The 56,563-nt window shown below is 65.0% G+C and carries 54 protein-coding genes and 1 pseudogene (2 of these 55 cut by a window edge); 29 read left to right on the top strand and 26 right to left on the bottom strand.

Annotated features, from left to right (window positions below):
- On the bottom strand, positions 1-2,223 hold the 5' portion of the coding sequence (locus NH14_RS01525) for a glycogen/starch/alpha-glucan phosphorylase (RefSeq protein WP_035527941.1). It extends 243 nt beyond the left edge of the window; 2,223 of the gene's 2,466 nt are visible here — the first part of the coding sequence; it begins with the start codon at positions 2,221-2,223; its stop codon lies off the left edge, out of view.
- Positions 2,224-2,651: 428 nt separating this feature from the next.
- Here NH14_RS01525 and NH14_RS01520 point away from each other — a divergent pair, with 428 nt between their 5' ends.
- Entirely contained in the window at positions 2,652-4,001 is a 1,350-nt protein-coding gene (locus NH14_RS01520) for an MFS transporter (RefSeq protein WP_035528281.1), read from the top strand.
- A gap of 73 nt (positions 4,002-4,074) precedes the next feature.
- Here NH14_RS01520 and ltaE read toward each other — a convergent pair whose 3' ends face one another.
- On the bottom strand, positions 4,075-5,079 hold the full coding sequence (ltaE, locus tag NH14_RS01515; protein WP_035527944.1) for a low-specificity L-threonine aldolase: 1,005 nt from the start codon (positions 5,077-5,079) through the stop codon (positions 4,075-4,077).
- 174 nt (positions 5,080-5,253) lie between these two features.
- Positions 5,254-5,997 (bottom strand): peptidoglycan DD-metalloendopeptidase family protein, encoded by a 744-nt coding sequence (locus NH14_RS01510; RefSeq protein WP_035527947.1) that lies wholly within the window; start codon positions 5,995-5,997, stop codon positions 5,254-5,256.
- Between the two features lie 340 nt (positions 5,998-6,337).
- On the opposite strand from NH14_RS01510, the gene NH14_RS01505 reads away from it, so the two are divergent.
- From NH14_RS01505 to NH14_RS01495, 3 genes are all read left to right on the top strand, one after another.
- Entirely contained in the window at positions 6,338-6,658 is a 321-nt protein-coding gene (locus tag NH14_RS01505; protein WP_035527950.1) for a hypothetical protein, read from the top strand.
- Positions 6,659-6,730: 72 nt separating this feature from the next.
- Positions 6,731-6,895: a hypothetical protein gene (locus tag NH14_RS01500; RefSeq protein ID WP_162531586.1), complete on the top strand. Its 165-nt coding sequence runs from the start codon at positions 6,731-6,733 to the stop codon at positions 6,893-6,895.
- On the top strand, positions 6,882-7,499 hold the full coding sequence (locus NH14_RS01495) for a DUF2968 domain-containing protein (RefSeq protein WP_237179494.1): 618 nt from the start codon (positions 6,882-6,884) through the stop codon (positions 7,497-7,499). Before NH14_RS01500 ends, NH14_RS01495 begins: the two co-directional genes overlap by 14 nt.
- 614 nt (positions 7,500-8,113) lie before the next feature.
- Here NH14_RS01495 and NH14_RS01490 read toward each other — a convergent pair.
- The 6 genes from NH14_RS01490 to NH14_RS01465 all read right to left on the bottom strand — a co-directional run bounded on the left by NH14_RS01490 (position 8,114) and on the right by NH14_RS01465 (position 12,735).
- Entirely contained in the window at positions 8,114-8,443 is a 330-nt protein-coding gene (locus NH14_RS01490) for a DUF4148 domain-containing protein (RefSeq protein ID WP_035527953.1), read from the bottom strand.
- A 197-nt stretch (positions 8,444-8,640) separates the two neighbouring features.
- Entirely contained in the window at positions 8,641-10,050 is a 1,410-nt protein-coding gene (gnd, locus tag NH14_RS01485; protein ID WP_035527956.1) for an NADP-dependent phosphogluconate dehydrogenase, read from the bottom strand.
- Between the two features lie 122 nt (positions 10,051-10,172).
- On the bottom strand, positions 10,173-10,811 hold the full coding sequence (locus NH14_RS01480; protein ID WP_052148118.1) for a DUF938 domain-containing protein: 639 nt from the start codon (positions 10,809-10,811) through the stop codon (positions 10,173-10,175).
- Between the two features lie 62 nt (positions 10,812-10,873).
- On the bottom strand, positions 10,874-11,491 hold the full coding sequence (locus NH14_RS01475) for a pyridoxamine 5'-phosphate oxidase family protein (protein ID WP_035527958.1): 618 nt from the start codon (positions 11,489-11,491) through the stop codon (positions 10,874-10,876).
- A gap of 105 nt (positions 11,492-11,596) precedes the next feature.
- A complete protein-coding gene (locus NH14_RS01470; protein ID WP_035527960.1) occupies positions 11,597-12,490 on the bottom strand; it encodes an NAD-dependent protein deacetylase in 894 nt (297 codons plus the stop codon).
- Between the two features lie 23 nt (positions 12,491-12,513).
- Positions 12,514-12,735, bottom strand: coding sequence for an oxidoreductase-like domain-containing protein (locus NH14_RS01465; RefSeq protein WP_331253399.1), 222 nt, complete (start codon positions 12,733-12,735; stop codon positions 12,514-12,516).
- Positions 12,736-12,879: 144 nt separating this feature from the next.
- Between NH14_RS01465 and NH14_RS01460 the strand changes: the two genes are divergently transcribed.
- Entirely contained in the window at positions 12,880-13,500 is a 621-nt protein-coding gene (locus NH14_RS01460; protein WP_035527963.1) for a LysE family translocator, read from the top strand.
- Between the two features lie 231 nt (positions 13,501-13,731).
- The gene (locus tag NH14_RS01455) at positions 13,732-14,709 is read left to right on the top strand and encodes a 2-dehydropantoate 2-reductase (RefSeq protein WP_035528294.1); all 978 of its coding nucleotides are present in this window, start codon (positions 13,732-13,734) and stop codon (positions 14,707-14,709) included.
- A gap of 107 nt (positions 14,710-14,816) precedes the next feature.
- Here the strand turns inward: NH14_RS01455 and NH14_RS01450 are convergent, their stop codons facing one another.
- Together NH14_RS01450 and oxlT (NH14_RS01445) are read right to left on the bottom strand one after the other, a co-directional pair.
- On the bottom strand, positions 14,817-15,878 hold the full coding sequence (locus NH14_RS01450; protein ID WP_331253398.1) for a LysR family transcriptional regulator: 1,062 nt from the start codon (positions 15,876-15,878) through the stop codon (positions 14,817-14,819).
- Between the two features lie 31 nt (positions 15,879-15,909).
- The gene (gene oxlT / locus NH14_RS01445) at positions 15,910-17,238 is read right to left on the bottom strand and encodes an oxalate/formate MFS antiporter (protein ID WP_035527965.1); all 1,329 of its coding nucleotides are present in this window, start codon (positions 17,236-17,238) and stop codon (positions 15,910-15,912) included.
- Between the two features lie 360 nt (positions 17,239-17,598).
- Between oxlT (NH14_RS01445) and NH14_RS01440 the strand changes: the two genes are divergently transcribed.
- A complete protein-coding gene (locus tag NH14_RS01440) occupies positions 17,599-18,543 on the top strand; it encodes a LysR family transcriptional regulator (RefSeq protein ID WP_035527968.1) in 945 nt (314 codons plus the stop codon).
- Positions 18,544-18,621: 78 nt separating this feature from the next.
- Here NH14_RS01440 and NH14_RS01435 read toward each other — a convergent pair whose 3' ends face one another.
- From NH14_RS01435 to NH14_RS01415, 5 genes are all read right to left on the bottom strand, one after another.
- On the bottom strand, positions 18,622-19,665 hold the full coding sequence (locus tag NH14_RS01435) for a hypothetical protein (RefSeq protein ID WP_035527969.1): 1,044 nt from the start codon (positions 19,663-19,665) through the stop codon (positions 18,622-18,624).
- A 183-nt stretch (positions 19,666-19,848) separates the two neighbouring features.
- Entirely contained in the window at positions 19,849-20,673 is an 825-nt protein-coding gene (locus tag NH14_RS01430) for a fumarylacetoacetate hydrolase family protein (protein ID WP_035527971.1), read from the bottom strand.
- A 142-nt stretch (positions 20,674-20,815) separates the two neighbouring features.
- A complete protein-coding gene (gene frc / locus NH14_RS01425) occupies positions 20,816-22,063 on the bottom strand; it encodes a formyl-CoA transferase (protein WP_035527973.1) in 1,248 nt (415 codons plus the stop codon).
- A 447-nt stretch (positions 22,064-22,510) separates the two neighbouring features.
- Positions 22,511-23,239 (bottom strand): GntR family transcriptional regulator, encoded by a 729-nt coding sequence (locus NH14_RS01420; protein WP_035527975.1) that lies wholly within the window; start codon positions 23,237-23,239, stop codon positions 22,511-22,513.
- Positions 23,220-23,456 carry a hypothetical protein gene (locus NH14_RS01415; RefSeq protein ID WP_035527976.1) on the bottom strand — a complete coding sequence of 79 codons (237 nt, stop codon included), beginning with the start codon at positions 23,454-23,456 and terminating at the stop codon, positions 23,220-23,222. The genes NH14_RS01420 and NH14_RS01415 overlap by 20 nt, the downstream gene beginning before the upstream one ends.
- 41 nt (positions 23,457-23,497) lie before the next feature.
- Here NH14_RS01415 and NH14_RS01410 point away from each other — a divergent pair, with 41 nt between their 5' ends.
- Entirely contained in the window at positions 23,498-23,818 is a 321-nt protein-coding gene (locus NH14_RS01410; RefSeq protein WP_152617165.1) for a hypothetical protein, read from the top strand.
- On the opposite strand, the gene NH14_RS01405 is transcribed toward NH14_RS01410, so the two are convergent.
- Positions 23,753-24,916 (bottom strand): porin, encoded by a 1,164-nt coding sequence (locus NH14_RS01405; RefSeq protein WP_035527979.1) that lies wholly within the window; start codon positions 24,914-24,916, stop codon positions 23,753-23,755. The two genes, NH14_RS01410 and NH14_RS01405, sit on opposite strands and share 66 nt — an antisense overlap.
- Positions 24,917-25,373: 457 nt before the next feature.
- Here NH14_RS01405 and mprF point away from each other — a divergent pair, with 457 nt between their 5' ends.
- The 5 genes from mprF to NH14_RS01380 all read left to right on the top strand — a co-directional run bounded on the left by mprF (position 25,374) and on the right by NH14_RS01380 (position 31,690).
- Positions 25,374-27,986, top strand: coding sequence for a bifunctional lysylphosphatidylglycerol flippase/synthetase MprF (gene mprF, locus NH14_RS01400; protein WP_035527981.1), 2,613 nt, complete (start codon positions 25,374-25,376; stop codon positions 27,984-27,986).
- On the top strand, positions 27,983-29,365 hold the full coding sequence (locus tag NH14_RS01395; protein ID WP_035527982.1) for a virulence factor family protein: 1,383 nt from the start codon (positions 27,983-27,985) through the stop codon (positions 29,363-29,365). Before mprF ends, NH14_RS01395 begins: the two co-directional genes overlap by 4 nt.
- Positions 29,335-29,643, top strand: coding sequence for a hypothetical protein (locus NH14_RS01390; protein WP_152617166.1), 309 nt, complete (start codon positions 29,335-29,337; stop codon positions 29,641-29,643). Before NH14_RS01395 ends, NH14_RS01390 begins: the two co-directional genes overlap by 31 nt.
- A gap of 111 nt (positions 29,644-29,754) precedes the next feature.
- Complete coding sequence (gene oxlT / locus NH14_RS01385) at positions 29,755-31,089, top strand: oxalate/formate MFS antiporter (protein WP_035527985.1); 1,335 nt, start codon at positions 29,755-29,757, stop codon at positions 31,087-31,089.
- A 316-nt stretch (positions 31,090-31,405) separates the two neighbouring features.
- Complete coding sequence (locus NH14_RS01380) at positions 31,406-31,690, top strand: HigA family addiction module antitoxin (protein ID WP_035527988.1); 285 nt, start codon at positions 31,406-31,408, stop codon at positions 31,688-31,690.
- Between the two features lie 112 nt (positions 31,691-31,802).
- Here NH14_RS01380 and ahpF read toward each other — a convergent pair whose 3' ends face one another.
- The 3 genes from ahpF to NH14_RS01365 all read right to left on the bottom strand — a co-directional run bounded on the left by ahpF (position 31,803) and on the right by NH14_RS01365 (position 35,397).
- Positions 31,803-33,404: an alkyl hydroperoxide reductase subunit F gene (ahpF, locus tag NH14_RS01375; protein WP_035527990.1), complete on the bottom strand. Its 1,602-nt coding sequence runs from the start codon at positions 33,402-33,404 to the stop codon at positions 31,803-31,805.
- A gap of 183 nt (positions 33,405-33,587) precedes the next feature.
- Positions 33,588-34,151: an alkyl hydroperoxide reductase subunit C gene (gene ahpC, locus NH14_RS01370; RefSeq protein ID WP_035527993.1), complete on the bottom strand. Its 564-nt coding sequence runs from the start codon at positions 34,149-34,151 to the stop codon at positions 33,588-33,590.
- 337 nt (positions 34,152-34,488) lie between these two features.
- Positions 34,489-35,397, bottom strand: coding sequence for a LysR family transcriptional regulator (locus NH14_RS01365; RefSeq protein WP_035527996.1), 909 nt, complete (start codon positions 35,395-35,397; stop codon positions 34,489-34,491).
- 116 nt (positions 35,398-35,513) lie between these two features.
- On the opposite strand from NH14_RS01365, the gene NH14_RS01360 reads away from it, so the two are divergent.
- The 7 genes from NH14_RS01360 (at position 35,514) to NH14_RS01335 (ending at position 39,650) form a co-directional block, all read left to right on the top strand.
- Positions 35,514-36,239: a pirin family protein gene (locus tag NH14_RS01360; protein WP_035527998.1), complete on the top strand. Its 726-nt coding sequence runs from the start codon at positions 35,514-35,516 to the stop codon at positions 36,237-36,239.
- Positions 36,240-36,335: 96 nt separating this feature from the next.
- A complete protein-coding gene (locus NH14_RS01355; protein ID WP_035528001.1) occupies positions 36,336-36,749 on the top strand; it encodes a DoxX family protein in 414 nt (137 codons plus the stop codon).
- A gap of 93 nt (positions 36,750-36,842) precedes the next feature.
- Complete coding sequence (locus tag NH14_RS01350) at positions 36,843-38,207, top strand: aspartate aminotransferase family protein (protein WP_035528004.1); 1,365 nt, start codon at positions 36,843-36,845, stop codon at positions 38,205-38,207.
- 176 nt (positions 38,208-38,383) lie between these two features.
- A complete protein-coding gene (locus NH14_RS01345) occupies positions 38,384-38,623 on the top strand; it encodes a nucleotidyltransferase family protein (RefSeq protein ID WP_331253397.1) in 240 nt (79 codons plus the stop codon).
- Positions 38,620-38,880, top strand: coding sequence for a HepT-like ribonuclease domain-containing protein (locus tag NH14_RS01340; protein ID WP_035528010.1), 261 nt, complete (start codon positions 38,620-38,622; stop codon positions 38,878-38,880). Before NH14_RS01345 ends, NH14_RS01340 begins: the two co-directional genes overlap by 4 nt.
- A 185-nt stretch (positions 38,881-39,065) precedes the next feature.
- The gene (locus NH14_RS33815) at positions 39,066-39,200 is read left to right on the top strand and encodes a hypothetical protein (RefSeq protein WP_269151802.1); all 135 of its coding nucleotides are present in this window, start codon (positions 39,066-39,068) and stop codon (positions 39,198-39,200) included.
- 36 nt (positions 39,201-39,236) lie between these two features.
- Positions 39,237-39,650: a rubredoxin gene (locus NH14_RS01335; protein WP_084225543.1), complete on the top strand. Its 414-nt coding sequence runs from the start codon at positions 39,237-39,239 to the stop codon at positions 39,648-39,650.
- A gap of 17 nt (positions 39,651-39,667) precedes the next feature.
- Here the strand turns inward: NH14_RS01335 and NH14_RS01330 are convergent, their stop codons facing one another.
- A complete protein-coding gene (locus NH14_RS01330; RefSeq protein WP_035528013.1) occupies positions 39,668-40,510 on the bottom strand; it encodes a response regulator transcription factor in 843 nt (280 codons plus the stop codon).
- Between the two features lie 100 nt (positions 40,511-40,610).
- Between NH14_RS01330 and NH14_RS01325 the strand changes: the two genes are divergently transcribed.
- The 3 genes from NH14_RS01325 to NH14_RS01315 all read left to right on the top strand — a co-directional run bounded on the left by NH14_RS01325 (position 40,611) and on the right by NH14_RS01315 (position 44,301).
- Positions 40,611-41,444: a carbon-nitrogen hydrolase family protein gene (locus NH14_RS01325; RefSeq protein ID WP_035528016.1), complete on the top strand. Its 834-nt coding sequence runs from the start codon at positions 40,611-40,613 to the stop codon at positions 41,442-41,444.
- A gap of 173 nt (positions 41,445-41,617) precedes the next feature.
- Positions 41,618-43,018 (top strand): APC family permease, encoded by a 1,401-nt coding sequence (locus NH14_RS01320; protein WP_084225545.1) that lies wholly within the window; start codon positions 41,618-41,620, stop codon positions 43,016-43,018.
- Between the two features lie 197 nt (positions 43,019-43,215).
- Positions 43,216-44,301, top strand: a complete 1,086-nt coding sequence (locus NH14_RS01315) for a DUF2242 domain-containing protein (RefSeq protein ID WP_035528305.1) — start codon at positions 43,216-43,218, stop codon at positions 44,299-44,301.
- Between the two features lie 66 nt (positions 44,302-44,367).
- Here NH14_RS01315 and NH14_RS01310 read toward each other — a convergent pair whose 3' ends face one another.
- Complete coding sequence (locus NH14_RS01310; protein WP_035528019.1) at positions 44,368-45,000, bottom strand: LysE family translocator; 633 nt, start codon at positions 44,998-45,000, stop codon at positions 44,368-44,370.
- Between the two features lie 379 nt (positions 45,001-45,379).
- On the opposite strand from NH14_RS01310, the gene NH14_RS01305 reads away from it, so the two are divergent.
- Positions 45,380-45,862, top strand: coding sequence for an Lrp/AsnC family transcriptional regulator (locus NH14_RS01305; protein WP_035528022.1), 483 nt, complete (start codon positions 45,380-45,382; stop codon positions 45,860-45,862).
- 58 nt (positions 45,863-45,920) lie between these two features.
- Here NH14_RS01305 and NH14_RS01300 read toward each other — a convergent pair whose 3' ends face one another.
- Positions 45,921-46,643, bottom strand: a complete 723-nt coding sequence (locus NH14_RS01300) for a TetR/AcrR family transcriptional regulator (protein WP_035528025.1) — start codon at positions 46,641-46,643, stop codon at positions 45,921-45,923.
- A 260-nt stretch (positions 46,644-46,903) separates the two neighbouring features.
- Between NH14_RS01300 and NH14_RS01295 the strand changes: the two genes are divergently transcribed.
- From NH14_RS01295 to hydA, 5 genes are all read left to right on the top strand, one after another.
- Complete coding sequence (locus tag NH14_RS01295; protein ID WP_035528027.1) at positions 46,904-48,169, top strand: Zn-dependent hydrolase; 1,266 nt, start codon at positions 46,904-46,906, stop codon at positions 48,167-48,169.
- 126 nt (positions 48,170-48,295) lie between these two features.
- A complete protein-coding gene (locus NH14_RS01290) occupies positions 48,296-49,705 on the top strand; it encodes an NAD(P)-dependent oxidoreductase (RefSeq protein ID WP_052148119.1) in 1,410 nt (469 codons plus the stop codon).
- A 51-nt stretch (positions 49,706-49,756) separates the two neighbouring features.
- Positions 49,757-51,034 (top strand): NAD-dependent dihydropyrimidine dehydrogenase subunit PreA, encoded by a 1,278-nt coding sequence (gene preA, locus NH14_RS01285; RefSeq protein WP_035528029.1) that lies wholly within the window; start codon positions 49,757-49,759, stop codon positions 51,032-51,034.
- Between the two features lie 57 nt (positions 51,035-51,091).
- Positions 51,092-52,603, top strand: coding sequence for an NCS1 family nucleobase:cation symporter-1 (locus NH14_RS01280; RefSeq protein ID WP_035528032.1), 1,512 nt, complete (start codon positions 51,092-51,094; stop codon positions 52,601-52,603).
- A 26-nt stretch (positions 52,604-52,629) separates the two neighbouring features.
- Positions 52,630-54,087, top strand: a complete 1,458-nt coding sequence (gene hydA, locus NH14_RS01275; RefSeq protein WP_035528035.1) for a dihydropyrimidinase — start codon at positions 52,630-52,632, stop codon at positions 54,085-54,087.
- 16 nt (positions 54,088-54,103) lie between these two features.
- On the opposite strand, the gene NH14_RS01270 is transcribed toward hydA, so the two are convergent.
- From NH14_RS01270 to NH14_RS01260, 3 genes and pseudogenes are all read right to left on the bottom strand, one after another.
- Complete coding sequence (locus NH14_RS01270) at positions 54,104-54,784, bottom strand: OmpA/MotB family protein (protein WP_035528038.1); 681 nt, start codon at positions 54,782-54,784, stop codon at positions 54,104-54,106.
- A gap of 99 nt (positions 54,785-54,883) precedes the next feature.
- Positions 54,884-55,633 (bottom strand): annotated as a pseudogene (locus tag NH14_RS01265) (flagellar motor protein); the annotation flags it as partial.
- A gap of 9 nt (positions 55,634-55,642) precedes the next feature.
- Positions 55,643-56,563, bottom strand: partial view of a cyclic nucleotide-binding domain-containing protein gene (locus NH14_RS01260; protein ID WP_035528041.1) — the 3' portion only. The gene runs 297 nt beyond the window's last position; only the last 921 of its 1,218 coding nucleotides appear in the window; the start codon falls outside the window, past its right edge; the stop codon is at positions 55,643-55,645.

Raw genomic sequence — 56,563 nt, 5'->3', positions numbered from 1 at the left:
GGGATCGTCGGGCGCGAAAAAGCCGCGGCGAATCTGGTCGAGCGCCATGCGCAGCTCAGCATTCTCCTCGTAGATCTGGCGCGGCCGGTAGCCCGCGGCGCGCAGCGCGTCGACCTGATCGGCCGTATTGCCGAAGATGAAGATGTTGTCGTCGCCCACGGCCTCGCCGATCTCGATGTTCGCGCCGTCCAGCGTGCCCATCGTGAGCGCGCCGTTGAGCGCGAGCTTCATGTTGCCGGTGCCTGACGCCTCGGTGCCCGCCGTGGAGATCTGCTCGGAAAGATCGGCGGCGGGAATCAGCAATTCGGCCACGCTCACGCCGTAATTCGGCACGAACACCACCTTGAGCCGATCGCCCACGACAGGGTCGTGATTGACCTTCTCGGCCACGTCGTTGATGAGGCGAACGATGGTCTTGGCCATGCGGTACGCCGATGCCGCCTTGCCCGCGAACAGCACGACACGCGGCACCCAGTCCCGTTCGGGCGACTGCACGATGCGGTTGTAGCGCGTGATCACATGAAGCACGTTGAGCAATTGCCGCTTGTATTCGTGGATGCGCTTGACCTGCATGTCGAACAGCGCGTCGGGGTTGAACGCGAGGCCGGTGCGCGCGGTCATCCGCCTGATGAGACGCGCCTTGTTCTCGCGCTTGGCCGCGCGGAACGCCTCTTCGAACGCCGCGTCGCCGGCGACCTTGCGCAGCGCGCCGAGCTCGAACAAGTCCTTGCGCCATTGCGTGCCGATGGTCTCGTCCACGAGCCGCGCGAGCGGCGGGCTCGCCTGGGCGAGCCAGCGCCGCGGCGTGATGCCGTTGGTCACGTTCGTAAAGCGCTCAGGATAGAGCCGTGCGAAATCGGCGAAGATATCGCGCGTCATCAACTGCGAATGCAGCTTCGAAACGCCGTTCACCTTGTGGCTCGCGACGATGGCGAGATAGGCCATGCGCACGCGCCGCTGGCCGTATTCGTCCACGAGCGAAATGCGGCGGATAAAGTCGAGATCGTGCGCGCCCTTCTCTTTGAACTTGCTCGCCTCGCTCAGAAACGCGGCGTTGATGTCGAAGATGATTTCGAGGTGGCGCGGCAGCAGGCGCCCCAATAGTTCGATGTCCCAGGTTTCCAGCGCTTCGGGCATCAGCGTGTGATTCGTGTACGAGAACACGCGCTTGATATGGCTCATCGCCTCGTCCCATGGCATGTGATGAACGTCCACGAACAGGCGCATCAGTTCGGGAATCGCCAGAACCGGATGCGTATCGTTCAGGTGCACCGCGACCTTGTCCGAAAAGCGGCCGAACGTGCTGTGCGTGCGCAGGTAGCGGCGGATCAGGTCCTGCATCGTCGCCGAGACGAAAAAGTATTCCTGGCGCAGGCGCAACTCGCGGCCCGCCATGGTCGAGTCGTCGGGATAGAGCAGGCGCGAGACGTTTTCGGAGACGTTGCGTGCCTCCACCGCGCGCTGATAATCGCCCTGATTGAACGCGGAGAGGTCGAGTTCCTCGCAGGCGCGCGCGGACCACAGCCGCAGCGTGTTGGTCGCGCTCGTTGCGTAGCCGGGAATGATGGTGTCGTAGGCCATCGCGTTCACGGTGTGCGTCTCGATCCATTCGACGGTGCCGTTGCGCTGCACGGTGCGTCCGCCGAAATGCACCGGATACTGCACCTCGGGGCGCGGATACTCCCACGGGTTGCCCGAGCGCAGCCAGTAGTCCGGCTCCTCCACCTGCTCGCCGTTGATGATCTGCTGGCGAAACATGCCGTAGTCGTAGCGGATGCCGTAGCCGAAGCCCGGAATGCCGAGCGTGGCCATCGAGTCGAGAAAGCACGCGGCGAGCCGGCCGAGACCGCCGTTGCCGAGCGCGGCGTCGGGCTCGAGGTCGATGAGCGACTCCATGTCCACGCCGAGGCCCGAAAGTGCCTCTTTCATCGGCTCGTAAATGCCGAGCGCGAGCAGCGCGTTGGAGAAGGTGCGGCCGATGAGAAACTCCATCGACAGGTAATAGACGCGCTTGGCGTCCTGGTCGTACTGGCGGCGCGTGGTCGTCATCCAGCGCTCGACGAGGCGGTCGCGCACGGCCAGCGAGGCGGCGTGCAGCCAGTCCTGCGGACGCGCGGTCACGGCGTCCTTGCCGACGCCGTACATCAGGCGGTTCGACACGGACCGGCGCAGGGCGTCGGCACTGCTCTTCAAGTGGTCGAATTCAAGACCCACTGCTGTCATCGAATTTCTCCCGTAAAACGGCGGGCGGAGCGAAGGAGGGCAGGGCAAATGCTGCGGTCAATGCAGCAGCCCGGCCGCCGCAAGTCAGTTTGCAGAGTAGGACATTTTTGCCTCCCGTGCGGCGCTGCGCCATGGGCTTCGCACGCCGAAGTACGCGTGAATCCGCGGCGTGGCGGCGGCTCGGGGGATTGCACGCATCAGGCAATTAGTTGCGTTTCACAGGCTGCTCCGCCCCTGTTCCCTTTGAAGCGTCCGCTGCAGAATCGTGCAAGGTCTGCAACAATCGCAGAATTGCCCGCGCCGCGTCTACCGCGCCGCCGCGCGCGTTTCCCGCCCCAGCTTCGCATCATCCGAGACCCGCCGTGTCCGATATCCGCACCGCGCAAAGCCTCACCGAGCGCGCCGACGCGCCCATGCCGCCCGATCGCATGTCGCCCAAAAACCGCCGCGCGATGGCCGCCATCATGCTCGCCGTCGCGCTGGCGACGCTCGACACCGCCATCGCCAACACCGCGCTGCCCGCCATCGCCACCGATCTGCACGCGGCGCCCGCCGCCTCGGTCTGGATCATCAACGCCTATCAGCTCGCGATGGTGGCGACGCTGCTGCCGCTCGCCGCGCTCGGCGACATCATCGGCCATCGACGCATCTATATCAGCGGGCTCGCCATCTTCACGGTGGCCTCGCTCGCCTGCGCGCTCGCGCCTACGCTCACGGCGCTCGCGGGCGCGCGCGTGCTGCAGGGCCTCGGCGCGAGCGCGATCATGAGCGTCAACACGGCGCTGATCCGCTTCCTGTACCCGCCACACCGGCTCGGGCGTGGCGTCGGTATGAACGCGCTGGTCGTGGGCGTTTCGTTCGCCGTGGGGCCGACCGTCGCCTCGATCGTCCTTTCGGCAGGCACCTGGCCGTGGCTGTTCGCGATCAACGTGCCGCTCGGCGCGATCGCGCTCGTGTTCGCGCTGCCCGCGCTGCCGCATACGGAACGCGGCAAGCACGCGTTCGACCCGCTCGCCGCGCTGCTCAATCTCGTGACCTTCGCCGCGCTGATCTTCGCGCTCGGCGAAGCGGCGCAGCGCGCGCCGGCAAAAGAAGTGATCGTGGCGGCCCTCACCGCGCTCGTGTTCGGCGCACTGCTGATCCGCCGCGAGGCCGGCCATCCCGCGCCGATGCTGCCCGTGGACCTCTTCAAGCGCCCCGTGTTCGCGCTCTCTTCGATCACGGCCATATGCGCGTTCGCGGCCCAGGGGCTCGCGTTCGTCTCGCTGCCGTTCTATTTCGAAACCGTGCTGATGCGCAGCCAGGTGGAGACCGGCTTCCTGATGACGCCGTGGTCCGTAGTGGTAGCCGCCGCCGCGCCCATTGCGGGGCGGCTCTCCGACCGCTATCCGCCGGGCCTGCTAGGCGCGGCGGGGCTCGCGATCCTCGCGGCCGGCATGGCGTCGCTCGCGATGCTGCCCGCGCATCCGGGCGTGATCGACATCGTGATCCGCATGTCGATCTGCGGCGCGGGTTTTGGTTTCTTCCAGTCGCCGAACCTGAAGGCGATCATGTCGTCGGCGCCGCCCGAGCGCAGCGGCGGCGCAAGCGGCACCATCGCGGTCTCGCGCCTGCTCGGACAAGCGACGGGCGCGGCGCTCGTGGCGTTGTGCTTCGGCATGGTGGGCGCACGCGGGCCTACGGTGGCGCTGGGCCTCGGCGGCGTCTTCGCGGCGGCGGCGAGCGTGGCGAGCGGGCTGCGGCTGTTCGCGCCGTCGCATCGCGCGATCAAGCGGTAAGCGGTAAGCGGTAAGCGGCTGGCAGCCGCGCCGCCGGCGCGGCGCGCTTCGCTTGCGCTTTTCGCTGCGGCCGTTAGCGCGTGAAGTAGCCCTTCACCGCCGCAACGAAGGTATCGATGTCGGCGGCGCTCACGTCGAGGTGCGTCACAAAGCGCGACGCATAGAGCATTTGCGTAAGGATGCCGCGCTCCTTGAGCCACGCCTCCAGCGGCGCGCAATCGGCCTGCGGGAACTGCGCGAACACCATGTTGGTGGCCTGCGACGCCACCTTCACTTCGTTGATCTGCGCGAGCCCGGCCGCGAGGCGCGCGGCGTTCGCGTGATCGTCGGCGAGGCGCGCGACGTTGTGATCGAGCGCGTAGAGGCAAGCCGCCGCGAGCACGCCCGCCTGGCGCATGCCGCCGCCCAGCATCTTGCGCCAGCGGTGCGCCGAATCGATCAGCGCCTTGCTGCCCACCAGCACCGAGCCCACCGGCGCGCCCAAGCCCTTCGAAAAGCAAATCGACACCGAATCGAAGCCCTCGGTCAGCGCCTTGAGCGACTGGTTCGAGGCAACCACCGCGTTGAACACGCGCGCGCCGTCGAGGTGCGTGGCAAGCCCGCGGCCATGCGCGAACTGTGTGGCCTCGGCGACATAGACCGCGGGCAGCACCTTCCCGCCGATGGTGTTCTCGAGCGCGAAGAGGCGCGTGCGCGCGAAGTGATCGTCGATCGGCTTGATCGCGGCGGCGACGCGCTCGAGCGGGATCGTGCCGTCTTCGGCGTTGTCGAGCGGCTGCGGCTGGATGCTGCCGAGCACCGCCGCGCCACCGCCCTCGTATTTGTACGTGTGGGCCGCCTGGCCGACGATGTATTCGTCGCCGCGCGCGCAATGCGCCATCAGTGCGGCAAGGTTGCTCTGGGTGCCGCTGGGGAAAAACAGGCCCGCTTCCTTGCCGGCCTCCTCCGCCACGCGCGCCTGCAGGCGCAGCACGGTGGGGTCGTCGCCCCAGACGTCGTCGCCGGTTTCGGCGCGGGTCATGGCGGCCAGCATGGCGGGGCTCGGACGGGTGACGGTGTCGCTACGCAGATCGATCATGCGGATGGCTTCCTCATAATGGCCGTGCGCGCACGGCGCGTTCCGCCGCGTTGCGCGGCGCGGAAACCATCGAGTGTATTTTCAAACGGCTCGCGAAGGGAAGCCTGAAACAAGAGAGCCCAAAACGAAACCGGGGCGCAAGGCCCCGGTGTGCAATGTCAGGCTGTCGCGTGCCTAGCGCGGCAGCAGTTGCAGCGGATCGACCGGCTTGCCGTCGCTGCGCACTTCGAACACCACGCCCGGAATGCCGTCGTTGTCGACGCCCATTTCGGCGATCGGCTGGCCTTGCGAGACGGCGTCGTCTTCCTTCACGAGCAGCCTGCCGTTGCGGCCATAGGCCGTCACGGTCTGATCGTTGTGCTTGATGATGACGAGCGGGCCATAGGCCTCGATGCCCGAGCCCGCGTAGACCACGCGGCCCGCGGCGGCGGCCCTGACCTGCTCGCCCTGGGTGCCGCCGATCACGATGCCGTTGGACTTGCCCGGCGAGAAGCGCTGCAGGATCGGGCCGCGCACGGGCCACGCCAGCGCGAGCGCAGCCGGTGCGGCCGGCGCAGGTGCGGCAACGCCGGCGGGCGCGGGCGCGGCGCTGGTGTAGGCCGGCGGCTGCGGAGCCGCATTCGCGTATCCCGGCGGAGGCGCGACGCGCAGCACCTGGCCCGGCAGCACCTGCGCGTTCTGCGGCATCTGGTTCCAGCTCGCGAGGTCTTGCGTGCGCTGGCCATAAGCGCTGGCGATACGCGAAAGCGTGTCGCCGGGGTTGACGCGGTAGTAGCCGGCCGGCACACCATTGGAGGTCATGGGTGCCGGAGTCGTATTGCTCTCCCAAGGCGGCATGACCGTGCTGCAGGCGCTGCAGGCTAGCGTGAGCGCGGCCAATGCCGCGTACGCGCCCGGGTTTCGCCGTTGTCGATTCATCTTGCTGTACCTCGCTGGTTCCTCGCTGTTTCCACGCCACATAAGGCGAGGATACGTATCCGGGATGCGCGTGGGGCTGCCGGCGTTCGCCTGCGATACCCTGATTCAAGCCGGAATTGGCGAACGGCCCCCATTATATCGTTCCATGCGCGACGCTCTTATTTCGCGCGCAGACGCGCACGCCGCGAATTGGCGCCGGCGCGACCCGCCAAGGCTCGCGCACGTCCGGCCCACTCGCTTGCGCGCTCGCCTATACTGGGTCCTGCTGCTCTCATCAGACAATCAGACAAATAAGCGAAAGGCCTCTCGCTGTGGTGCAACGTCCGTGAGGAACACCAGGATGAACAAAGCCACTTTCCTTTCCGTGCAGATCAACGTCGAAGACGTCGCCGCCTCGCCCGTCCTCGTCGAATTGCTGAACAACCACCTCGTCTTTGCTGCCGACGTCGCCGAAGCCGCCGACGAACTGATCCAGCACGCCAGTATCGCGCGGCTCTCCGGCGGCCTGGAAGCCACGGTCGAAATTCCGGCCGTCGTGATCGAGCGCCTGCGCGACGCGCTCGACACCCTAAGCGGCTATGACGAAACCTGGCTGTTCGCGCTCGAACCCGGACGCGCGCTATTCGACGATATCGCACGCCGGCGTCGCCTGCTGCATTGAGCGTGCGCATAGCGCGGGCCACCCCGGTCGGCGCGCCACTACGCGTGACATGACATTTTGGGGGGAAACGCCGTGAAGTCGTTCCTGAATCGCCGCAGCGCCGGGCTCTCCAACGGCGCCTCGCATCTCGTCGCCGTCGAACCCGGGACGCCGCCCGATGCCGCGCACGCGGCCAGTGGAGGCGTCGTCGTCGACGATGGCGCGCCCAGAGGCGCCGAAACGCTTGTGCCTAACTAACGCTCCCCACACCGGCACGGCGGCACGCCCGGTCTCCGCGCTGCACGCGGTGCCGGCCGTGCCCGCGCACCTGAGCAACCGGCCCGTGCAAGTCGCGGAGGGCGCTTCGTTCGAAGCACTCGCGGCCGCCAACGAGCTCATCACTTTCCGCGTGTTCCGCAGGTTCGACTACGTCGTGACGCTGCTATTCCATGGTCCCACGCTCTCTTACTTCGCGACCCTGCATCAGGACAACACGCTCTGGCACGCCTTGCGGGCCGCCGATCTCGATTCGGCCAGCGCGGCGTTTCATCATCTCGAAGAACAGGCGACGCGCTTTGCCGACGGCGAAACCCGCCTCGCCCAGCTCGTAGCGCAAAACGCGATGCTCACGAGGCAGATCGAGCAGGCGGAGACGCAAACCGAGCGACTGCGCATCGACTTGCAGCGCCATGCGGAGCAGGAGCACCGCATGAGCGCACGCCAGCATCAGGTGCGCAAGGACGTGGCGCAGCTCGAAGCGCAACGCGTCGCCGCCCAGGCGCAGCTCAACAAGGCGCACCGAACTATCCATCAGTTGAGCGTGGCGAGCAACGAAGCCGTACCGCATCTGCCGAGCCGCTGAAGCCTTCCTGTTACCGAATCCCCAAAAGAAAAGCGCGGGCCGGAAAAATACCGGGCCGCGCTGGGACTGCATACTGCTAATGCGTACTGCAACTTCGTGCTACGTACTGCAACTGCCAATGCAACCTCCTTGCTTACTGCACCTTCTACTGCGCACTGCACCTTCTACTGCTGACTACGTGCTGCTACTGCCTACTGCGTAAAACAACATCTACTGCCTGCTGCAACTGCCAACTACACCTCTTTGCTTACTGCACCTTCTACTACGTACTGCACCTTCTACTGCTGACTACGTACCGCTACTGCCTGCTGCGTTAAACAACATCTACTGCCTGATGCAACTGCCAACTTCACCTCTTTGCTTACTGCACCTTCTACTACGTACCGCACCTTCTACTGCTGACTACGTACTGCCGCTGCCTGCTGCGTAAATCAACATCTACTGCGTACTGCAACTGCCAACTACACCTCTTTGCTTACTGCACCTTCTACTGCGCATTACAACTTCCACTACCTACTGCATAAAGCCACTTCTACTACGCACTACAATTTCCAACCGCCACCTGCGCGAAGCCGCTCTGCACGACTTCGCTTCAACCTTCGGCCACTACGTGTTTAGTGACCGAAATAAACCGATTGCGACGGGGCGACTTGCCGCGGCTGCACTGCCGGGCCACCCGCCTGCGACGTGCCCACCGCCGGCGCGCCATAGCCGCTGGTATCGCCGCGCGCCAGTTTTTCCTGGGTCACGCGGGCCTGCGCGGCCTGCAGATTCTCCGGATAGTTCACTTGATTAGCCGCCGGGTTGTAACCGGCATGCTCGAGTTCGACGAGCTCCGCACGCACCTGGGCGCGGGTCATACCTTGCTGGCTCGACTGTGCAAACGAAACGGCCGGGATAGCGAGTGCTGCGGCCACCACAACTGCAGGGAAGAACTTTTTCATGACTCAACCTCCATCTGGTTTGTGTCCGCTTCGAACTCTGTGTCCGTCAGCGTTTGATGTAAGTCTAGGCGTTTACCCGCACCAGGGTAAACCCCAATAACGCAAAACATTGTTGCGAAAACGGTAATAAAAAAGGGAGCCAGATGGCTCCCTTTTTACCCAACAGCGCTCCGTCACGCGCTAACGTTGCGCGCGCTTCATGACCAGTCGGCGTGGAAGTTGCCGGGCTTGTCCACACGCTCGAAGGTATGCGCGCCGAAGAAGTCGCGCTGCGCCTGCACGAGGTTCGCGGGCACGCGCTCCGAGCGATAGCCGTCGAAGTACGCGATCGCCGACGAAAACGCGGGCACCGGCACGCCCGAGTTCACAGCCTGGATCACCACTTCGCGCAGCGCCGCCTGGTAATTCGCGGCGATGTCGCGGAAGTATGGATCGAGCAGCAGGTTGTCGAGCTGCGGGGCCTTCGCGTAGGCGTCCATGATCTTCTGCAGGAAGCGCGCGCGGATGATGCAACCGGCGCGGAAGATCTTCGCAATCGTGCCGTATTGCAGATCCCACTTGTACTCGTCCGAGGCCGCGCGCAGTTGCGCGAAGCCCTGCGCATACGAAATCACTTTCGAGAAGTACAGCGCGCGGCGCACCGCTTCGATGAACGCCTTGCGGTCACCCTGGAACGGCTTGGCATCCGGGCCCGCGAGCACCTTGCTCGCGGCCACGCGCTGCGTCTTGAGCGACGAGAGCACGCGCGCAAACACGGCTTCCGTGATGAGCGGCAGCGGCGCGCCCACGTCTAGCGCGTTCTGGCTCGTCCACTTGCCGGTGCCCTTTTGCGCGGCGCGGTCGAGAATCACGTCGACGAGATACTGGCCTGTCTCCTCGTCCTTCTTGCCGAAGATCTTCGAGGTGATTTCGATCAGGTAGCTGTCGAGTTCGCCCTCGTTCCACTCCGTGTAGACCTGGCCCAGTTCCTCGTTCGAGAGCCCGAGCACCTGCTTGAGCACCGCGTAGCTTTCGGCGATCAACTGCATGTCGCCGTATTCGATGCCGTTGTGGACCATCTTCACGTAGTGGCCCGCGCCGTCCGGACCCATGTACGCGACGCAGGGCTCGCCGTCGGGCGCCTTCGCGGCGATCTCGGTGAGAATCGGCGCAACCAGATCGTAGGCGTCGCGCGGGCCGCCCGGCATGATCGACGGGCCCTTGAGCGCGCCTTCCTCGCCACCCGACACACCCGTGCCGATAAAGTGCAGGCCCGCCTTCGCGAGTTCCTGGTTGCGGCGAATGGTGTCGGTGAAATGCGTGTTGCCACCGTCGATCAGGATATCGCCCTGGTCCAGCAGCGGTTTGAGCGCGGCGATGGTGGCGTCGGTGGGCTCGCCGGCCTTCACCATCATCAGGATGCGGCGCGGCTTTTCGAGCGACGCGACAAACTCTTCGAGCGTGTACGTCGGCACGAGCTTGCGCTCGGGGTACTCAGCGATCAGCTCGTCGGTTTTCTCGCGGGTGCGGTTGAACACCGACACCGCATGACCCCGGCTCTCGATGTTGAGCGCGAGATTGCGCCCCATCACGGCCAGACCCACCACGCCGATTGGCTGTTTGCTCATGTTGAATCTCCACTTCAATCAATTGGGGCAATGCCGCGCGGCGTTGCGCGCGACATCGATCGTGCAAGGATAAGGGAATCCTCCCCACGGCGTGCCGGAGCGCGCAAGGGCGTGATTATCGCCTACTGGCTGGCCGTGGCCGCCTGCTTGCGAAAGACCACGCTGAAGTTATTGGCCGGCATTGGCACCACGGCCTCGCAGACAAAACCTTCGGCCTGCGCAATCGCTTCGACGGCTTCGAGATCGCGCACGCCCCACGACGGATCGCGCGCGCGCAAATCGGCATCGAAGGCCTCGTTCGAGGGCGCCGTGTGTGCGCCGCCGCGCCGGTACGGACCATAGAGCACCAATGCGCCGCCCGCCGCAACTCGTGCGCCCGCGCCTTTCATCAAGGCGACAGCCGCCTCCCACGGCGCGATGTGAATCATGTTGATGCAGACGATGGCGTCCACGGCATTCACGGGCCAAGGCTCGCGGCGCACGTCGAGATCGAGCGGCTCGCGCAAGTTCGCGAGGCCCGCGTGCGCGCGCCACGCGGCGATGGACAGACGGGCGCGCGGATCGGCATCGCTCGGCTGCCACTCGATGCCGGGCAGCGCCGCCGCGAAATGCGCGGCGTGCTGGCCCGTGCCGCTCGCGATCTCCAGCACGGTGCCGCGCGCGGGCAGCGCGCTGCGCAATACGTCGAGGATCGGCGCGGCGTTGCGCGCGGCGGCGGGCGCCGTGAGGCGGTGGATATCTTGATCCTCGGGATCGTTCATCGTGTCGTGGGGTTTCGGGTTGCGTGAAACTGCGTGGAACTGCGCGGAATTGCGTGGAGCGCTCAGTACAGGCTCTTCTTCATGCGCTCGGCAAGATCGGCTTCATAGCGTTCGACGTCGAAGGTCTCGCCATATTGCTCGACGTTCACGCGCCGCAGCATTTCGCCCGCGCTCGGCAGTCTCGAGCGCTCGACATGGTGCGCCGGATCCCAGAGATTCGAGCGCACGATCGCCTTCGAGCAATGGAAATACACGCTTTGCACGTCGATCAGCAGCACCGAGCGCGGCGGCTTGCCGTCCACGGCGAAGCTCGCGAGCAGTTCCGGATCGAGGCTCACGCGCGCGCGGCCGTTCACGCGCAGCGTCTCGCCCACGCCCGGCACCATGAACAGCAGGCCGACCTGCGGCGCGGCCACCACGTTGCGCAGGCTGTCGACGCGGTTGTTGCCGGGGCGGTCGGGCAAGGCCAGCGTGCGCGAATCGAGGATGCGCACGAAGCCGGGCACGTCGCCGCGCGGCGAGCAGTCGAGCCCTTCGGGACCGCCCGTCGCGAGCACCACGAACGGCGAAAGCTCGATGAAGCGGCGGTAGTCCGCGTTCACGTGATCGATTTCCTTGCGCACCGAGCGCTCGTTCGGCGCGCCGTAGTGGGCTTCGAGTTCGGCGATCGTGTTCGGCATGAGGCTTCCTTGGGGCTGGATTGTTGCTTCGTTGCTTCGTAATGGCTTCATGGTGCCGCGATGCTGATGCCACTGGGGCGTGCTGTCTGAAATCGTGGCGCTTGTCTATCGTGACGCCGGCGCTGCATTCAGGCGCACGGCCAGCGCTTCGAGCGTGGCCGCGCACGGCGCCGCCACTTTGAGCGCGAGCAGCGGATCGGCGCGCGTCTTGCCGAGATTGATCGCCGCCACGGGCTTGCCGCGCTGCTGCGCCCACGCGCAGAAGCGATAGCCCGAATACACCATCAGCGACGAGCCGACCACCAGCACCGCATCCGCCTCGTCGAGCGCCGCCGAAGCGGCCGCCACGCGCTCGCGCGGCACGTTCTCGCCGAAGAACACCACCGACGGCTTGAGCACGCCGCCGCACGCCTCGCAAGCCGGAATGTCGAAGGCCTGCTCGCCGTCGAAGTCGAGGTGCGCATCGCCATCGGCGGCGGGCTCGGCGTACGCGTTCACGAGCGCGGGATTGCCCGCTTCGAGACGCGGCTGCATCGACGCCCGCGTGTATTGCGCGCCGCAGTCGAGGCAATGCACGTGACCGATGCTGCCATGCAGCTCGATCACATCGGCACTGCCCGCACGCTGATGCAAGCCGTCGACATTCTGCGTGACGAGCGCGCCCACCCGCTGCGCGGCGCCGAGTTGCGCGAGCGCGCGATGCGCACCGTTGGGCTGCGCAAGGCCGACGGTCGGCCAGCCGATCATGCTGCGCGCCCAATAGCGCCGCCGCGCGCTTTCGGAGCCGAGGAATTCCTGCAGCGTGATGGGCGGCGAGCGCTTCCACGCGCCGTTTTCATCGCGGTAGCCGGGAATGCCCGAGTCCGTGCTGATGCCCGCGCCGGTCAGCACAAACAGGCGCGGGTGACGTTCTGCGAACGCGTGCAGCGCGTCGAGCGCGGCGCAATCGGGCTGGCTGGCAGCAAGCGGCGGGGTGGAATCGGAAGCGGGATCGGACATGACAGTCTGGCGGCGATTGGGGATCAGCGACGAGGCGGCCGGCGCGCGGCCTCGCGCGCTTCCCAGGCTTTCAGCGCGGCGCGCCAACGGTCCATCTCTTCGGAGTAGAGATCGAAGATGCAGGGACTGCAGCCGCTCTGGCAGCAGTCTTCGTCATTGGGCCGCTCGGGCGGTAACGGACGCGGATCGTCCTCGGGATGGGAAGGCAAATGCATGAATGCGTGGGCGATGTAGCGGTTCGGCACGCCCAGTATACGGGACCATGCGAACGCGCGTGCGGGAGCGCCATCGCCCAGCTGAACATGCGCGCGGGGCATCGCGACGGATACACTTCGCGCTAGAATCGCGCAATGCGCCACCGGGCGCACGCACCGCGCCGAACTCCGATCATGTCCCTCACCGCCTGGCTCTTTTTCCTGCCCGCCTGCTTTGCGCTCAATATGGCGCCCGGGCCCAACAATCTCCTGTCGATCAACGTGGCCGCGCGCCACGGCTTCATGCGCGCGCTCGTGGGCGGCACGGGCCGGCTGGTCGCATTCGCGGCGATGATCGGGCTCGCGGCTACCGGGCTCGCATTCGTGCTGCGCGCCTCGGAGGCCATTTTCTTCGCGATCAAGCTCGCGGGCGCGGCCTATCTCGTGTGGCTCGCCGTGCAGCTCTGGCGCAGCGACGCCGCCCCGATCGGCATGAAACTCGACGACGATGCCACGCTCGCGCGCATTGCCCGGCGCGAGTGCCTCGTGGCGGCGGGCAACCCGAAGGCGATTCTCGTGTTCACCGCGTTCCTGCCGCAGTTCGTCAACGTCGCCAAGCCGATGCTGCCGCAATTCACCGTGCTGGGCGCGAGCTTTCTCGTGCTCGAATGCGTGGCCATCGCGCTCTACTCGCTCGCCGGCATGTACCTGGGCCGCTGGCTCACGCGCGAAAGCGTGCGCCGTTGGTTCAACCGCGCATGCGGCGCGTTTCTGGGCCTCATTGGCGTGAGCTTCCTGCTGGTCCGCCGCGCCTGATCCCCGCCCGCCTCCATCCCTTCTGATCTCAAGAAATCACTGGAAACCTCGGGAAAACACGTAGTCCATAATGTTTTCCTGATGGTTGCGCCGAGAAACTTTGACTGTCGTTAATCGACGGCAGCCCCTATGCTCGAACCATCGCCTGCGCGTGCGGCGAGTGGCCTGAATCACCCTGTCACTCGCATCGCGCGCGGACACGCGGTTTTCAACGTCATTGGGGGAATCCACATGAAGATCTGCATCTTTGGGGCGGGCGCCATCGGCGCCATGATGGGCGTGCAGATGGCCCGCGCGGGCGCCGACGTGAGCTTCGTCGCGCGCGGCCCGCATCTGGCCGCCATGCGCGAACGCGGCGCGCGCCTGCTGATGGACGGCGAGGAGTACGTCGCAAAGGTCCGTTGTACGAACGATCCGCGCGAGCTGGGCGTGCAGGACGTGGTGATCATCACGCTCAAGGCGCATTCGGTGGCGGGCGTGATCGACTCGATGCAGCCGCTCATCGGCAAGCACACCGCCATCGTGACGGGCACCAACGGCATTCCCTACTGGTACTTCTACCGCCACGGCGGCAAGTTCGAAGGCTCGCGGCTCGAAAGCATCGACCCGGACGGCTCGCAATGGACGCGTCTCGGGCCCGAGCGCGCGATCGGCTGCGTGCTCTATCCCGCCGCCGAAATCGAAGAGCCGGGCGTGATCCGCCACGTGTACGGCAAGAAGTTTCCGATCGGCGAGCCTTCGGGGGAGCGCACCTCGCGCATCGTGCAACTGCACGAAGTCATGACGGCCGCCGGCTTCGACGCGCCGATCCGCGAGAATATCCGCGACGAAATCTGGCTCAAGCTGTGGGGCAATCTCTGCTTCAACCCGATCAGCGCGCTCACGCACGCCACGCTCGACATCATCACCGAAGACCCGGCCACACGCGCCGTCGCGCGCACGATGATGCTCGAAGCGCAGCGCATTGCCGAGCAGTTCGGCGTGAATTTCCGCGTCGACGTTGAGCGGCGCATCAACGGCGCGGGCGCGGTGGGTGCGCACAAGACCTCGATGCTCGTCGATCTGGAACAGCGCCGGCCGATGGAAATCGATCCGCTGCTGACCGTCGTGCAGGAAATGGGGCAACTGGTGGGCGAAGCCACGCCGGCGATCGATACCGTGCTCGCGCTCATCAAGCAGCGCGAACGCATGGCGCAACGGGCAGCCTGAAAATACGAACGAAGAAGTTGAACGGGCCGCGCTAAAAATGCGCGGCCCGTTTTGCATTTGAAACGCGGCGGGAAAGAAAAAGCGCCCGCGAGGAGCGCCCGCAAAAATCAACCGATGCGCGCAAGTACCGCTGTTTCGCGTTCGAAGCGCGGCGCGGCGTGCGTATCGTGCGCGACATGTGCCACGTGCGCCTCGTGCGTTGATGCGATGGTGACGTGCTCTTTCGCAATCTGGCCGTCCGCGGCGAACTGCGACCACGCAGCCTGAGCGCAAGGACGCAACGAGCGATTGCGGCGCCGCACGAGCATCGTGCTCACCATCACGACCGGCTCCAGCACGCGCGCGACGAGCGGGCCCGCCGGCACCGGCCAATGGCACGCCGCGCCCAACGCGTCGCCGTGCTTCGGACGCGCGCCGTCGTCGCTGATGGGCAGAATGCCGATGCCCATGCCCAGTTGCGCCATGCGCGCGACGCCTTCGACATGCGCAAGCTCCTGGACCGGACGTCCCTCGGGCCGCAGCCCCTGGAGCGCGCGCATCACCGCGCCATGACAGCCGGCGTCGCGATTGAGCGTGAGGAGCGCCTCGCGCGCGAGTTCGTCCCAGCGCAGCGCGCCTTGCAGCGCAAGCGGATGATGCGAGGGCAGCACGGCGCACAACGGCGTGGTCGCAAGCGGCTGCACCTCGAAGTTGGCGCTCGTGAACGGCATGGCCTCGGCGATCACGCCGAAATCGGCTTCGCCCTGTTCGACGGCCTGCAAAACGGCGGCTTGCGGCAGGTCCCGCAATTGCAGCGACAACGAAGGAAACGCCGCCGCACAACGTGCGAACGCGGCGGGAACCCAGCCCGACGACAGCGCTGGATTGCTCGCCACAAGTACGACGCCGCTATATTCATGATGCGCGTCGCGGCCTTCGTTCAACGCCATTTCGATCTCGTCGAGCAAACGCCCGATGCGCCGCTCGAACCCGCTGCCCGCGAGCGTGAGTTCGACCTGGCGCGTCGTGCGATCGAACAGCTTCAGATCGATGGCCTCTTCGAGATCGCGCACGCAGCGGCTCACCGCCGACTGCGTGAGCCCGAATTCGCGCGCGGCGCGCGTGAAGCTGCGCTCACGCGCGACCGCGACGAATACCTTGAGTTGCTGCAGCGAAACGTTCATCGACATGGTCTGGCCCGTGTCAGCGTGTTTTCACGACTCATTCGCCGGTCTGCCTGGTCCAGTTCTGCAGGCCGGCAGGATTGGCCGAGAGCGAGGCGGAATGCTCGTCGCTGCGCTCGATCAGGCGATGGCGCATGGGCGCAAGGATGAACTTGGCGCTGATGCCCGCTGCGATCGTGATGATCGCCGCTGCGATGAACACCGCGCTCCAGCCGCCCGCTGACGAGAGCACCGAGGCCACCGGCACGAGCAGTGCGGCAGTGCCCTTCGCGGTATAGAGCGTGCCTGCGTTGGCCGCGGCGTACTTGCTGCCGAAGGTATCGGCGCAGATTGCGGGGAAGATCGAGAAGATCTCGCCCCAGAACAGGAAGATGAGCGCGGCAAACGTGATGAACGCATACGGGTTCGTGCCGTACTCCATCATGCCGAGCAGTGCGAGGCCTTCGCCCACGAAGATGAAGAACATGGCGTTCTCGCGGCCGATCTTGTCGGAGATGAAGCCGCACAGCGGACGCGTAAAGCCGTTGCAGATGTTGTCGATCGACAGCGTGAGCGTGAGCAGCGGCAGCGTTGCGCCGAACACGGTCATCGGCATGCGCGCGAGGCCCCAGTCCTTGGCGATCGGCCCGATCTGCGCGGTCGCCATCAGGCCGCCCGCGGCAACGGCAACGAACGCTGCGTAGATGACCCAGAATACCGGCTGCCGTACCATCTGCCCCGGCGTGTAGTCGACGCGCGAGACGAGACGGCGGCCCGCCGCCATGGCGGCGCGCGGTGCGGGCTTCACGAGCAGCAGCGCGAGCACGAGAATCGCCACGCCCTGCAGGATGCCGAAGAAGAAGAACGTGTGCTCGTAGCCCGAACGCGTAATCATGTTCGCGATAGGAATCACGGTGACAGCCGCGCCCGCGCCGAAGCCCGCCGCGGTCAGGCCCGCCGCGAGACCCCGGCGGTCCGGGAACCACTTGAGCGCGTTGCCCACGCAGGTGCCGTACACGCCGCCCGCGCCGACGCCCGCGAGCACCGACCCTGCATAGAGCATCGGCAGCGTGGTCGCATACGAGTAAAGCACCCATGCGAGGCCCGCGCACACGGCGCCGCCCATGACGACCGGGCGGGGGCCGAACTTGTCGACGAGCCAGCCTTCGATCGGCACGAGCCAGGTTTCAGTCAGGATGAAGATCGAGAACGCCAACTGGATCGAGGCTTCGCCCCAGTGATGGCGTGCGTTCATGGGCGCGACGAAGAGCGTCCACGCGTACTGCAGGTTGGCAACGAGGGCCATACATAGCATGCCCACCACCAGTTGACCCCAGCGGTTCGTCCAAAACGGACCGCCTTCGCTCCTTTGACTGATTGCATTCATCTCGGTTGTCTCCACTATCCGATCAAGAATCGCAGCCGCTTTTCCGGCTTGCATAAATATTGACTTATGGTCTACGAACCCACCCTTCTTTACTGCTTATTCTTATTTGCATCGGCACATAAAAATTCGAATGAAAATACGTAATTCCCCTTTCATTCCGCGAATTCATAAAGTGCCTGAAAGTCCATTCTTCGAGCCTTTTCGTACGGGTTTTCCCGTTGTTATGCGCTTTTCCAGGCGTTAACCCGCATGTCAAAGCACGGCATTCGAACGCCTTTCAACTCATGCTAGGGTGATTACTCGATTACTAATAATTAAAGTTTGTTATTATGTTGATTCAGTATCCTTTATGGATCGGCCATGACCATGCGAAACGCCACGCTGCGCCAGTTGAAAGTCTTCGAGACTGTGGCGCGCCATCTCAGTTTTTCGCGTGCCGCCGAGGAGCTGCATCTCACGCAACCGGCGGTTTCCACGCAGGTCAAGCAGCTCGAGGACCACGCCGGCTTGCCGCTGTTCGAGCAGCTCGGCAAGAAGATCTATCTCACGCCTGCCGGCTCGGAAATGCTGCACTACAGCCGCGCGATCATTCAGCAGTTCCATGAAGTCGACGAGGCCATGAGCCAGCTGAAGGGCATTTCGGGCGGCAAGCTCAACGTGGCCGTGATCAGCGCGGGCGACTACTTCTTTCCGCGCCTGCTCGCCGAATTCACGCGCCGCTACAAGGGCGTGCAGCTCAATCTCTCGGTGCACAACCGCGAGCAATTGCTGCAGCAGCTTTCGACCAACCAGACCGATCTCGCGGTCATGGTGCGCCCGCCGCACACGACCGACGCCATCAACGAGGCCTTCGCTCCGCACCCCTACGTGATCGTGGCGGCGCCCTCGCACCCGCTGGCGAACAAGCGCGGCATCAAACTCAGTACGCTCGCGAACGAAGCGTTCATCGTGCGCGAGCGCGGCTCGGACACGTGGAATTCGATGGAGGAAGGGTTTGCGGGCAAGATCACGAACCTGAAGATCGCGATGGAGATCCAGAGCACCGAGACGATCAAGCAGGCCGTAATCGCCGGCATGGGCATCGCGTTTCTCTCGGCGCACACGGTCAGCCTCGAATTGCAGGTCGGACACCTCACGGTGCTCGACGTCGAGGGCTTTCCGGTCATGCTCAACTGGTACCTCGTGCACCGCAAGAACAAGCGGCTGCCGCCGGTCGCGCTCGCGTTCAAGCGCTTCCTTCTTGAAGAAGGTAAGCAACTCATCGAAGACATCACGCGGGTGTCGGAGTCGTCACTTCATAAGTAAGGTTTAATGGGTCACGGCGCGTTCATCAGGCAAGCCTGATCGTTCGCGCCGTTCCCCGGATTCGCGGAATACGTTGCTTCAGTGCAGCCCGTGGTGCAGCCCCTGGCGCAGCCTTAGCGCGCCCTCGCGGCTGCGATTGCGTCTTCGGCGCGGCAAGTCCTGCGAAGCATGGTGCAGCGTGCGCGGCGTTTCGAACGGTGGTTCGCAGTCCGCCAGCCAGATATCGAGACTCGCGGGTTCGACCGCGCCGCGGCCGCAGGCCGCCATGAGCCATGCACCGGGCACGCCCGCGAAGCGGGCTCGCACAGGCGATTTCGACGCGATCCGCGAATCGGCGTCGGCCTGCCCGCCCGCAAACGCGCGCATGATGCCCGGACGCGGCGCAACCGGGCGGCGCGCGCCGCCCATGAGGCGCACGCCGAACGCGGCGGCGAGCACGCACGCGGCCACCAGCACGGAGAGCCCTAATTCAGCGGAAGCAAGAATGCGCACCGCCGCAAAGCCGTAGCCCAGTATCGCGAACAGAACGAACGCAATCGCATGCACCACACGATCGCCCGGCCGGAACGGCAAGCGGCGGCGCTCGTTCATGCCTGCGCCGCCGCTCATGCCAACGCTTGCGCTATATGCGAACGCACTCGCTGCCGCGCCAGTGAGCAGCGCACCCAGCGTGGCAGTGACGTAAAGCGCAGCGCGCCCCGAAGCGGGCAGCGCCGGCAGCATCAAGAAGCTGACAAGGCAGACGACAATGGACACCGCGCCCACCATGCAGCCCGCCACGGCGGTTGTCCGCGCGCGCTTCGCGAGGTTGTGCCGCGCACCCAGCCATAAACCGGCAAATACGCCGCATTCCGCAGCACCCACCGCATCGGGCCTGTACGCAAGCAGCGCCGCCAGCAAGCCCGGCGGCACCGTCAGTAGCAGTGCGAACGATATGGCGAGCGCGGTGCGCACCCACGGCGTCGCCTCGCGCGCATGCTTGCAGCGCGGTTTCGCGCGCGCGGGCGCGCGCCGCGCCCATGCTGGCGCGAGCGCCGCCAATTGTGCAAATACACATGCAAGCCACGCGTACAGCAGGCTGCCGCCGAGCCATGCCACGTCGCCTGCCAGTTGCTCCGGCATCTCTCCTCCTCGCACGCGGTACTCATGCCGCGTACGTAATCCTTTCGCGCTTCGAATGCCTGCTTGCGGCGCACACTTTCGTTGCGTCCCCAATCGTTCGTCTCGTCGCGCGATGCATCATGCCGTGCATCGCGCGACACGCTCGCGCGTTCTCCTGCTTGCTTCTGGGCTTGCCTTTTTCGGCTAAGCCGCCGGAACCGCCTCGCGGCCCGCGTGCGCCGGGTCCTGCGCGGCGCTCGCTTGCGCGCCCAACGCGTTCACCAGCGTGCCAATGCCTTCGATGGCGACCTCGACCGTCGCGCCATCACCGATCGAGCCCACGCCCAGCGACGTCCCGCACGCGATCACATCGCCCGGTTCGAGCGTGAGGTCCTGCGAAATCAGGCTCACTTGCTGCGCGGGCGTAAACACCATGTCGTCGAGCGGATAGTTCTGCCGCTCCACGCCATCGAGCCGCGTCACCACGCGCGCGCTGCGCCAGTCGAAACCCGAAACGATGGCAGGCCCCAGGCAACAGAATGTATCGAAACCTTTAGCGCGGCACCATTGCGGGAAGTGCGGATTTTCCGCGAGCAGGCCCGCCGCGGTTACGTCGTTGACGATGGTGTAGCCGAAGATCGCGTCCTCTGCCTCTGCAAGACTCGCATTGCGGCAACGCTTGCCGATCACGATGCCCAGCTCGCCTTCGAAGACGATTTTTCCCGCATAGTGAGCGGGCCGGCGGATCGGCACGCCCGATCCAATCACCGATTCCTTCGGCTTGATCAGAAAGAGAGGATGCTCCGGAACCGGCTTTTCGAGCTTCAACGCAAGCGCATGAAAATTGTTCCAGAGCGCCACGACCTTGCCCGGCGTGCAGGGCGCGAGCGGGGTGAGCGTGCGCAGCGCGAGCACCGCGCCAGTGGGCACCGGTTGATCGAGCCCTTCGTATTCGTGCAGATAACCGTTTTCTACGCGGCCGAACACGATACTGCCGTCGTTCGCCATCAAGCGCATCCATGTGTCCATGCTTCGCTCCATCGTTGCGTGGCGCGCTAGTGCCACGCGGTCAATCGGTTCAAAGATTCAATCGCTCATGGGCACGGGCGCATCGTTGCGCCCGCATCTATCTTCGCGTGCAGCTTCACCTGCCGCTTCACATCTCGTCGGTTCAGATCGCACCCGAAGCGCGCAGCGAACGGATATCCGCCGCGCTGTAGCCGAACTCGGCGAGCACTTCGTCCGTGTGCTCGCCCAGCAGCGGCGAGCGCGTGACCTCGGTGGGGCTGTCCGAGAGCTTGATCGGGTTGCCGACCGTGAGGTACTTGCCGCGCACCGGATGATCGACTTCGACGATCGTGCCGGTTTCGCGCAGCGATTCGTCGGCGGCAATCTCCTTCATCGAGAGAATCGGCCCGCACGGAATGTTCTGGCGATTGAGCACGGCCATCGCTTCGAACTTGGTGCGATGCATGGTCCAGCGCTCGATCTCGGCGAAGATCTCCTTGAGATGCGGCAGGCGCGCGCTGGCCGTGGCGTAAAGCGGATCGTCGATCCATTCCTCGCGGCCGATCAGCTTGCAAATGCGGTCCCACACGGGCGCCTGCGCGATGAAATAGATGTACGCGTTCGGATCGGTCTCCCAGCCCTTGCACTTGAGAATCCAGCCCGGCTGGCCGCCGCCCGAGGCATTGCCCGCGCGCGGCACGGCGTCGCCGAAGCTCTCGTTCGGGTACTGCGGATACTCCTTCATGACGCCGTCGCGATCGAGCCGCTGCTGGTCGCGCAGCTTCACGCGGCACAGGTTGAGCACGCCGTCCTGCATGGCCGCCAGCACCTTCTGGCCGCGCCCGGTATGGGTGCGCTGATACAGCGCCGTGACGATGCCGAGCGCGAGATGCAGGCCCGTGCCGCTGTCGCCGATCTGCGCGCCGGAGACGACCGGCGGGCCGTCGTCGAAGCCCGTGGTGGAGGCGGCGCCGCCCACGCATTGCGCGACGTTCTCGTAGACCTTGCAGTCCTCGTAGGGGCCCGGGCCGAAGCCCTTCACCGAAGCCACGATCATGCGCGGGTTGAGCGTCTGGATATGCTCCCAGCTGAAGCCCATGCGTTCCAGCGCGCCGGGCGCGAAATTCTCGACGAGCACGTCACAGTCGCGGATCATCCGCTCGAGTACGCGCTTGCCTTGCGGATTCTTCGTGTCGAGCGTGACCGAACGCTTGTTGCCGTTGAGCATCGTGAAGTACAGGCTGTCCGCGTCGGGGATGTCACGCAGTTGCTCGCGCGTGATGTCGCCCGCTCCGGCGCGCTCTACCTTAATGACGTCGGCGCCGAACCATGCAAGCAATTGCGTGCAGGTCGGGCCCGATTGCACGTGCGTGAAATCGAGAATGCGCACCCCATCCAGTGCCTTGCCCATGTCATGTCTCCCTTGGTTAGTCGTGGCCGGGCGAGTTTCGAAAAATCGGTGGATTGCGGGAGCGCCTGGGCGTCCGCGGTTGCTGCCTTTGCTGCGTCCTTGTTCAATACAGTATGTGATATATCACAACGAAGCAAGAGGGAATTTACCCCGCGCAAATGCAGGCTAAATTAGCCGAAGTCCTTGCCTGGTATGGATTTGAAGGAATTTGTGCGATTTTGGCGCGCAACGGGCAAGGGAAAACCCCGAGTCGATAGTGGCCAGATATTTCAGATTTCGTGCGCAGGATTGAGTGTTGCGCCCCCCCCTTGATGCGCATAAAGTCTCGCCGGGGCCTCCTCCTCGCCCCCTCGCCTCAGTTCGAGCGCGACTACACAGCCTAAACAAAAAAGGCGGGCGACCCTATGGTCGCCCGCCTCTCTCAAGCGAATCGCTGCCCTGCTGCGCTCAGTCCAGAAAGTCGCAATGCTTCTCGACGTATGCCGCGAGATCGAGCGAATGCTGGCGCACGAGCCGCTCCGCAAGCTCGGTGTCGCGCTTTTCGAGCGCCTCGATAATGCGCAGGTGATCGACGATCGAGCGCGAGGCCCGGTCGCTCTGCGAGATCGTCATGCGCCGGATCGCGCGCACGTGCACAAAAATGTTCTTGATCGTATCGAGGATCAACTGCGACTTCGATAGCTCGACGATGGCCTGATGGAACGCGATATTCGCGTCCGAATACTCGGCGATATGCTCGGCCGGCGTGCTGTCGCGGAAGTCGTCGAACATGTGGCGCAGCTTCGCGATTTCCGCGTCCGTTGCGTGGATGGTCGCGAGGCGCGCGGCCATGCTTTCGAGCGCGGCCCACATCTGGATCATCTCGACGATTTCACGCTTGCTCTTGCGCACGATATAGATGCCGCGGCGCGGCACCATGCGCAGGAAGCCTTCCTGCTCCAGCAGCGTCATGGCCTCGCGCACCGGCGTTCGGCTTACGCCAAGGGTTTCGCTCAGCACGCGCTCGTCCAGACGGATTTCTTCACGTGTCTGGTAGATATCTGCGTCGGCGATGGCCTGGCGCAACATGGCGTAAGCCTGATCGCGCAGGCTCAACGTGGCGTTGATGGGCTGCAGCGCCAGCTTGAGCGACGCGGCTTCCCGGGTAGCGACTGCTTCAGTGTGTTCTGACGACATTCATTGCCTCTTTAACAACTTGCACGTCGACCAGCGGGCGGCGCCCTGCTTGCAAGCCCAGCTTCGCGCGCGGCGCCACGCCGAGGCCGACATAGCGGCCATGCTCGGCCGCCTGCTCGATGGCCGCCTGTGGCAGCCACTTGGCGATCATAACCGTTGCCGCCGCGCCTAAGCTGACAACTGCCAAACCGAAGACTGAGAGAGAGATGAAATCCATTTGAAGCTCCACAAGATTGAATCATTGAATGACTCAATCATATGCTGCGGCGCGACAAAAATCAATATTTCGTATGTGATATATCAGATACAAATGGTGGTATTGTTGCGTTTCCGCAGCACATCTCTTCAAGGCATCAGATCGCCAAAATCGTTCCGCATGGAAAAAACGCCATCCTGACGGAAACCGGCGCGCGCGACAAGGGGCGCAATGACAGTCGGGAAGCGCTTTTTCGAAGCCAGAACACAAAAAGCAAAAAGGCCTGGCGCGCCAGGCCTTCATGGCATGCAAAAACCTCAGAACTTGTGCCGCAGCCCCAGGTTGAACATGGTCTGCGTCGCCGTGCCGTTATAGCCGTATGAACCAATCGACGCCTCGGCCGGCATCGAGCCGCCCAGGCCGTCGCCCTGGTCACCGCTCGCGTGCTGCCAGCCCGCGGTCATATAGATGTCGGTGCGCTTCGAAAGACTGTAATCCGCGCCGATCGACACCTGGTGGTAGTTCGCGTTCGTGTCGCCGTTGGCGTGCGTGTAGGCGTAGCCGAGGCCGAGCAGGAGCACCGGCGTCAGGTGATAGTTCACGAAGCCCTGGCCCGTGTTGTACTTCTCGGTGCTGCGAAACACCGAGCTGCCGTCCGGCGCGTATTGCGCGTTGCTGTAGCCAAGGCCGACGGTGAACTGGCCGAGCGAGTATTGTGCCGCCGCGCGCGCAATGGAGAGTGAGTGCGCACTCACATAACCGCTGTTGATGGAACTGTCGAAGGTGCCGTCCGAGGTGCTGCTCCATCCGGTGGTCCGGATGCCGCTGCCCGCCTGGCTATTGGCCGCGTAGAAGTAGCCGCCCGCGAGTGCGACCGGCCCGTTGTTGTACGCCACCGCCGCCGAATACGACTGCTCGGCCCCGGTGGAGCCGGCGATGCCGCCAAACGAATACATGGCGGCGGCCTGCAGGCCGTTCCAGACCGGCGTGGTGTATTTGACGGCGTTGTTGACGCGGAAGCTGTTGTCGTAGTTGTCGACGTCGCCGGGCGTCGCGAAGACCGAGCCCAGGTAATTGTCCTCGGTGATGCCTTGCACGAGGTCGATCACCGGGTCATATTGGCGTCCGAGCGTGAGCGAGCCGTACTGCGCCGCGGTCAGGCCCACATAGGCCTGGCGGCCGAACAGGCGGCCGCCCTGGCCCAAGGCGCCCGTCGACGGATTCAAGCCGCTCTCCAACTGGAAAATGGCCTTGAGGCCGCCGCCCAGATCCTCGGCGCCCTTCAGGCCCCAGCGCGAGCCCGACAGATTGCCGAAGCTGCTGTTGCCTAGCGCCCAGAGATTCTTGTTGCCGTTGGCGTGATTGACGTAGGTGATGGACGTGTCGAGTGTGCCGTACAGCGTGACGCTGGTCTGCGCATGCGCGCCGCCGGCGGCGCCGAGCGCGACGAACGAAAGCGAAGTCAGGACGAGTCGTTTCACGTCTTTCTCCCTGGCGCAGTCGAACTTCCGCAGTCAAACAGCAGGTGACCGAATCAGACTACCTCCACCGACCCGCGAAGTAAAAGAATTAAAAAGCGTGTCTCGAATTGGTCACAGCGGTTTCAGAAGAGATTCAATCCGGCCGTAAAACTTGTGTCGCGGAACGGTTCAATGCCGCGCTCCGCGCTCGCCGGATCATCCGGCCCTTTAAGGTTCCCCTCGATGTTTCTTCGGACACGTGGTCAACCACCAAGTCGCTCCGCGCGTTGTTTCTTTACCAGTCATTTACCAAACGATTACGTTTTGGCTCGCCGTAAAGGCCAGCCCCACGGCCCCTTGCGCTGTCTGCCGCGACAACGCCCAACCGCCGGAACCACCAACAATCACTATGCGATGCCGCCCCTACAGACGCCAACCACGGCGCCTGGGCGGCATCGGAGAATCGCCAGGCCAACCCATGCTTGATTCACCCCGTTCGCGCATTGCGCGCGCCGCCGCCGTGGCGCTGCGCCGCCGCGCCCGCGCGTTGCGCCTGCAGCGCTTCGTGGCGCCGGCCTTCGCTATCGGCATTTGTGCGCTGTTGCTGCTGGTGTTTCAGCACCTCTCGCAGTCCGTCGATTACCGCTCGGTCATTCGCCAGCTCTGGCGCCTGAGCCCGGCGCAATGGACCGGCGCGCTCGGCGCCACCGCCATCAGCTTCGTCGCGCTCGTGGGCCGCGACGCGGTCGGCCTGCGCTACCTCGGCACGCGCGTCTCGCGCGGCGCGCTGTGGGTGGGTGCCATCGCCGGATCGGCGCTCGGCAACGTTACGGGCTTCGGCGCGCTCACGGGCGGCGCGGTGCGCTGCCGCGTCTACGGCGGCTCGGGCGTCACGGCGGCGCAAGTCGGCCGCATGACGGTGCTCACGAGCGCCACGCTCGCGCTCGCCCTCGCGCTCATGAGCGCGCTCGGCATGGTGGCCGCCGCCGACACGCTCACGGGCCTGCTGCGCCTCTCGCCCGAGGCGCTGCGCTGGATCGGCGGCGTGGTGCTCGCGCTCGGCGCTGCGCTTATCGCGGCCTGCCCCCGCGAGGCGCGCGAAGTCGCGCCGCTCAAGCGCGCCTGGCTGCGCTTCACGGTGCCCGCGCGGCGCGACCTCGTCGCGCAGTTGTTGCTCGCGGCGCTCGACGTGGTCGGCGCGGGCCTCGCGCTGTGGTCGGTGATGCCGCACGCGCATATCGGCTTTGCCGACTTCCTCACTGTCTACAGCGTCGCCCTTCTGCTCGGCCTGATCGGCCACACGCCCGGCGGCATCGGCGTGTTCGAGGCGGCGATGGTGTTCGCGCTCGGCGAAAGCGTGCCGGGCTCCAAGGTGTTCGCTGCGCTGCTCGCCTATCGCGCGATCTATTTCGGCGCGCCGCTCGCGCTCTCGGCCGCGCTGCTTGCCGCGTTCGAAGGCCGCGCGCTCAAGAATCCGCTCAACACGGACTTCGCGAGGCGCGGCGTCCATGGCGTCTCGCAACTCGCTCCGCTGTTCCTCGCCATCGTTACCTTCGTGACCGGCAGCATGCTCGTGATCTCGGGCGCCACGCCCGCGTTCACCCAGCGCATAGAACTCCTGCAGAATTTCATCCCGCTCTGGGTGCTCGAAAGTTCGCAGTTGCTCGGCAGCCTGTTCGGCGTGCTGTTGCTGTTCGTCGCGCGCGGCCTGCTGCGCCGGCTCGACGCCGCCTGGTGGCTCGCCCTCATGCTCGCGGTGGCGAACCTCGCGCTCTCGCTCACCAAGGGCCTCGCGTTCGTCGAAGCCGGCGTGCTGTGCGTGCTGATCGCGCTGCTGCTCACCACGCGGCGCCGCTTCAATCGTCATTCGTCGCTGTTCGCCGAGCCCTTCACCCCGGCTTGGCTCGCCTCGGTGGGTTGCGTGATCGCGCTCGCCGTATGGGTGCTGTTCTTCGCCTTCCGCGATGTCGAATACACGCAGCATTTGTGGTGGCAATTCGCCTTCGACGAACGCGCACCGCGCGCGCTGCGCGCGACGCTTGGCGCGGGCGTGTTCGCGGCTGCGCTCGCATTGTGGCAACTGTTGCGTCCGGCCGCGGGCCGCTTTGTGATTCCCGCGAGCGAGGACCTGGCCGAAGCCGCGCGCATCGTGCGCGCGCAGGAACGCAGCGACGCAGGGCTCGCGCTCATGGGCGACAAGAGCTTCCTGTTCTCGAGCTCGCGCAACGCATTCCTCATGTACGCCAAGCGCGGACGCACGTGGGCCGCGCTGCACGACCCGGTGGGCCCGCGCGACGAATGGCCCGCGCTGATCCGCGAGTTCGTCTCGCTCGCGCACGCGCATGGCGGCCGTGCCGCGTTCTACCAGGTGCGCGCCGACGCGCTGCCGCTCTACCTCGATGCGGGCCTCACGCTGATGAAGCTCGGCGAAGAAGCACGCGTGATGCTCCAGGAGTTCGATCTCAAGGGTCCGCAGCGCGCGCATCTGCGCTATGCGCTCAAGCGCGGCGAACGCGACGGCTTCACATTCGAGCACATCGTTCCCGCGCGCATGAGCGACAGCCTGCCGGTGCTGCGCGCGATTTCCGACGCGTGGCTCGAAGAGCGCGACGTGCGCGAGAAAAGCTTCTCGGTAGCCGCCTTCGACGACGACTATCTCTCCGCGCAACACGTGCTGCTGGTGCGCCAGCACGGCGCGCCGCTCGCCTTCGTGACCTTCATGACGACCGACCTCAACACCGACGCGACGGTCGGCGTCATGCGCCATCTGCCGGGCGCGTCGCCTTATTCGATGGAGTATCTGTTCACGCAGCTCGCGCTGCATCTGAAGAGCGCCGGGTATCAATCGCTCTCGCTCGGCATGGCGCCGCTCGCCGGCATGGGGCCGACGCCGCTCGCATCTTCGTGGCACCGCCTCGCCGGGCTGATCTGGCGTTTCGGCGGCAAGTTCTACAACTTTCGGGGGCTGCGCGGCTTCAAGAACAAGTTCGCGCCTCGCTGGGAACCGCGTTATCTGGCTGCATCGGGCTCGATCAGCGTGTTCATCACCCTCGCGGATCTTTCGTTGCTGGCAGGAGGCTGGCGCTCATGAATTTTCGTACTTTCTCGCTGCCGCGCCTCGCGGGCGCCGCGGCGGGCGCCGCCGTGCTCGCGCTCTGCACCGTGCAGGCCCATGCAACCGAGGCAAGCGCGCATAGCGCCGTCACGCACGTCTCGGGCGGCCGATACGGCGATGTCGCCGTGACGAAGCCTGCGGGCGCAATGCGCGGCTTTGCGGTGCTGTTCTCTGCGGGCGAGCACTGGAGCGCCGCCGACCAGACGCGCGCCGACGCCCTCGCGCAACACGGCGCGCTGGTCGTGGGCGTGGATACGAGCCGCTACGCAAGCAATCTCGCGGCGGTGAAGAACGAGACCTGCCACAAGCTCTATAGCGACGCCGAAGCGCTCAGTCATCAACTCGAACGCCAGCAGGCATCGAACCAGTACTTCGCGCCGATCGCAATCGGCAGCGGCGAAGGCGCGCTCATCGCGCAACGCATGCTTTCGCAAGCACCGGCTAACACGATGGCCGGCGCGGTGTCGCTCGATCCCGCGGCGCAACTCGACGCACGCTTCGCGCCCTGCCCCGCCGACGCCACGCTGTCGCGCGGCACGGGTCTGCCGGGCTTCTTCGAGCAAGGCGTGACGACAGTTGCGAACGCAACAAAATCGCCCGCAGCGGCCGCAGCAAATCACACGGCGCCGCACGCATTTGCCGCGAACCTCGCCGACGCCGACAAGCTCGTCGCGCTTACCGCGCCGCATCTGCGCGTGCAGACGGAGAGCGAGGAAGACGTGTCGGATCTGCCGCTCGTCGAGCTGCCCGCCGCGCATCCGACCGATATGCTCGCGGTTGTGATTTCCGGCGACGGCGGCTGGCGCGATCTCGACAAAACCATCGCGGAAGCCCTGCAAAAACAGGGTATTTCGGTGATCGGCTGGGATGCGCTGCGCTACTTCTGGAGCGAGAAGACCCCCGCGCAAACGAGCCACGACCTCGCGCGCGTGCTCAACACCTATGCCGCGCGCTGGCACGCGAAGCACATCGCTCTGGTGGGCTATTCGTTCGGCGCGGACGTGATGCCGTTCGCCTACAACCGCCTGCCCGATGCGCTGCGTGCGAAGGTCTCCTACATGTCGCTGCTCGGCTTCGCGCCCGATGCCGATTTCCAGATCCGCGTGACGGGCTGGCTCGGCATGCCCGCGAGCGAGAAAGCGCTGCAAGTGCGCCCCGAACTCGCGAAGGTGCCGCCCGCGATCGTGCAATGCATCTATGGCGCCGATGAGAAAGACACGCTGTGCCCGGCGCTCGCGAACACCGGCATCGAGCTCGTGAAGACGAGCGGCAGCCATCACTTCGACGGCGACTACAACGCGCTCGCGGCGAAGATCATCGCCGGGTGGAAGAAGGAGATTGCGGCGCGTGGGTGAACTTGTCTGCAAGCCGCTGTTCGTCGGTGCAAAGGCCATTAAACCTTTCATCAATTTCAAAAATGAAAGGTTTAGAAAAAATTCTCCTTTCATTACAAAATACTTTCATCTATAACAGCATCACATGTCGCGATCTCCACTATCTCGCGCATGACTCAGCCCGCCAGGCCTTGTCCGGCGGGTTTTTTTTTGCTTTTTCGGCATCGATTCAAAGCTTTCAAAAAGCCTTCTCATCAATGTCGCTGATTGGTGGAAACACCGAGACTGCTTTCTCTTGACTCCTTTGATATATCACATATTGTGTAAACGACTGTCAGCTAAACGACAGGATTCAAGGGCCGCAACCCGATGTAAAAACGGCCCCGCGGAACATCAACAAGGAGACACTGATGGAGCAACGGCAAGGAGGGGCGTCGCGCTTTGCGTCGCCATGGGTTCAGCTCGTGTTCGGCGTGATCTGCATGGCGATGATCGCCAACATGCAGTACGGCTGGACGCTGTTCGTCAATCCGATCAACGAGAAGTACCACTGGGGGCGTGCTGCGATTCAGGTCGCGTTCACGATCTTCGTCGTCACCGAAACCTGGCTCGTGCCTGTCGAAGGCTGGCTCGTCGACAAATATGGCCCGCGCCCCGTGGTCGTGGGCGGCGGGCTGCTGTGCGCGATCGCATGGGTGCTCAACTCGTTCGCCTCTTCGCTGCCCCTGCTCTATGTCGCGGCGGCCGTGGGCGGGCTTGGCGCGGGGGCCGTGTATGGCACTTGCGTCGGCAATGCGCTCAAGTGGTTCCCCAATCGCCGGGGCCTCGCGGCCGGCATCACGGCGGCGGGCTTCGGCGCGGGATCGGCGGCCACGGTCGTGCCCATCGCCAACATGATCAAAAGCAGCGGCTATGAGGCTACGTTCCTCTGGTTCGGACTCGGTCAAGGCATCGTCGTGCTCGTGCTCGGCCTTGCGCTCGCGGCGCCCGCTTCGCACGGCGCAGCAGCCGCGACGCGCGCCATCGGAAAAGCCGCGAAGCACGCCGCACAAGGCGTGAGCGCCGTCTATAACGCGAGCCCGCGCGAGGTCATTGCCTCGCCCATCTTCTGGGTGATGTACGCGATGTTCGTGATGATGGCCGCCGGCGGCCTGATGGCGACCGCGCAGCTCGGCCCGATCGCGAAGGACTTCGGCCTGCACGACGCGCCGGTCTCGCTGCTCGGCCTCACGCTGCCCGCGCTCACCTTCGCGCTCACCATCGACCGCGTGCTCAACGGTCTTACGCGTCCGTTCTTCGGCTGGGTGTCGGACCGCATCGGCCGCGAGAACACGATGTTCGTCGCGTTCGCCGTGGAGGCAGTGGGCATCGTGCTGCTCTCGCGCTATGGGCACAGCCCGGTCGCCTTCGTCGTGCTCACGGGCATCGTGTTCTTCGCGTGGGGCGAGATCTACAGCCTCTTTCCCGCTACTTGCGGCGACACCTTCGGCCCGAAGTTCGCGGCAACCAACGCCGGCCTGCTCTACACCGCGAAGGGCACCGCTGCGCTGCTCGTGCCGTTCTCCAGCGTGATCACCGCGGCCACCGGAAGCTGGCACGCCGTGTTCATGCTCGCCTCGGGCATGGCGGCGGTCTCTGCGCTGCTGGCCGTGTTCGTGCTCAAGCCGCTGCGCAACGCGCATCGCCAGAAGCATGCGGAGCCGGCTGCCGGGTTTTCGTATCGCAACTCGCTCGTGCAGGAATAACTCGCTCGAGGCAAGGATCATTGCCGGGTGGAGAGGGAGAATGCGGCGCGGAGATGAGACACCGCGCTTTGTTAGCATCGCTTGAATTCAGGCAGATTCTGGACGACCATAACGCCACGCGTCATATGATGCGTGGCGTTACGCTTTGGCATGGCGATCCAAAACTTCGAAGACCGGGAAACTGCGCTCATATGGACTGGCGAGCGATCGAGGCGTCTGCCTGCGGAAATGCAGCAGATCACGCGCAGCAAGCTCCATGCAGCGCATGAGCCTACGACGTCGAAATCGTCGACTACCACTAACCGAGGCGCAGACTATGAAAAAACTCGCGAACGTTCATCCCGGCGTTGTCCCCCAGGAGGAGTTTCTGACGCCCATGGGAATGAGCCAGAATGCATTGGCCCGCGCCATGAGCGTTCCGCCGCGCCGCATCAACGAGATCGTGCATGGCGAGCGCAGCGTCACTGCCGACACCGCGCTGCGGTTGTCCTTCGTTTTTGGCACAACGCCGCAGTTCTGGATGAGCCTGCAAACGGACTACGATCTCGAAGAAGCCGCGAAGCACGTCAAACTCGCCGATCTGCAACGGCTGGCCGCCTGAGCAACCGTGTCCGCACGAGGACGGCTCAACGGCCAGGCGAAACAAAGCGCACGAAAAAACGCCGGCTAAAAGCCGGCGTTTCACCAAAAATCAACTTGCGTGGCTGCGGGACTCAAGCCACCACTGCCGCCGCGCCCGCCTCTTCTTCCTGCTCAACCGACGAGCGGATCAGATAGTCGAACGCACCGAGCGAAGCCTTCGCGCCTTCACCCACGGCGATCACGATCTGCTTGAACGGCACGGTCGTCGCATCGCCGGCTGCGAACACGCCCGGCACCGAAGTCTGGCCCTTCGCGTCCACTTCGATCTCGCCATGCTTCGAAAGCGCCACCGTGCCCTTGAGGAATTCTGTGTTCGGCACGAGGCCAATCTGCACGAACACGCCTTCGAGTTCGACGCGATGCTTCTCGCCCGAGGTGCGGTCGAGGTACGCAAGGCCCGTGACCTTCTGGCCGTCGCCCGAGATTTCCGTGGTCTGCGCATTCACGTGCACGGTGACGTTCGACAGGCTGCGCAGCTTGCGCTGCAACACTTCGTCCGCACGCAGTTGCGCGCCGAATTCGAGCAGCGTCACATGGCTCACGATGCCCGCGAGGTCGATAGCCGCCTCGACGCCCGAGTTGCCGCCGCCGATCACGGCCACGCGCTTGCCCTTGAACAGCGGGCCATCGCAGTGCGGGCAGTACGCCACGCCCTTGTTCTTGTACTCCTGCTCGCCCGGCACATCGACATTGCGCCAGCGCGCGCCCGTAGCGAGCACCACGCTCTTCGCGCGCAGCGTCGCGCCGCTCGCGGTGTGCACTTCGAAGCCGTTGCCCACGGCGGTGAGCGCTTCGGCGCGCTGCAGGTTCATGATGTCGACGTCGTAGGCGCGCACGTGCTGTTCGAGCGCCACGGCGAACTTCGGCCCATCGGTTTCCTGCACCGAGACGAAGTTCTCGATCGACATCGTGTCGAGCACCTGCCCGCCGAAGCGTTCGGCGAGCACGCCGGTGCGAATGCCCTTGCGCGCCGCGTAAATCGCAGCCGCCGCGCCAGCGGGGCCGCCGCCGACGATGAGCATGTCGAAAATTTCCTTCTGGTTGAGCTTCTCGGCGGCACGCGCCGAAGCGCCGGTGTCGAGCTTCGCGAGAATCTCCTCGACGCCCATGCGGCCCTGGCCGAACACTTCGCCGTTCAGGAAGATGGTCGGCACAGCCATGATCTTGCGCTGCTCGACTTCGTCCTGGAACAATGCGCCGTCGATCGTGACGATCTGCACGTTCGGGTTCAGCGCGGCCATTGCGTTGATCGACTGCACGACTTCAGGGCAGTTCTGGCACGACAGCGACATATAGACTTCGAACGAGAACACGCCGTCGAGCGCCTTCACCTGTTCGATGGTGTCGTTCTCGAGCTTGACCGGGTGGCCGCCCACCTGGAGCAGTGCCAGCACGAGCGACGTGAATTCATGGCCCATCGGAATGCCCGCGAACGTCACCTTGACGTCGGAGTTCGCGCGCTTGATCTCGAACGAAGGAGTACGCGCGTCGCCAATTGCGGCGCCACGGCGTTCTTCGTAGGCAATGCGATCCGAAAGCGATGCGATGTCCTGCAGCAGTTGCTGCAGTTCCTGCGACTTCTCGCCGTCATCCAGGTACGCAACGATCTCGATCGACTGCGTGACTTTTTCGAGGTAGTTTTTGAGTTGATCTTTGAGGTTGGCGTCGAGCATGGCGTTTTTTCCTGCTGGAGAAGAAGCGTTGGAATGCTAACTAATTCCTGGCGACAACAAAGCCTTTTGGGCCCTGCCGCAAGGGTTCCGGGCCGCAAGCCGCGAAGGGCGCGGCCCGGTTTTACAGCTCAGTGAATTTTTCAGCGTCATGCGGTCAGGGCGACCGCATTCGAACATCGACGCTTAGATCTTGCCGACGAGGTCGAGCGACGGCTTGAGCGTTTCAGCGCCCGGCGTCCACTTGGCGGGGCACACTTCGCCCGGGTGAGCCGCAACGTACTGGGCAGCCTGAACCTTGCGCAGCAGTTCCTTGGCGTCACGGCCAATGCCGTTGTCGTGGATTTCGCACAGCTTGATCTCGCCTTGCGGGTTGATCACGAACGTACCGCGCAGCGCCAGACCTTCTTCTTCGATCATCACGTCGAAGTTGCGCGTGAGCGCGCCCGTGGGGTCGCCGACGAGCGGGTACTTGATCTTGGCGATGGTTTCCGACGTGTCGTGCCATGCCTTGTGCGTGAAGTGCGTGTCGGTCGACACACCGTAGATTTCAACGCCCAGCTTCTGGAATTCCGCGTACTGGTCGGCCAGGTCGCCGAGTTCGGTCGGGCACACGAAAGTGAAGTCGGCCGGGTAGAACACGACCACGGACCACTTGCCCAGGAAGTTCTCTTCAGAGACCGGAACGAACTTGCCATTGTGGAATGCGGTGGCCTTGAACGGCTTGACTTGCGTGTTGATGAGAGACATCAGTTGTTTCCTCGCTCTGGGTTGGAAAGGGATAGACGTAGGTTACGGGAACCACGACCATTTGAAAAATTGATTACGTTGATCGCCGGAATAAACCGTGCCTATCGATCCTCATAGAAAACCCTTAAAGGGCCTCCAAAGTCCGCCAGCACGGCATTCCCCGCCCGCATCGAGGCAGCGTGAGCAACCCTCGGGGCGGTGAGCATACAACGAAATTGCGACATTCCACCTCATCCGCCCGATATTCCGGGCAGCGCCGCCGGGGCGGCAGGCTGTCAGATGCGGGCGCAACCGGCAAATCACAAGGGCGGCGCCCCGAATCTCCGTGGATTGCGCATCAAAGCGCTCCGCCACGCGCGGTTGCCGCGCGAGCCGCAAGACGTTCGCGCAGAAATTGCGTGAATGCGCGAATGGTCACGGAAGCTTCGCGGTGCTTCGGATACAGCGCGTGCAGCCCGTTAGGCGGCGGCATGAACGTTTCGAGCACCTCCACCAGCAACCCCGCATCAACCGATCCCGCCACGATGAAATCCGGCAGATAGCAGATGCCGAGGCCCGCCACGGCCGCGTCGCGAAGCACCTCGCCGTTGTTGGCGCGCAGCGGCCCGTGCACCTCGAAGGGCGTGCGCACCCCGTCGATCATGAAGTCCCACGACGCGCGCCCCTGCTGTCCGTAGGGCAGGCAGGCGTGCTGCGCGAGATCGGCGGGCGTTTGCAGCACGCGGTGCCGGCGCCGGTAGCCGGGGCTGCAGCAGGCGATCATGCGCACCTCGATGAGCTTCTGGGCGATCAGCGTGGAATCGGCGAGCCGCCCGATGCGCAGCGCCATGTCGAAGCCCTCGCCGATTACGTCGACGTTGCGGTCGCTCAGGTCCATGTCGAAATGCACATCCGGGTGCGCGCGCAGGAATTCGGCGACGAGCGGCGAGAGATGGGCCATGCCGAACGACATCGGCGCGCTTACCTTGAGCAAGCCGCGCGGCTCCGAGCGGCGTGCAGACATGGCCTGTTCGGTGTCGGCCACCTCGGCGAGGATGCGCTTCGCACGCTCGTGGAACTCCTGGCCGAGGTCCGTCGCGGCCAGCTTGCGCGTATTGCGCACCAGCAGGCGCGCGCCCAAGTCTGCTTCGAGCGCGGCCACGCGGCGGCTCACGAACTGCTTCGAAAGCCGCAGCCGGTTAGCCGCCGCCGTGAAACTGCCCGCCTCCACGGCGCTGACGAAGATGCGCATGTCGTCGAGTTGCATGGCAATTGTCCACCTTAATACGACAGTGCGTCGTATTTTACGACGCTCCGTACCGCTTTGGTTGACCTAAACTCTGTTCATCGCAACCGGATATCGGAACCAACGGAGAAACGAACATGATCGAACTTCGCAAGGCAGACCAACGCGGCCGCGGCGAACATGGCTGGCTCAGCTCGCGCCACACGTTTTCGTTCGCGAACTACTACGATCCGCAACAGATCGGCTTCTCGGACCTGCTCGTGATCAACGACGACCGCGTGGCCGCAGGGCGCGGCTTCGGCAAGCATCCGCACCGCGACATGGAAATCTTCTCGTACGTGCTGGAAGGCGGGCTCGAGCACAAGGATTCGATGGGCACAGGCTCGGTGATCGTCCCCGGCGACGTGCAGCTGATGAGCGCCGGCACGGGCGTCGCGCACAGCGAGTTCAACCACTCGGCCGAACAGCCGGTGCACTTCCTGCAGATCTGGATCGCACCGAACGTGAAGGGCGCACAGCCGCGCTATCAGCAGAAGAATATTGCCGACGCGGAAAAGCGTGGCAAGCTGCGCCTGATTCTCTCGCCGGACGGCGCCGCCGACTCGCTGGAACTGCGCCAGGACGCGCGTGTCTACGCGGGCCGCTTCGATGGCGCGGAAAGCGCGAAGATCGAGCTTGGCGCGGACCGCTACGCCTATGTGCACGTGGCGCGCGGCAGCGTGAAGGTCAACGGCGTGGAACTGGGCGAAGGCGACGGCGCGCGCATCCGCTCGGAGCGCGAGCTGACCTTCACCGATGGACACGATGCCGAAGTACTGGTGTTCGATCTGCGTAATATCGAGGTGTCGGAGCTCTGGTCGTAAGCAGTTCCGGCGCGGCCCGCAAACCCGCGGGCCGCGCTGCCGACGCCTGCAGCAAGGCAAACAAACCAACGTCTTTAATCTCTCGGGAGCACTGCCATGCGATACAACCTCTTTGGCCAGGGTAACGACCTCGCCCTGCTCGTCTCGCGCGTCCTGCTGACGTCGCTGTTCATCCTGTTCGGCTGGTCCAAGATCACCGGGTTTGCCGGCACCGTCGACTTCATGGCGCACGAAGGCGCGCCCGTGCCGATGCTCTCGGCCGTTATCGCCATCGTCATGGAACTCGTGGTGGGCATCCTCCTGCTCGTGGGCTTCTTTACGCGCCCGCTCGCCGTGCTGCTGGCGATCTATACCATCGCTACCGCGTTCATCGGCCATCACTTCTGGACTATGACCGGCATGGAGCAGATGGCGAACATGATCAACTTCTACAAGAACGTCAGCATCGCGGGCGGCCTGATCGCGCTCGCCGTGGCCGGGCCAGGCAAGTTCTCGATCGACCGGAAGTAACGCAGATAACGGAAGTAGCACGGGCGCGCCCGAATTTACTTCGGTGCGGGTGCATGCGAGGATCGGCGCGATTCGATCCTCGAGGAAGCCCCCATGCAAGACCGCCAAGGCGTGAACCGGGAGCGCGCGCAGCGCCTCCTGGCACGCGAGCGCGATGCCTTTGTCGCCGCGCGCCCGAAGTCGCAAGCCCTCTCCGTGCAAGCCGCGCAGCATCTGCTGTTCGGCGTGCCGCTGCACTGGATGAACGACTGGTCCACGCCGTTTTCGCTCTATGTGGATGCGGCGCGCGGCGCAACCTTCACCGACGTGGACGGCCACCGCTACATCGACTTCTGCCTCGGCGACACGGGCGCGATGTTCGGCCACGCCCCGCCCGCCGTCGCCCAGGCGCTCGCGCGCCAGGCGCAGCGCGGCTTCACGACCATGCTGCCAGGCGCTGATGCAGTAGCCGTGAGCGCGGCGCTCGCGCAGCGCTTCGGCTTGCCGTACTGGCAGTTCGCCATGACCGCGAGCGACGCCAACCGCTTCGCGCTGCGCTGGGCGCGCGCGGCCACCGGACGCAACGCGATCGTCGTGTTCAACGGCTGCTATCACGGCACCGTGGACGATGTCTTCGTCGATCTCGTCGATGGCCGGCCCACGCAGCGCGCAAGCCTGCTGGGCCAGGTGCACGACCTGCTGCCGCACACGCGCGTGGTGGAATTCAACGACCTCGATGCGCTCGAGCGCGCGCTCGCTGATGGCGAAGTGGCCTGCGTGCTCGCCGAGCCCGCTATGACCAACGTAGGCATGGTGCTGCCCGATGCTGGCTTCTGGCGCGACGCGCAAGCACTCATGAAGCGCCACGGCACGCTGCTGCTGATCGACGAAACGCACACCATCAGCAGCGGTCCGCGCGGCTATGCGCGCGAGCACGGCATCGAGCCCGATCTGTTCGTGCTGGGCAAGCCCGTGGGCGGGGGCGTGCCGTGCGCGGTGTATGGCTTTTCCGCCGAACTCGCCGCGCGTGCGCAAAAAGCGAAGCTCGACGCGCCGCCGGGCCACTCGGGCATCGGCACGACGCTCACGGCAAACGCGCTCTCGATGAGCGCCATGCGCGCGACGCTCGACGAAGTCATGACCGACGCGGCCTATGCGCGGATGTTCGCACTCGCCGAGCGCCTCGCGCAGGGCCTCACGGCCACGATCGCGCGCCATGCGCTGCCGTGGTGCGTGACGCGCGTGGGCGCGCGCAGCGAGTTCCAGTTCTGCGCCACGCCGCCGCGCAACGGCAGCGAGGCGCGCGCCGCGATGGACGACGAACTCGAGCAAGTCATCCATCTGTATCTGCTCAACCGGGGCGTGCTCATCACGCCGTTTCACAACATGATGCTCGTGTGCCCCGATACCGCCGAAGCCGATGTCGAGCGTCTGATCGGCGCGTTCGATGCGTGCCTCGAGGAGCTGTGCGGGCAGTGAGCGATGCCCGCTCCCGCTGGCGACCATAGGGATAAAGGACAAAAAGGCAAACGTGGATGGGCGCTATCATCGTCTGCTATATGCCCCCATATGCACCCGAATGACCTTCCCGGACTGGAGAACTCCATGAGACCCTCCGCGCCCTGAATGCACACCACGCCGAAATTCGCGAGATCGTGAAAGCCAACAAAGCGATGAACCCGCGTGTATTCGGTTCGGTAGCGCGTGGCGACGATGAGGACGGCAGCGATCTGGACATTCTGGTCGACCCGACACCGGAAACGTCGTTGCTCGACATCGGCATCATTCAGGATGCCTTGGTCCAACTGCTCGGCGTCGTAGTTGACGTGTTGACGCCCAAGGCATTGCCCGAATCCTTCCGGGCGGCCGTGATTGCCGAAGCGAAGCCCGTATGAGTCGCGACAAGCTCCGGTTGCCTGAGTATCTGCAACACATTCTCGACGCCATCGGTCGCATAGATCGGTACACCAAGGGCATGGACAAGCGAGCATTCGAGTCCGACGAATTGGTGCGGGACGCCGTTATCAGAAACATCGAAATCACCGGGATTGCTGCTCGTTTTGAGGACGCGGCCGTATGGCCTCGCCCCCTCCGCTCCCAACCCTCGCGAAATAATCCATCTCCGCACGCTTCGCAATATTCGGCGCATTAGCGGCGATAATCAGGGCCACCGTGCGGCTGCCCCCTTGGGGTGCGACCGGTGCGCGCGAATTGCGCGCAATCGTCCCCCCGGATGCGAAATCGTGCGAAACTTCCCGGCCGCGCCGATCCTGGCGCATCCAACGCAACAGCAACGCACCAGTAACGCACAAACGCATCACATCCGCACCGCACGCCATGAACTCGAACCGTCAATCCGTCCCCGCCACCGCAAACGCACCCGCGCGCAAATCCATCTCGCTTTTGCAGATGCTCGCGCTGATCGCCTTCGGCGGCATCGCGGCCTCGCTCGTGCTCCAGCACTTCGCCTGAGCACCGCGCCGGCCGCACGTTCTACCGATTTTGCTTATGTACAAGAAAGGCGTCGCCCTCGAAATCCAGTTCTCACCCGAACGCCTGAACGATGGCGCAGGCGATCCCTACTGGATCGACCTCACCGCCGCGGAAGCCACCGCGCTGCTCGAAACGCTGCAAGCAAAGCTGGCCGCGCGCGAAACCACTTCGGCGCCGCTCGTCGTGGCGCTCGACACGCCGCGCGAGCCCCACGCGGATGCCGCCATCGCAACTGCTGCACACGCCACTCAGTCCGATCAAGCCTTCAAGCAATGGGTCTGTGTGATCTGCGGCTGGGTGTACGACGAAGCAGCCGGCGCCCCCGACGACGGCCTCGCCCCCGGCACGCGCTGGGCCGACGTGCCCAACGACTGGCGCTGCCCGCTATGCGACGTGGGCAAGGAAGATTTCGCGCTGGTCGAGTTCTGACACGCGCGCCGCGCGCGTTACCCCACTTCACGCCCCATCGGCTCGTAGAACAGCGCAAATAGTTCAGACTGCGAACTAACGCCGAGCTTCGCGTAAATATGTTTTTTGTGCGCACGCACGGTTTCGAACGAGATGTCGAGCCGCTCGGCAATCGCGCGCGTCGAAAATCCCGAAAGGCTCTGGCGCACCACTTCGATCTCGCGCGCCGTGAGCGGCGTGCGGCCGCTTTGCTTCGCGACCGCCTCGAAGCGGCTCGCGTAGTCCATATCGCTTGCCGCTGCGGACTCGGAGCGCGGCGCGGCGCCGTCCGCGTCTGCGGCCTCGCGCATCGAGAGCGTCTCGTAAGGCAGCCGCTGCCGCATCAACGCCATCACCCACGGCGCGAACATCGCGAACATCGCAATATCGCGCTCGGTGTAATGGTGCGTTGCGCCCAGCGAGAAAATCAGCGTGCGCCGCGCGTCGAGCGGGTGATTGAACTGCACTTCGTCGCCGATGATGTTGCTCTTGAAATAGCGCTGGTAGTAGTCGGTCATGCGGAAGTTATCGGGCGCGACTTCGGCGAGCGTGACGAGCCCCGCGCGCGGCTTTTCGCATGCGTGGATATAGAACGGATCGAGCTGGTACATGCCCTCCAGATACGCGCGGAACAACAGATCCACGCTACCGTCGGGCATCGGCGATTCGGCGCAGACAAGCGGCGCGCGATCGCGCGTAAAGACGAGCGCGACCCAGTTGTCGAAAGCGACGAACCGCTCGATCACGCGTGTCATGCGAGTCCAGAAGTCGGGGCCGTCGAGGGCTTCGATCAGCGTCGCAATATGGTGGTGGAACGCGCGGTCTTGCCAGTCGAGATCCATGGTTCCTCCGGTCAGGGTAACCCTGCAGGGTAATTTCCGGGCAAAAATAACGTGGTGATAATAGCCGCTCATCGCGCTTACGCGGAGCCAGGAGACAGGCATGCAACTCGAACTCGCACAAATCCCCCTCGTTGACGGCGTTATCGCGCCCAATCTGGCGCGCACGCTCGACGCGATCGGCAAGCGCCGTGCGGGTACCGACCTGATGGTGTTCCCCGAAGCCACGCTCACCGGCTTTCCCACTCGCGAGAGCGTGCGCGACGTGGCCGAGACGCTCTCCGGCCCGTCGCTCACCGCCGTGCGCGACGCCGCGCGCAACGCCCGGGTGGCCGTGGCCGTGGGCCTTGCCGAGCGTGATGGCGAACGCTTCTACAACACCACCGTCCTGATCGACGAACTCGGCGAGATCGCGCTGCGTTACCGCAAGACCCACCTGTGGGCCACCGACGTAGGCGTCTTCACCCCCGGCGACCGCTTCGAGGTCTGCGAATTCAAGGGCATGACCGTTGGCCTGCTGATCTGCTACGACATCGAATTTCCGGAATCCGCGCGCGCGCTCGGCATGCTCGGCGCGGAAATGCTGATCGTCACCAACGGCAACATGAATCCGTTCGGCCCGGTGCATCGCCGCGCCATTGTCGCGCGCGCGATGGAGAACCAGGCGTTCGCGGCGCTCGTGAACCGCATCGGCGATGGCGACGACAACCTCACGTTTCCCGGCGAATCGGCGCTCATCAGCCCGTTCGGCGACGTGCTCGCCGAACTCAAAAGCGAAGACGCGGTGCTGCCCGTGACCGTGGATCGCGCGCTGCTCGCGCAAAGCCGCGAGCATTACAGCTATCTGCACGATGCGCGCGTCGCGCTGAATCTCGTCGATGAAAACGACGCGCAGGGCCACCGCTCGCTCAACATCCGCGCCCGCGCGAGCCGCTGAGCCAGCAGCGTAGTCGCATAGCCCCGGCGCGGGCTGCGCTCGCGCATCACACACAACCCACCAGCAAACGATAGAAGCCACGAGGCGTGCGCTGCCCCGCCGGGGCAGCGCGCACTCACGCGCGCACAAACGCGCGCGGACGACACCCGCAGCACTCAGGAGACACCTGCATCATGAAGCCTTCCTCAACGCCGGCTGAACGCCGCACCAGCGGTGCCAGCGGCACGAACGGAACAAGCGCACCAGGCCACACGCGCGAACCGCATCTCAAACGCACGCTCGGCCTGCCCTCTGTGCTCCTGTTCGGCCTTGCCTACATGGCGCCGCTGATCGTCTACGGGACTTATGGCGTACTCGCGGGCGCGAGCCAGGACACCGCCGCGCTCGCCTATCTCATCGCGCTCGTCGCGATCGTGTTCACGGCGCTCAGCTACGGCAAGCTCGCGCGCCTGTTCCCGGTGGCGGGCTCGGCCTACACCTACACGCGCAAGAGCTTCAATGCGCACATGGGCTTCATGATCGGCTGGGCCACGCTGCTCGACTACTTCTTCTTGCCGATGGTGATCTGGCTGATCGGCGCGGCCTACCTGGGCGCCGCATTTCCGCACGTACCCGCGTGGATCTGGATCGTCGCGTTCATCGTGCTCACGAGCGGCCTGAACATCATCGGCATCGAGCTCGCGGCGCGCTTCAACATCGTGCTGATGATCGTGCAGCTCGGCATTGCCGCCGTCTTCGTCGTGCTGTGCCTGCACTATGCGGCGGCCGCGGCCGGCCCCGGCGGCCTGCTCGCCGCGCAGCCGTTCTTCCAGCCGCACGTGCCGCTTTCGGCCACGATGGCCGGCGCGGCCATTGCTGCGTATTCGTATCTCGGCTTCGACGCCGTGTCCACGCTCACCGAAGAAACCATCGAGCCGGAAAAGAACATCCCGCGCGCCATCGTGCTGATCGCGCTGCTGGGCGGCGCGATCTTCGTGATCGCCGCGTACACGCTGCAGCTCGCGCATCCGGGCGCCGTGTTCAAGGACCCCGATTCGGCCGCGTTCGAAATCGCGCGCAAAGTAGGCGGCGACATTTTCGTGACGATCTTCCTCGCTGGCCTGATCCTCGCGCAGTTCGCCTCCGGCATCTCGGCGCAGGCGAGCGTGGGACGCCTGCTCTACGCGATGGGCCGCGACGAAGTGCTGCCCAAGTCGATCTTCGGCTTCATCCACCCGCGCTTTCGCACACCCGCCATCAACATTGCGATTGCCGGCGCAATCGGCCTGATTGCGCTGAAGCTCGACGTCGCCACCTCCACCTCGTTCATCAATTTCGGCGCGTTCCTCGCGTTCACCTCGGTGAACCTGTGCGTGATCCGCCAGTACCTGAGCGGCGCGGCCGGCACGCGCGGCTTCGGCTTCATGGGCGGCCTCGTGTTCCCGCTCATCGGCGCCATCACCGACATCTGGCTGCTGTGCAGCCTCGAGAAAACCGCCATCGCGCTCGGCGTGATCTGGTTCGTGCTCGGGCTCGCATATCTAGGCTGGATCACGCGCTGCTTCCGCCAGGCGCCGCCCGAAATGGCCGTGTAAGGAAGCGTGCCGCGTGCGGCAACTCAAAACGGGCTTCGCTTCGCGCGACAGCCCGTTTTTTCGTTTTTGGGGCCGCGTGCGAACGCGATTGCAGGGTCGGGGTCAAACAGCCACTTCGGTCACGCGGACCCGAACCGAACTACAATGCATGCCGTCCTCTCGTTTGCCGGCACGCTCGCCGCCCGTTCGTACGCACCATGCCCCGTATTTCAAGAGTCGTTCCGTTTCTGCTGATTCCGCTTGTCGCCGCCCTCAGCGCGTGCTCGTCGCCCACACCGGCGTTTCGGGACGACCAGCTGCTGAGCAGCGCTCCGAGCCCGTTCTCGCACGGCTTCAACTACGCCAGCGCCGATGCCTGCGAGGCCGCGCGCCGCGCGCTGCTGAGCCAGGGCTACATGACGACGATGACGCGCAACGACACCGTCGACGCCACCAAGAACTTCCAGCCGTCCGTGGACCAGCACATCGTCGTGGAGGTGCACGTGGTGTGCACGCCGGCCGACGCCACGAACACGAGCATGCTGTACGTCAATGCCGTGCAGAACGGCTATGCGCTCAAGAAGAGCGCGACCTCGGCTAGCGTTGGATTGTCGATTCTCGGGTCTGTCTCGCTGCCGATCCACTCGAACAGCGACGAAATGGTCAAGGTCTCGAGCGAGACGGTCCAGTCGACCGCGTTCTACAAGCGCTTCTTCGATCTCGTGGGGCGCTATCTGGGCGGCGTCGCGCGCAGCGAGCCGGTGCCGGGCGGCAACATCAAGGCCACGCCGCTGCAACTCGAGCCCGATCCGATGATGAACACGGCGGCGCCGGGCGCTTCCACGGCGCCAGCGGCTGCTGCGGCCGCAGCGGCCGCTGCGATGACGGGGGCGACGGTGCTGCATGGTTCCTCCGTGCCAAGCCCGACGCCGGCAACGAACGCAACGAGCGCAACGCCCGCGCAAGCAACCGCGCACGCGGCCGCGCCCGTTGCCGCCGCAAGCGGCGTGCATGCGGTTTTCCCGGCGTCGCCCGCCTCGGAGGCGACGCTGCTCACGCCGGTGCTGCCGGCGGCGGCTTCGGCTCCTGCCGCAACGGGTCCTGCAGCATCGGCTGCCGTGCCCGCTTCGGCGGCTTCGGCAATGCCGGCACAAACGGCTGCGCAGCCTGCGGCGGCAGCGGCCACCGCAGCGCCCGCACCCGCCAGCGGTGCTCAAAGCGCGGCAGCGGCCTCGTCTGCGACGGTCAACACTGCCAGCGCCCCGGTTTCGGGCTCGGCCGCAACGGCCGTCAAGGCGCCCTGAGCCTTCCATCCGGACGCCCCCCGGCGTCCGGGCGCCGTTGCCCGAATCCAGCGGCTGTATGCGCGCCTAGCGCAAGCCCGCCATCATCGCCCCCATACCCACCAGCACGCTGCCCATCAAGCGGTTAAACGCGCGCAGCCGCCGGGGCCGTTGCAACACGTGGCGCAGGCGGTGCGAAAACAGCGCCATTGACGCTACGCCGCCCGCGAACAGCAGCGCGAACGTCGCCGCCAGCACGAGGTACTGCCGGTTCGCGCTCCACAAGGCATCCGCGCTGATGAACTGCGGAAAAAACGACGGAAAGAACAGCAAGGTCTTGGGATTGAGCCCCGAGGTGGCAAATCCGCGCCAGAACAGATCACGCCGGGAAGTGAGCGCCGACTCCGCGGGCTCCGCGCCAGGCTCGCCGCCGAGCGTGCGGCTGCGCCATTGTTTGCAGCCGAGCCAGACCAGGTAAGCCGCGCCGGCCCAGCGCAGCGCGGTAAGTGAATGCTCACTGATGAGCAGCAGCGAATTCAGGCAAAGCGCCGTGAAGACGAGCTGCAGCAGCACCGCGAGCGTGCCGCCCCAGACGCAGGGAAGCGCACGACGCCAGCCGGCATGGAGCGCGTGGCTCATCGTGAGCACGTTGACGGGACCGGGGGTATAGACGAGGACCAGCGCGGCGGCGAGAAACGACAAATACAGCTGGGGCGACATTTCGGGAATTCTGGTTAGGCGTTGAGGGAAGTGAAACGAAAGCCGGCAACAAAAAACCGCGCAGCGGCGCGGTTTCAAATGCTTTCAAATGCCATCTGCCCGATCGAACATTGCTGGCCGCGTGATGAACGCGCGCAACGCCCGATGGCCGCCGCAGGGTGCAACGGAATCCGGCTCTGACGGTCCGCCGCGGCTTGTGGCTGCGGCGGCGCACCCCAACGCGGGGAGGTGGCCGCGTGGGTCGTGCCGGGCAAGAAGGCATGGAGAAAATATACCGGCAACGACCCTGTATAGGCTTCCTGTTTTCAGGCAAAAAGCGCTCATTTCCGGAACATTCTTCCGCTAAAATGGCTATTCCATGTAGAGAATTCCATCCGTCATGAGCCCTCGCGAACGTCCGTCCAAACCGTTCGACAACCAGGACCGCAAGATCCTGCGCGCGCTGCAGCAGAACGCCCGCCTCTCCAACGCCGAACTCGCGGAACAGGTGGGCATGTCGACCACGGCGTGCTGGAACCGCACGCGCCAACTCGAAGCCGACGGCTACATCGATGGTTATGTCGCGCTCGTGAACCAGCGCAAGCTCGGTTTCGCCGATATCGTGATTCTCGAAGTTACGCTCGACCGCCACGAGGACGACGCGCTCGCGCGCTTCGGCGCGGAGCTTGCGGCGCTGCCCGAAGTGCTGGAGGCGTATCTCGTCTCCGGCGAATACGACTACTGGATCAAGGTGGCCGTGGATGGCACGGCGGGCTACGAGCGCTTCCTGCGCGAAAAGCTCTATCGCATTTCGAGCATCCGTCACAGCCGCTCGATGTTTGCGCTGCGCTGCATGAAGGACGTGGCGTCGATGCAGGTGTGAGCATCGTGGACGCATCACGCCAGTTAATTCGTCATCCATATTAAACGCGCGAAGCCGTTCACCCGGCTGGCGAGCGCGCCCCGCTCGCGCGCAGGATCATCTTCACGACTTCTTCGGTCGTGGCCTCGAAGCTCGCAGCCGATAGCGCGCGCTTGCCCGCGAGCGCGCGAATCTGCGCTTCGAAATCGGCGTAGTGCTGCGTGGTCGCCCAGATCATGAAGAGCAGCGTTTTGGGATCCAGCGGCGCGAGCAGCCCCTCGTCGATCCAGCGCTCGATCAGTTGTACGCGCGATTCCATCCACGGCTTCACTTGCTTGAGCAGAATGTCCTGCATGTGCGTGGCCCCGCTGATGATCTCGTTGGCCCACACTTTCGACCCCAGCGGCCGGCGCCGCGAGAGTGCCATCTTCGCGCGCACATAACCGCCGATGGCGATCACCGGGTCGTCGCTCGCGTCGAAGGTGTCGGCGGCGGCGTTCCATTCTTCGAACACATCGTCGAGCACGCGCCAATAGAGCGCCAGCTTGGTGGGGAAGTAGTAGTGCAGATTCGCTTTCGGCAGGCCAGCACGCTCGGCAATTAGCGCCGTGCTCGCGCCCTCGAAGCCCCGTTCCGCGAAAACGGCCTCCGCGCAGGTCAGCAGATGCGTTTCGTTGGAGGCGCGAATCGACGCCTTGCGGCGCGGCTTGTGCGCTGCGTCAGCGGCATCGCGCGCGTTCGCGTTCGCGCTCGTGCGCACTGCAAGATTCGCGGCTGGCGTATTCGTGTCGTCGTCGCGCATGGCGTTCGGTCCGATCGAGAATGGAAAGGCGTCGCGCGCAACATTGGCAGCGCAATGCCGGTTTCATTGTAGTCACGGCCTATGCGCTGCGTGTGCATACGCATGGCAAACCTTCGGGTAAACGTGCGCCCCGCCGATGCGCATTCGCGCACTGCAACATCGATGGCACGCTTTTCGCTCGTAACACCGCATTGAATTCTCGAAGTTTATAGCCTACAACCTGTCCAATCGGACAGGATTCGCAAAAGAGGAGAGCACGCATGAACACCGTAAGCGAAGCGGCGCTGACCACCGCGATTCATGTGGACGGCCAGCGCCTTTGGGACAGCCTCATGGAGATGGCGAAGATCGGCGCGACTGCGAAGGGCGGCGTCTGCCGGCTCGCGCTCACCGATCTCGACAAAGCGGGCCGCGACCTCATCGTGAAGTGGGCGAAGGAAGCGGGCTGCACCGTGAGCGTCGATCAGATGGGCAATGTCTTCATGCGCCGCGCGGGACGCAACAACGACCTGCCGCCGGTCATGACGGGCTCGCACGCCGACTCGCAACCCACGGGCGGCCGCTTCGACGGCATCTATGGCGTGCTCGGCGGGCTGGAGGTGATCCGCTCGCTCAATGACCACGGCATTCAGACCGAGCGCCCCATCGAAACGGTGATCTGGACCAACGAGGAAGGCTCGCGTTTCGCCCCCGCGATGGTGGCCTCCGGCGTGTTCGCGGGCGTGTTCACGCTCGATTACGGCCTTTCGCGCAAAGATGTGGACGGCAAGACCATCGGCGAGGAATTGAAGCGCATCGGCTATGCGGGCGACCTGCCGTGCGGCGGGCGCAAGATTCACGCGGCGTTCGAACTGCATATCGAGCAGGGGCCGATACTCGAAGCGGAAAACAAGACCATTGGCGTGGTGACCGATGCGCAGGGCCAGCGCTGGTACGAAGTCGTGCTCACGGGCCAGGAGGCGCATGCGGGCCCCACGCCCATGCCGCGCCGCCGCGATGCGCTGCTCGGCGCGTCGCGCGTGGTGCAACTCGTGAACGAAATCGGCCTGCGCCATGCACCACTTGCGTGCGCGACGGTCGGCATGATGCAGGTGCATCCGAACTCGCGCAACGTGATTCCGGGGCGCGTGTTTTTCACCATCGACTTTCGCCATCCGCAGGACGAAGTGCTCGCGAAAATGGACGCCGAGTTGCGCGAAGGCATCGCGAAGATCGCGGAGCAAGGCAAGCTCGAAGCACAGGTCGAGCAGATTTTCTATTACGCACCGGTGCCGTTCGACGCGGACTGCGTGAAGTCCGTGCGCGCGGCGGCAGAACGCTTCGGCTATTCGAACCGCAATATCGTCTCGGGCGCGGGCCATGATGCGTGCTATCTCGCAACGGTCGCGCCAACTTCGATGGTGTTCGTGCCATGCATCGACGGCATCAGCCATAACGAAGTCGAAGACGCGACGCAGGAGTGGATCGAGGCGGGTGCGAACGTGCTGCTGCACGCGATGCTCGAACGCGCGTCCGAGCCCGGTTGATTCCGCACGATTAGAAATAAGCGGCCTCAAGCGCCGCGTAGCAATTCCAGCATTTCCCCACGTACCGGCTGCGCCGCCTCCCGCGCAGCCGGCGGACCCGTGTTTTGCCTCGCAAGGAGCATCCGGATGTCCCACTCGAACTCGCGTGCCGCAGCATCCGCATCTATTACGCAACCGCAAGGCGTTGCTGCCGGACGCCTCAGCGCCGAGGCGCTCGGCTGCAATTTCGCCGATGTCGCCCCGCCCCTCTCCGCCGATGCCGCCGTCATCGCCGCCGACCGCTGCCACTACTGCTACGACGCTCCCTGCGTCGCGGCCTGCCCCACCGGCATCGATATCCCAAGCTTTATCCGCAAGATCGGCAACGGCAACCTCAAGGGCGCGGCGCGCGACATCCTGGGCGCCAACCCGCTCGGCGGCACGTGCTCGCGCGTGTGCCCGACCGAGATCCTGTGTGAAGGCGCCTGCGTGAGAAATCATCAGGATGGCGAACCAGTACGGATCGGCGCGTTGCAGCGCCACGCCACCGACTTCCAGATGGCGCGCGAGGCCGAGGGCGCCGCGCCGCTCTTCAAGCGCACGAGCGAAACGGGGCGGCGCGTGGCCGTGATCGGCGCAGGTCCTGCGGGGCTTGCGTGCGCGCATGGGCTCGCGCTGGCCGGGCACGCCGTGACGGTGTTCGACGCGCGCGAGAAACCCGGCGGGCTCAACGAGTACGGCATCGCCGCGTACAAGACCGTCGACGATTTCGCCCAGCGCGAGGTCCAGTGGCTGCTTTCCATCGGCGGGATCGTGATCGAAACGGACAAGCGGCTGGGCCGCGATCTCACGCTCGATGCACTGCGCGAAGCGTTCGATGCGGTGTTCATCGGCATCGGTTTAGACGGAACGCAGGCGCTGCGCATCGAAGGCGAAGCGCTCGAAGGTGTGCGCGACGCTGTGGAGTTCATCGCCGAACTGCGCCAGGCGCGCGATCTGGGCACCGTGCCCACAGGCCGCCGTGTCGTGGTGATCGGCGGTGGCAACACCGCCATCGACGCCGCCGTGCAAAGCCGCAAGCTCGGCGCGGAGCACGTCACGCTCGCCTACCGGCGCGGCAGCGCGCACATGAGCGCCACTTGGGCCGAGCAGGAGTTCGCGCGCACCGAGGGCGTCACGATCGTCGAGTGGCGCAAGCCGTTGCGGATCGTGGGCGCGAGCCGTGTCGAAGCGGTCGAGTTCGAGCGCACGGCGCTCGATGCGAACGGCGTGCTCCAGGGCACCGGCGAAATCGAGCGTATCGAGGCCGACATCGTGCTCAAGGCGATCGGCCAGAAGCTGCTGCCTGCGGGGTTGGAAGCGCTGCAATTGACCGAGGGCGGCGTGCGCATCGCCGTGAACGCCGATGGCGCGACCTCGCTCGAAGGCGTCTGGGCCGGCGGCGATTGCGCGGGTCACGGCGCAACCGATCTCACCGTGCAGGCGGTGCAGGACGGCAAGCTCGCCGCGCGCGCGATCGATCGCTACCTCGCCGCGCAGGCCACAAAAGCGGCATAAGCAGCAACGCGTACCCCGATAAAACGAACGCCCCTCTTCTGGAGCCGCATCATGGCCGATCTACGCTGCACGATTGCCGGTATTCAATCGCCCAACCCGTTCTGGCTCGCTTCCGCGCCGCCCACCGACAAGGCGTATAACGTCAACCGCGCCTTCGAGGCCGGCTGGGGCGGCGTGGTCTGGAAGACGCTCGGGCTCGACCCGCACGTGGTGAACGTGAGTTCGCGCTACGGCGCCACCACCTGGCGCGGCCAGCGCATCGCGGGCCTGAACAACATCGAGCTCATCACCGACCGGCCGCTCGACGTGAACCTCAAGGAGATCGTGCAGGTCAAGCGCGACTGGCCCGACCGCGCGCTGATCGTCTCGCTGATGGTGCCGTGCACCGAGCAGGACTGGAAATGGATCCTGCCGCTGGTCGAAGACACCGGCGCCGACGCCGTCGAGCTCAACTTCGGCTGCCCGCACGGCATGAGCGAGCGCGGCATGGGCGCGGCGGTGGGCCAGGTGCCCGAATACATCGAGATGGTCACGCGCTGGGTGAAGGAAGGCACGCGCCTGCCCTGCCTCGTGAAGCTCACGCCCAACGTGACAGACATTCGCCACGGCGCGCGCGCCGCGTTCAAGGGCGGCGCGGACGGCGTCTCGCTGATCAACACCATCAATTCGATCGTGGGCGTGGACCTCGACGCCATGGCGCCGCTGCCCACCGTGGACGGCAAAGGCACGCACGGCGGCTACTGCGGCCCCGCCGCCAAGCCGATCGCGCTGCATATGGTGGCCGAAATCGCGCGCGACCCGCAAACCCAGGGCCTGCCGATCTCGGGCATCGGCGGCATTTCCGACTGGCGCGACGCCGCCGAATTCATGGTGCTGGGTGCAGGAAGCGTGCAAGTGTGCACCGCCGCGATGCATTATGGATTCCGAATCGTCCAGGATATGATCGACGGGCTCTCGAACTGGATGGACGACAAAGGCTACGCGAACCTCGACGCAATCCGCGGCCGCGCGGTGCAGAACGTCACCGACTGGCAATACCTGAACCTGAACTACGACATCAAGGCCCGCATCGATCAGAACCGCTGCATCCAGTGCGGCCTGTGCCATATCGCCTGCGAGGACACTTCGCACCAGGCCATCACCGCGACAAAGGACGGCAAGCGGCACTTCGAAGTGGCCGATGCGAACTGCGTCGGGTGCAATTTATGCATGCATGTCTGCCCGGTCGACCAATGCATCACGATGGAGCGTGTCGACACGGGCCGTTACGCGAACTGGACCACGCACCCGAACAATCCGGCCCGCGTGGCGGATTCGAAGGCAGCCTGATCCTCTCCCCCAACCTGAGCAACAAAGCGCAGCAAAAACGCCAGGAGAATCCGCACCATGAGCCAGCCAGCAGCCAGCGGTGATATGGAAGGCGACGCGCACGCGCGCCGCAGCGCCAGCGAGCTATACAACGACGACCTCGCGCCCACGCGCGCCGCGCAGCGCACATGGCGCTGGTATCACTTCGCGGCGCTGTGGGTGGGCATGGTGATGAACATCGCCTCGTACATGCTCGCGGCGGGACTCACCGAGCAGGGCATGTCGCCGTGGCAGGCGGTGTTCACGGTGCTGCTCGGCAACATGATCGTGCTCGTGCCGATGCTGCTGATCGGCCACGCGGGCGCGAAGTACGGCATTCCCTATGCGGTGCTGGTGCGCTCGTCGTTCGGCACCCAGGGCGCGAAGCTGCCCGCCATGCTGCGCGCCATCGTGGCGTGCGGCTGGTACGGCATTCAGTCGTGGCTCGGCGGCAGCGCGATCTACACGCTCGCCAACATCCTCACGCACAACGCGCTGGTTGGCGACGCGCTGCCGTTCCTCGGCATTTCGATTGCCCAGGGCGCATGCTTCCTGATCTTCTGGGCGCTGCAGCTCTACTTCATCGTGCACGGCACCGACTCGATCCGCTGGCTCGAAAGCTGGTCGGCGCCCATCAAGGTGGTGATGTGCGTGGCGCTGGTCTGGTGGGCCTGCTCGAAGGCGGGCGGCGTGGGCTCGATGCTCTCGCAGCCCTCGCAGTTCGCGCCGGGCGGCAAGAAGGCCGGGCTCTTCTGGGCCACCTTCTGGCCGAGCCTCACGGCGATGGTGGGCTTCTGGGCCACGCTCGCGCTCAACATCCCCGACTTCACGCGCTTCGCGAAGACGCAGAAGGATCAGCTCGTGGGCCAGGCGCTGGGCCTGCCGATCCCGATGGCGCTGCTCTCGGTGGTCTCGGTCGTGGTCACCTCGGCCACCGTGGTGATCTACGGCAAGGCAATCTGGGACCCCATCGACGTCACGAGCCGCATGGAAGGCATCGGCGTGGGCATCGCGCTCGTGATCCTCACGCTCGACACCATGTGCTGCAATCTCGCCGCGAATCTCGTCGGGCCTGCTTACGATTTTTCGAGCCTCTGGCCCAAGGGCATTTCGTACAAGGCGGGTGGCCTGATCACGGCGACCATCGCCATCGTGATGATGCCGTGGAAGATTCTGGCCACCACGCAGGGCTATATCTTCACGTGGCTCGTGGGCTATTCGGCGCTGCTCGGGCCGGTGGCGGGCATTCTCATGGTCGACTACTTCCTGATTCGCGGCACGCGCCTGGACACCGAGCAGCTGTTCGAGGAAAACGGCGAATACGCCTACTCGAATGGCTGGAACCTCGCCGCCGTGATCGCGCTCGTCGCGGGCGTGCTGCCGAATCTGCCGGGCTTTTTGAACGTGGCGTTTCCGAATGCCTTCCCCTCGGTGCCCGATGCGTTCAAAAACCTCTATACCTATGCGTGGTTCGTGGGGCTCGCGATCGCGGCCGTCGTCTATGGCGTGCTGATGAAGCTCAGCCGCAGTCCGCGCATTGCCAACGCATAACCGATAACCGAAGGAGACATTGCATCATGGCGATCCTGATTCGAGGCGGCACCGTCGTGGACGCGGACAAGAGCTATCGCGCCGACGTGCTCTGCGAGAACGGCATCATTCAGGCAATCGGCGAAAACCTCGACGCGCCCGCGGGCGCTACCGTGGTGGACGCGGGCGGCCAATACGTGATGCCTGGCGGCATCGACCCGCACACGCACATGGAGTTGCCCTTCATGGGCACCACCGCGAGCGACGACTTCTTCAGCGGCACGGCGGCGGGTCTCGCGGGCGGCACCACGTCGATCATCGACTTCGTGATTCCAAACCCGAAGCAGCCGCTCATGGACGCGTTCCGCGAATGGCGCGGCTGGGCCGAGAAGGCCGCCGCCGACTACGGCTTTCATGTGGCGGTGACATGGTGGGACGAGAGCGTGCATCGCGACATGGGGCTGCTCGTGCAGGACCACGGCGTATCGAGCTTCAAGCACTTCATGGCGTACAAGAACGCCATCATGGCCGACGACGAGATTCTCGTGAACAGCTTCGCGCGCGCGCTGGAACTGGGCGCGCTGCCCACCGTGCACGCGGAAAACGGCGAGCTCGTGTTCCAGCTTCAGCGGCAGTTGCTCGCGCGCGGCTTCACCGGACCGGAGGCGCATCCGCTCTCGCGGCCGCCCGAGGTGGAGGGCGAAGCCGCGAACCGCGCGATGCGCATTGCGCAGGTGCTGGGCGTGCCCGTGTATATCGTGCACGTCTCCGCGAAAGAGGCGCTCGAAGCCATTACGCGCGCGCGCGCCGAAGGCCAGCGCGTCTTCGGCGAAGTGCTCGCGGGCCATCTGGTGATCGACGAATCGGTGTACCGCGACCCCGACTGGACGCGCGCGGCCGCGCATGTGATGAGCCCGCCGTTCCGCACGAAGGAACATCGTGACGCGCTCTGGCGCGGGCTGCAAGGCGGCCTGCTGCACACCACGGCCACCGATCACTGCGTGTTCTGCGCCTCACAGAAAGCCATGGGGCGCAACGATTTCACGAAGATCCCCAATGGCTGCGGCGGCGTGGAAGACCGCATGGCCGTGCTATGGGATCAGGGCGTGAACACCGGGCGTCTCACGCCGAACGAGTTCGTGCGCGTGACCTCCACGAACGCCGCGCAGATCTTCAACCTCTATCCGCGCAAGGGCGCGGTGGCCGTGGGTTCGGACGCCGATCTCGTGGTCTGGGACCCGCAGGGCACGCGCACGATCTCGGTGAAGACGCATCATCAGAACGTGGACTTCAACGTGTTCGAGGGCATGACGGTGCGCGGCGTGCCCACGCATACTGTTTCGCAGGGAGAACTCGTGTGGGCGGATGGCGACTTGCGCGCGCGGCGCGGCGCGGGGCGCTATCTGAAGCGGCCCGCGAATCCGGGCTATTTGCAGGCGTCGCGGCTCGCGAAGCAGTTGAAGGAGACGCAGCCGGTGCATCGCGAGGGGGACCAGCCCGCCTGAACGTGCAACCGCGGCGTCAATACTGCACGACAATCGTCACGCGCCGGTTGAGCGCGCGGCTTGCGGGGTCGGTGCCGGCAACGAGCGGAAAATTGTCGGCCCGCCCGATCGCCGCGAGACGATGCGGCGCGACGCCCCGCTCGACCAGATAGCGCACGACGGCGCCCGCGCGCGCCGAAGACAGCTCCCAGTTCGATGCGTAACGTGCGTTCGAGATCGGCGTGTTGTCGGTGTGGCCTTCGACGAGGATGCTGCCGTTGGGCATCTGCGCCAGCACGCGCGCGATGCGGCTCAGCACACCGAACGAATCGGGCAGCAGCGCCGCGTCGCCGGCGTTGAACAGAATCTTCGCGTTGATGCCGATTTCGACACCATGGGCCACCGGCACGATCGTGATTTCGCCGCGCTCGCGCAACGGGTCGAGCGACGCCAACAATGCGCTTTCGGCAGCCTGCGGCTGCGCGGCCCGTGCGGGAGCAACCGGTGCTTGCGTGGACTGCGACTGCGCGCGGATCGCCTGTTCGCTGTGCTTCGCAAGCTGCATCGCGTAGAGCGCGAGAAACAGCACCATCATTGTGGTGATGAGGTCCGCGTAGGAGAGCAGCCAGCGACCGGACTGCTCGCCGCCTTCCTCGTCGCGCTCGAAGGCGCTAACGAGCGTCTCGAGCCCCGGCCGGCTTTCGGATGAAGTCTTCATGTGCGCACGCGCGTCGTGGTCTCAGTTTGCATCGGTGCCTGCATGCGCTCCAGCGTGCGCGCCTTGCCGCGACCATGCGTTCGGCTCGCCCGGCATGCCGGCGCCGCGCCCCCCGACCTCCCCCGCGAGCCGCGTCGCGATCGTATGCGGCGTTTCCTTGCGCGAGATGGCAAGCAACCCGTCCAGATAGAGCTTGCGCAGCCGCAGCTCGCTTTCGATGTGCGCGCGCATCTTGCCGTAGAGCGGCAAGAACACGAGGTTCGCGAGCGCGAGCCCGTAGAGCGTGGCGACGAACGCCACCGCAATGCCCTGCCCCAATTGGGAAGGCTCGACCAGGTGCGCGGTCACCTGAATGAGCCCCAGCACCGAGCCCAGAATGCCAAAGGTCGGCGCATAGCCGCCCGCCTGCTGCCAGACGCGCGCGGCCGCCATATGCGCGCGCCCATACGCTTCGAGCTCGCGGTTGAGCGCGTCTTCGAGCACGGCGGTCGAGACGCCGCTTGCCAGCAGTTCGAGCCCGCGCCGCGCAAACGGATGGATCCCCTGCCAGTCCATCGACTCGAATGCGAGCAGTCCGTTGAGCTTGGCCTGGTCGCCCCATTCCAGCACCGCAGCGAGGCTCGCTTCGTCCACCTGCTGCGCGCGCACGAACACCGTGCGCAGGCGCAGGATCGCATCGAAGAAGCGCGCCCACGTATTCTGGATCATCACCGCGGCCAGCGTGCCGCCCAGCACGACCAGCAGCGCCTCGGGCTGCAGCAGCGAGGCGAACTGCCCGCCTTCGAGCGAAAAGCCAACGGCGATGGCCGCCCCGCCCAGCAGGACTCCGAACAAAGTTGCCAGATCCATGCGCCTCCCTTATTGCGCGCCCGTCGCCTTGATCTCGCGCACCGCGCCAATCAGGCGCTGCTCGATCGACTCGATCTCCACCGGATCGGCTTTGATCTCGCGCCGCATGAGCCACGACACTTCGTTCTTGCGCGTCTCCGACATCACCGAAAGCAGCCGATCCGAAACGGCCTGATCGTCGAGCGATGCAAGCAACTTGGCGAGATCGTAGCTGTCGAGCGAGCCGATGGCTTCGAACAGCGTGCGCTGATCGACGAACAGCAGGTCGTCGAGCGCATTGAGTTCGCCCGAACCGCGACTCGCGCGCCGCGTAAAGTACGACACGCCCTTCTGCTCGACCAGATTCAGCACCTTCGACTTCCGGAACGCGAACAGCTCGTCGGCGATTTCATCGTGCGAGAGCTTGTTGAGCAGCAGCTTGCGCTCGACGCCAATCAGCGCTTCGAGGTCGGCGAGTTCGATTAGTTCTAGCTCGCTGTTGATCGACACGTCGAGGTCGTGGTCGGCCACCAGCGAGGCGCGCTCCACGATACGGACTGGATCGAACGTGACGATCTGGCGGCCCAGCGCGCCTTCGCCTGGATGGCCGCCAGCCAGATGCGACGACACCAGGCCCGATTCGATCGCGACCAGATTGAGCTTTTCCATGCGGCGCAGCATCGCCATCACGTGCGGGCGCGAATGCCCCGCTACAGCGCGGCACTTCTGCACCACGTCCGCGAGCGGCACGCTCGCCTCGCCCGCTCCCGCGCCCTGGCGTGGCCAGCCGCCCTTCGCTTCGGCGCGATCGTTGCGGTCGGCGCCGGCGAGCAGCGAGAGCACATGGGCATAGGAAAGAACGCCTGGCAGGAAGTCTGCGTGCGTGTAGGTGGCGAGCAGATCGTCCTTGGACTTCGTGCGGCGGATCATGGTGCGCACGACGTGGCGCAG

Source organism: Paraburkholderia sacchari (assembly GCF_000785435.2).
Lineage (GTDB): Bacteria > Pseudomonadota > Gammaproteobacteria > Burkholderiales > Burkholderiaceae > Paraburkholderia > Paraburkholderia sacchari.
This window is presented reverse-complemented; position numbering and strand designations above follow the sequence as displayed.

Excerpts from the sequence above, each read along its gene's own strand:
- NH14_RS01430 (WP_035527971.1), bottom strand. The coding sequence starts at position 20,673 with ATGGACACATGGATGCGCTTGATGGCGAACGACGGCAGTATCGTGTTC.
- NH14_RS01315 (WP_035528305.1), top strand. The coding sequence starts at position 43,216 with ATGCCCCGTATTTCAAGAGTCGTTCCGTTTCTGCTGATTCCGCTTGTC.
- NH14_RS01520 (WP_035528281.1), top strand. The coding sequence starts at position 2,652 with ATGTCGCCCAAAAACCGCCGCGCGATGGCCGCCATCATGCTCGCCGTC.
- NH14_RS01335 (WP_084225543.1), top strand. The coding sequence starts at position 39,237 with ATGTACAAGAAAGGCGTCGCCCTCGAAATCCAGTTCTCACCCGAACGC.
- ahpC (WP_035527993.1), bottom strand. The coding sequence starts at position 34,151 with ATGTCTCTCATCAACACGCAAGTCAAGCCGTTCAAGGCCACCGCATTC.
- mprF (WP_035527981.1), top strand. The coding sequence starts at position 25,374 with ATGCTTGATTCACCCCGTTCGCGCATTGCGCGCGCCGCCGCCGTGGCG.
- NH14_RS01460 (WP_035527963.1), top strand. The coding sequence starts at position 12,880 with ATGTCCCTCACCGCCTGGCTCTTTTTCCTGCCCGCCTGCTTTGCGCTC.
- NH14_RS01365 (WP_035527996.1), bottom strand. The coding sequence starts at position 35,397 with ATGCAACTCGACGACATGCGCATCTTCGTCAGCGCCGTGGAGGCGGGC.
- NH14_RS01300 (WP_035528025.1), bottom strand. The coding sequence starts at position 46,643 with ATGCGCGACGACGACACGAATACGCCAGCCGCGAATCTTGCAGTGCGC.
- NH14_RS01470 (WP_035527960.1), bottom strand. The coding sequence starts at position 12,490 with ATGTCCGATCCCGCTTCCGATTCCACCCCGCCGCTTGCTGCCAGCCAG.
- ahpF (WP_035527990.1), bottom strand. The coding sequence starts at position 33,404 with ATGCTCGACGCCAACCTCAAAGATCAACTCAAAAACTACCTCGAAAAA.
- NH14_RS01435 (WP_035527969.1), bottom strand. The coding sequence starts at position 19,665 with ATGCCGGAGCAACTGGCAGGCGACGTGGCATGGCTCGGCGGCAGCCTG.
- NH14_RS01480 (WP_052148118.1), bottom strand. The coding sequence starts at position 10,811 with ATGAACGATCCCGAGGATCAAGATATCCACCGCCTCACGGCGCCCGCC.
- NH14_RS01450 (WP_331253398.1), bottom strand. The coding sequence starts at position 15,878 with ATGTCGATGAACGTTTCGCTGCAGCAACTCAAGGTATTCGTCGCGGTC.
- NH14_RS01440 (WP_035527968.1), top strand. The coding sequence starts at position 17,599 with ATGACCATGCGAAACGCCACGCTGCGCCAGTTGAAAGTCTTCGAGACT.
- NH14_RS01410 (WP_152617165.1), top strand. The coding sequence starts at position 23,498 with ATGCTGCGGCGCGACAAAAATCAATATTTCGTATGTGATATATCAGAT.
- NH14_RS01310 (WP_035528019.1), bottom strand. The coding sequence starts at position 45,000 with ATGTCGCCCCAGCTGTATTTGTCGTTTCTCGCCGCCGCGCTGGTCCTC.
- NH14_RS01290 (WP_052148119.1), top strand. The coding sequence starts at position 48,296 with ATGTCCCACTCGAACTCGCGTGCCGCAGCATCCGCATCTATTACGCAA.
- gnd (WP_035527956.1), bottom strand. The coding sequence starts at position 10,050 with ATGAGCAAACAGCCAATCGGCGTGGTGGGTCTGGCCGTGATGGGGCGC.
- NH14_RS01475 (WP_035527958.1), bottom strand. The coding sequence starts at position 11,491 with ATGCCGAACACGATCGCCGAACTCGAAGCCCACTACGGCGCGCCGAAC.
- NH14_RS01350 (WP_035528004.1), top strand. The coding sequence starts at position 36,843 with ATGCAAGACCGCCAAGGCGTGAACCGGGAGCGCGCGCAGCGCCTCCTG.
- NH14_RS01355 (WP_035528001.1), top strand. The coding sequence starts at position 36,336 with ATGCGATACAACCTCTTTGGCCAGGGTAACGACCTCGCCCTGCTCGTC.
- NH14_RS33815 (WP_269151802.1), top strand. The coding sequence starts at position 39,066 with ATGAACTCGAACCGTCAATCCGTCCCCGCCACCGCAAACGCACCCGCG.
- oxlT (WP_035527965.1), bottom strand. The coding sequence starts at position 17,238 with ATGAATGCAATCAGTCAAAGGAGCGAAGGCGGTCCGTTTTGGACGAAC.
- NH14_RS01320 (WP_084225545.1), top strand. The coding sequence starts at position 41,618 with ATGAAGCCTTCCTCAACGCCGGCTGAACGCCGCACCAGCGGTGCCAGC.
- oxlT (WP_035527985.1), top strand. The coding sequence starts at position 29,755 with ATGGAGCAACGGCAAGGAGGGGCGTCGCGCTTTGCGTCGCCATGGGTT.
- NH14_RS01505 (WP_035527950.1), top strand. The coding sequence starts at position 6,338 with ATGAACAAAGCCACTTTCCTTTCCGTGCAGATCAACGTCGAAGACGTC.
- NH14_RS01490 (WP_035527953.1), bottom strand. The coding sequence starts at position 8,443 with ATGAAAAAGTTCTTCCCTGCAGTTGTGGTGGCCGCAGCACTCGCTATC.
- NH14_RS01325 (WP_035528016.1), top strand. The coding sequence starts at position 40,611 with ATGCAACTCGAACTCGCACAAATCCCCCTCGTTGACGGCGTTATCGCG.
- NH14_RS01360 (WP_035527998.1), top strand. The coding sequence starts at position 35,514 with ATGATCGAACTTCGCAAGGCAGACCAACGCGGCCGCGGCGAACATGGC.
- NH14_RS01395 (WP_035527982.1), top strand. The coding sequence starts at position 27,983 with ATGAATTTTCGTACTTTCTCGCTGCCGCGCCTCGCGGGCGCCGCGGCG.
- NH14_RS01330 (WP_035528013.1), bottom strand. The coding sequence starts at position 40,510 with ATGGATCTCGACTGGCAAGACCGCGCGTTCCACCACCATATTGCGACG.
- NH14_RS01305 (WP_035528022.1), top strand. The coding sequence starts at position 45,380 with ATGAGCCCTCGCGAACGTCCGTCCAAACCGTTCGACAACCAGGACCGC.
- preA (WP_035528029.1), top strand. The coding sequence starts at position 49,757 with ATGGCCGATCTACGCTGCACGATTGCCGGTATTCAATCGCCCAACCCG.
- NH14_RS01295 (WP_035528027.1), top strand. The coding sequence starts at position 46,904 with ATGAACACCGTAAGCGAAGCGGCGCTGACCACCGCGATTCATGTGGAC.
- NH14_RS01280 (WP_035528032.1), top strand. The coding sequence starts at position 51,092 with ATGAGCCAGCCAGCAGCCAGCGGTGATATGGAAGGCGACGCGCACGCG.
- frc (WP_035527973.1), bottom strand. The coding sequence starts at position 22,063 with ATGGGCAAGGCACTGGATGGGGTGCGCATTCTCGATTTCACGCACGTG.
- hydA (WP_035528035.1), top strand. The coding sequence starts at position 52,630 with ATGGCGATCCTGATTCGAGGCGGCACCGTCGTGGACGCGGACAAGAGC.
- NH14_RS01510 (WP_035527947.1), bottom strand. The coding sequence starts at position 5,997 with ATGAATCGACAACGGCGAAACCCGGGCGCGTACGCGGCATTGGCCGCG.
- NH14_RS01340 (WP_035528010.1), top strand. The coding sequence starts at position 38,620 with ATGAGTCGCGACAAGCTCCGGTTGCCTGAGTATCTGCAACACATTCTC.
- NH14_RS01420 (WP_035527975.1), bottom strand. The coding sequence starts at position 23,239 with ATGTCGTCAGAACACACTGAAGCAGTCGCTACCCGGGAAGCCGCGTCG.
- NH14_RS01380 (WP_035527988.1), top strand. The coding sequence starts at position 31,406 with ATGAAAAAACTCGCGAACGTTCATCCCGGCGTTGTCCCCCAGGAGGAG.
- NH14_RS01415 (WP_035527976.1), bottom strand. The coding sequence starts at position 23,456 with ATGGATTTCATCTCTCTCTCAGTCTTCGGTTTGGCAGTTGTCAGCTTA.
- NH14_RS01270 (WP_035528038.1), bottom strand. The coding sequence starts at position 54,784 with ATGAAGACTTCATCCGAAAGCCGGCCGGGGCTCGAGACGCTCGTTAGC.
- NH14_RS01455 (WP_035528294.1), top strand. The coding sequence starts at position 13,732 with ATGAAGATCTGCATCTTTGGGGCGGGCGCCATCGGCGCCATGATGGGC.
- ltaE (WP_035527944.1), bottom strand. The coding sequence starts at position 5,079 with ATGATCGATCTGCGTAGCGACACCGTCACCCGTCCGAGCCCCGCCATG.